At 37.6% G+C, this 57,671-nt stretch carries 60 protein-coding genes and 1 pseudogene (1 of these 61 running past the window's edge); 4 read left to right on the forward strand and 57 right to left on the reverse strand.

Features of this window, described 5'->3' with window-relative positions; translation table 11 throughout:
- Window positions 1–114: 114 nt before the first annotated feature.
- From PG840_RS11300 to PG840_RS11535, 48 genes are all read right to left on the reverse strand, one after another.
- A complete protein-coding gene (locus PG840_RS11300) occupies window positions 115–567 on the reverse strand; it encodes a hypothetical protein (RefSeq protein ID WP_044963416.1) in 453 nt (150 codons plus the stop codon).
- 13 nt (window positions 568–580) lie between these two features.
- Window positions 581–2,413, reverse strand: coding sequence for a DNA/RNA non-specific endonuclease (locus tag PG840_RS11305; protein WP_021739117.1), 1,833 nt, complete (start codon window positions 2,411–2,413; stop codon window positions 581–583).
- Window positions 2,414–2,472: 59 nt separating this feature from the next.
- The gene (locus tag PG840_RS11310) at window positions 2,473–2,727 is read right to left on the reverse strand and encodes a hypothetical protein (protein WP_004612655.1); all 255 of its coding nucleotides are present in this window, start codon (window positions 2,725–2,727) and stop codon (window positions 2,473–2,475) included.
- A gap of 16 nt (window positions 2,728–2,743) precedes the next feature.
- A complete protein-coding gene (locus PG840_RS11315; protein ID WP_021739116.1) occupies window positions 2,744–3,169 on the reverse strand; it encodes a DUF5082 domain-containing protein in 426 nt (141 codons plus the stop codon).
- Between the two features lie 33 nt (window positions 3,170–3,202).
- Window positions 3,203–3,499: a DUF4176 domain-containing protein gene (locus PG840_RS11320; RefSeq protein ID WP_022250347.1), complete on the reverse strand. Its 297-nt coding sequence runs from the start codon at window positions 3,497–3,499 to the stop codon at window positions 3,203–3,205.
- Between the two features lie 46 nt (window positions 3,500–3,545).
- Window positions 3,546–4,106 (reverse strand): T7SS effector LXG polymorphic toxin, encoded by a 561-nt coding sequence (locus PG840_RS11325; protein WP_022250348.1) that lies wholly within the window; start codon window positions 4,104–4,106, stop codon window positions 3,546–3,548.
- Window positions 4,107–4,121: 15 nt separating this feature from the next.
- Complete coding sequence (locus PG840_RS11330) at window positions 4,122–5,531, reverse strand: Mbeg1-like protein (protein ID WP_118263109.1); 1,410 nt, start codon at window positions 5,529–5,531, stop codon at window positions 4,122–4,124.
- Window positions 5,532–5,547: 16 nt separating this feature from the next.
- Window positions 5,548–6,384, reverse strand: a complete 837-nt coding sequence (locus PG840_RS11335; RefSeq protein ID WP_226972154.1) for a DUF5037 domain-containing protein — start codon at window positions 6,382–6,384, stop codon at window positions 5,548–5,550.
- Between the two features lie 54 nt (window positions 6,385–6,438).
- Window positions 6,439–6,873 carry a DUF5082 domain-containing protein gene (locus PG840_RS11340; protein WP_044963414.1) on the reverse strand — a complete coding sequence of 145 codons (435 nt, stop codon included), beginning with the start codon at window positions 6,871–6,873 and terminating at the stop codon, window positions 6,439–6,441.
- Between the two features lie 10 nt (window positions 6,874–6,883).
- Entirely contained in the window at window positions 6,884–10,414 is a 3,531-nt protein-coding gene (gene essC, locus PG840_RS11345; protein WP_270613656.1) for a type VII secretion protein EssC, read from the reverse strand.
- On the reverse strand, window positions 10,321–11,049 hold the full coding sequence (locus PG840_RS11350; RefSeq protein ID WP_270613657.1) for a hypothetical protein: 729 nt from the start codon (window positions 11,047–11,049) through the stop codon (window positions 10,321–10,323). The genes essC and PG840_RS11350 overlap by 94 nt, the downstream gene beginning before the upstream one ends.
- Complete coding sequence (locus tag PG840_RS11355; protein WP_021739110.1) at window positions 11,046–12,197, reverse strand: type VII secretion protein EssB/YukC; 1,152 nt, start codon at window positions 12,195–12,197, stop codon at window positions 11,046–11,048. The genes PG840_RS11350 and PG840_RS11355 overlap by 4 nt, the downstream gene beginning before the upstream one ends.
- A gap of 29 nt (window positions 12,198–12,226) precedes the next feature.
- A complete protein-coding gene (locus tag PG840_RS11360; RefSeq protein ID WP_021739109.1) occupies window positions 12,227–12,523 on the reverse strand; it encodes a DUF4176 domain-containing protein in 297 nt (98 codons plus the stop codon).
- A 26-nt stretch (window positions 12,524–12,549) separates the two neighbouring features.
- Complete coding sequence (locus tag PG840_RS11365) at window positions 12,550–13,092, reverse strand: hypothetical protein (RefSeq protein ID WP_022250354.1); 543 nt, start codon at window positions 13,090–13,092, stop codon at window positions 12,550–12,552.
- Window positions 13,093–13,106: 14 nt separating this feature from the next.
- On the reverse strand, window positions 13,107–14,528 hold the full coding sequence (locus PG840_RS11370; RefSeq protein ID WP_021739107.1) for a hypothetical protein: 1,422 nt from the start codon (window positions 14,526–14,528) through the stop codon (window positions 13,107–13,109).
- A 4-nt stretch (window positions 14,529–14,532) separates the two neighbouring features.
- Window positions 14,533–14,832, reverse strand: a complete 300-nt coding sequence (locus PG840_RS11375) for a hypothetical protein (RefSeq protein WP_044963412.1) — start codon at window positions 14,830–14,832, stop codon at window positions 14,533–14,535.
- A 1-nt stretch (window position 14,833) separates the two neighbouring features.
- Window positions 14,834–15,118 carry a TIGR04197 family type VII secretion effector gene (locus PG840_RS11380; RefSeq protein WP_021739106.1) on the reverse strand — a complete coding sequence of 95 codons (285 nt, stop codon included), beginning with the start codon at window positions 15,116–15,118 and terminating at the stop codon, window positions 14,834–14,836.
- Between the two features lie 28 nt (window positions 15,119–15,146).
- Window positions 15,147–15,383, reverse strand: coding sequence for a hypothetical protein (locus PG840_RS11385; RefSeq protein ID WP_021739105.1), 237 nt, complete (start codon window positions 15,381–15,383; stop codon window positions 15,147–15,149).
- The gene (locus tag PG840_RS11390; RefSeq protein ID WP_021739104.1) at window positions 15,352–15,807 is read right to left on the reverse strand and encodes a type VII secretion EssA family protein; all 456 of its coding nucleotides are present in this window, start codon (window positions 15,805–15,807) and stop codon (window positions 15,352–15,354) included. Before PG840_RS11390 ends, PG840_RS11385 begins: the two co-directional genes overlap by 32 nt.
- 58 nt (window positions 15,808–15,865) lie before the next feature.
- Window positions 15,866–16,168, reverse strand: a complete 303-nt coding sequence (locus PG840_RS11395; RefSeq protein ID WP_004612715.1) for a WXG100 family type VII secretion target — start codon at window positions 16,166–16,168, stop codon at window positions 15,866–15,868.
- A gap of 55 nt (window positions 16,169–16,223) precedes the next feature.
- A complete protein-coding gene (locus tag PG840_RS11400) occupies window positions 16,224–18,620 on the reverse strand; it encodes a hypothetical protein (protein ID WP_021739103.1) in 2,397 nt (798 codons plus the stop codon).
- A gap of 236 nt (window positions 18,621–18,856) precedes the next feature.
- Window positions 18,857–19,036 (reverse strand): hypothetical protein, encoded by a 180-nt coding sequence (locus PG840_RS11405; RefSeq protein WP_021739102.1) that lies wholly within the window; start codon window positions 19,034–19,036, stop codon window positions 18,857–18,859.
- A gap of 52 nt (window positions 19,037–19,088) precedes the next feature.
- Window positions 19,089–19,802, reverse strand: coding sequence for a class B sortase (gene srtB / locus PG840_RS11410; protein WP_173867548.1), 714 nt, complete (start codon window positions 19,800–19,802; stop codon window positions 19,089–19,091).
- A 70-nt stretch (window positions 19,803–19,872) separates the two neighbouring features.
- Window positions 19,873–20,631, reverse strand: coding sequence for an SPL family radical SAM protein (locus PG840_RS11415; protein WP_226972155.1), 759 nt, complete (start codon window positions 20,629–20,631; stop codon window positions 19,873–19,875).
- Window positions 20,632–20,832: 201 nt separating this feature from the next.
- Window positions 20,833–26,142, reverse strand: a complete 5,310-nt coding sequence (locus PG840_RS11420) for a SpaA isopeptide-forming pilin-related protein (RefSeq protein WP_173867547.1) — start codon at window positions 26,140–26,142, stop codon at window positions 20,833–20,835.
- A gap of 206 nt (window positions 26,143–26,348) precedes the next feature.
- On the reverse strand, window positions 26,349–27,671 hold the full coding sequence (locus PG840_RS11425; RefSeq protein WP_081695242.1) for a hypothetical protein: 1,323 nt from the start codon (window positions 27,669–27,671) through the stop codon (window positions 26,349–26,351).
- Window positions 27,672–27,754: 83 nt separating this feature from the next.
- Window positions 27,755–29,158: an ERF family protein gene (locus tag PG840_RS11430; protein ID WP_021739097.1), complete on the reverse strand. Its 1,404-nt coding sequence runs from the start codon at window positions 29,156–29,158 to the stop codon at window positions 27,755–27,757.
- A gap of 23 nt (window positions 29,159–29,181) precedes the next feature.
- Window positions 29,182–30,162 (reverse strand): hypothetical protein, encoded by a 981-nt coding sequence (locus PG840_RS11435; RefSeq protein WP_151165419.1) that lies wholly within the window; start codon window positions 30,160–30,162, stop codon window positions 29,182–29,184.
- A 27-nt stretch (window positions 30,163–30,189) separates the two neighbouring features.
- On the reverse strand, window positions 30,190–30,735 hold the full coding sequence (locus PG840_RS11440) for a hypothetical protein (RefSeq protein ID WP_044963409.1): 546 nt from the start codon (window positions 30,733–30,735) through the stop codon (window positions 30,190–30,192).
- Between the two features lie 55 nt (window positions 30,736–30,790).
- Window positions 30,791–32,053 carry a hypothetical protein gene (locus PG840_RS11445; RefSeq protein WP_118263116.1) on the reverse strand — a complete coding sequence of 421 codons (1,263 nt, stop codon included), beginning with the start codon at window positions 32,051–32,053 and terminating at the stop codon, window positions 30,791–30,793.
- Complete coding sequence (locus PG840_RS11450; RefSeq protein WP_270613658.1) at window positions 32,013–32,531, reverse strand: hypothetical protein; 519 nt, start codon at window positions 32,529–32,531, stop codon at window positions 32,013–32,015. Before PG840_RS11450 ends, PG840_RS11445 begins: the two co-directional genes overlap by 41 nt.
- A 436-nt stretch (window positions 32,532–32,967) precedes the next feature.
- Entirely contained in the window at window positions 32,968–33,207 is a 240-nt protein-coding gene (locus tag PG840_RS11455) for a cold shock domain-containing protein (RefSeq protein WP_202030933.1), read from the reverse strand.
- 76 nt (window positions 33,208–33,283) lie between these two features.
- Window positions 33,284–33,799 carry a hypothetical protein gene (locus tag PG840_RS11460; RefSeq protein ID WP_147417775.1) on the reverse strand — a complete coding sequence of 172 codons (516 nt, stop codon included), beginning with the start codon at window positions 33,797–33,799 and terminating at the stop codon, window positions 33,284–33,286.
- Between the two features lie 33 nt (window positions 33,800–33,832).
- Entirely contained in the window at window positions 33,833–34,489 is a 657-nt protein-coding gene (locus tag PG840_RS11465; protein WP_044963403.1) for a hypothetical protein, read from the reverse strand.
- Window positions 34,440–34,958 carry a zinc-finger-containing protein gene (locus PG840_RS11470; RefSeq protein WP_118044210.1) on the reverse strand — a complete coding sequence of 173 codons (519 nt, stop codon included), beginning with the start codon at window positions 34,956–34,958 and terminating at the stop codon, window positions 34,440–34,442. Before PG840_RS11470 ends, PG840_RS11465 begins: the two co-directional genes overlap by 50 nt.
- A gap of 90 nt (window positions 34,959–35,048) precedes the next feature.
- Window positions 35,049–36,014 (reverse strand): S1 RNA-binding domain-containing protein, encoded by a 966-nt coding sequence (locus tag PG840_RS11475; RefSeq protein WP_081695237.1) that lies wholly within the window; start codon window positions 36,012–36,014, stop codon window positions 35,049–35,051.
- Between the two features lie 162 nt (window positions 36,015–36,176).
- Window positions 36,177–36,473, reverse strand: a complete 297-nt coding sequence (locus tag PG840_RS11480) for a hypothetical protein (RefSeq protein WP_118233411.1) — start codon at window positions 36,471–36,473, stop codon at window positions 36,177–36,179.
- Window positions 36,474–36,479: 6 nt separating this feature from the next.
- Entirely contained in the window at window positions 36,480–38,312 is a 1,833-nt protein-coding gene (locus PG840_RS11485) for a VirD4-like conjugal transfer protein, CD1115 family (protein ID WP_322090582.1), read from the reverse strand.
- 100 nt (window positions 38,313–38,412) lie between these two features.
- Window positions 38,413–39,390: a DUF6017 domain-containing protein gene (locus tag PG840_RS11490; RefSeq protein WP_021739085.1), complete on the reverse strand. Its 978-nt coding sequence runs from the start codon at window positions 39,388–39,390 to the stop codon at window positions 38,413–38,415.
- Window positions 39,391–39,435: 45 nt separating this feature from the next.
- Entirely contained in the window at window positions 39,436–40,533 is a 1,098-nt protein-coding gene (locus PG840_RS11495) for a hypothetical protein (protein ID WP_118263120.1), read from the reverse strand.
- Between the two features lie 121 nt (window positions 40,534–40,654).
- Window positions 40,655–41,323: a DUF6100 family protein gene (locus PG840_RS11500; protein WP_021739083.1), complete on the reverse strand. Its 669-nt coding sequence runs from the start codon at window positions 41,321–41,323 to the stop codon at window positions 40,655–40,657.
- 34 nt (window positions 41,324–41,357) lie between these two features.
- Window positions 41,358–41,906, reverse strand: a complete 549-nt coding sequence (locus PG840_RS11505; RefSeq protein WP_118263121.1) for a DUF5697 family protein — start codon at window positions 41,904–41,906, stop codon at window positions 41,358–41,360.
- Window positions 41,907–42,014: 108 nt separating this feature from the next.
- Window positions 42,015–44,681: a TraG/VirB4 family ATPase gene (locus PG840_RS11510; RefSeq protein WP_243272288.1), complete on the reverse strand. Its 2,667-nt coding sequence runs from the start codon at window positions 44,679–44,681 to the stop codon at window positions 42,015–42,017.
- Window positions 44,656–45,144 carry a hypothetical protein gene (locus PG840_RS11515; protein WP_021739080.1) on the reverse strand — a complete coding sequence of 163 codons (489 nt, stop codon included), beginning with the start codon at window positions 45,142–45,144 and terminating at the stop codon, window positions 44,656–44,658. The genes PG840_RS11510 and PG840_RS11515 overlap by 26 nt, the downstream gene beginning before the upstream one ends.
- Before the next feature lie 10 nt (window positions 45,145–45,154).
- Window positions 45,155–45,901 carry a hypothetical protein gene (locus tag PG840_RS11520; RefSeq protein ID WP_044963395.1) on the reverse strand — a complete coding sequence of 249 codons (747 nt, stop codon included), beginning with the start codon at window positions 45,899–45,901 and terminating at the stop codon, window positions 45,155–45,157.
- A gap of 7 nt (window positions 45,902–45,908) precedes the next feature.
- Window positions 45,909–48,041: a transglycosylase SLT domain-containing protein gene (locus PG840_RS11525; protein ID WP_118146410.1), complete on the reverse strand. Its 2,133-nt coding sequence runs from the start codon at window positions 48,039–48,041 to the stop codon at window positions 45,909–45,911.
- An 11-nt stretch (window positions 48,042–48,052) separates the two neighbouring features.
- A complete protein-coding gene (locus tag PG840_RS11530) occupies window positions 48,053–49,990 on the reverse strand; it encodes a hypothetical protein (RefSeq protein WP_118146408.1) in 1,938 nt (645 codons plus the stop codon).
- A 51-nt stretch (window positions 49,991–50,041) separates the two neighbouring features.
- Entirely contained in the window at window positions 50,042–50,443 is a 402-nt protein-coding gene (locus PG840_RS11535) for a hypothetical protein (protein WP_021739076.1), read from the reverse strand.
- A gap of 371 nt (window positions 50,444–50,814) precedes the next feature.
- Here PG840_RS11535 and PG840_RS11540 point away from each other — a divergent pair, with 371 nt between their 5' ends.
- Entirely contained in the window at window positions 50,815–51,261 is a 447-nt protein-coding gene (locus PG840_RS11540; protein WP_118263122.1) for a hypothetical protein, read from the forward strand.
- A gap of 268 nt (window positions 51,262–51,529) precedes the next feature.
- Here PG840_RS11540 and PG840_RS11545 read toward each other — a convergent pair whose 3' ends face one another.
- From PG840_RS11545 to PG840_RS11585, 9 genes are all read right to left on the reverse strand, one after another.
- Complete coding sequence (locus PG840_RS11545) at window positions 51,530–52,060, reverse strand: hypothetical protein (RefSeq protein WP_118263123.1); 531 nt, start codon at window positions 52,058–52,060, stop codon at window positions 51,530–51,532.
- A gap of 75 nt (window positions 52,061–52,135) precedes the next feature.
- Window positions 52,136–52,369, reverse strand: a complete 234-nt coding sequence (locus PG840_RS11550; protein WP_111919485.1) for a hypothetical protein — start codon at window positions 52,367–52,369, stop codon at window positions 52,136–52,138.
- A 192-nt stretch (window positions 52,370–52,561) separates the two neighbouring features.
- Complete coding sequence (locus PG840_RS11555) at window positions 52,562–52,789, reverse strand: helix-turn-helix domain-containing protein (protein ID WP_021739072.1); 228 nt, start codon at window positions 52,787–52,789, stop codon at window positions 52,562–52,564.
- Window positions 52,770–53,213: a sigma-70 family RNA polymerase sigma factor gene (locus PG840_RS11560; protein ID WP_118146540.1), complete on the reverse strand. Its 444-nt coding sequence runs from the start codon at window positions 53,211–53,213 to the stop codon at window positions 52,770–52,772. The genes PG840_RS11555 and PG840_RS11560 overlap by 20 nt, the downstream gene beginning before the upstream one ends.
- A gap of 184 nt (window positions 53,214–53,397) precedes the next feature.
- Complete coding sequence (locus PG840_RS11565; RefSeq protein ID WP_118263124.1) at window positions 53,398–53,799, reverse strand: hypothetical protein; 402 nt, start codon at window positions 53,797–53,799, stop codon at window positions 53,398–53,400.
- 13 nt (window positions 53,800–53,812) lie between these two features.
- Window positions 53,813–54,166: a hypothetical protein gene (locus PG840_RS11570; protein ID WP_118263125.1), complete on the reverse strand. Its 354-nt coding sequence runs from the start codon at window positions 54,164–54,166 to the stop codon at window positions 53,813–53,815.
- 11 nt (window positions 54,167–54,177) lie between these two features.
- Window positions 54,178–55,113 (reverse strand): ParM/StbA family protein, encoded by a 936-nt coding sequence (locus PG840_RS11575; RefSeq protein ID WP_225084275.1) that lies wholly within the window; start codon window positions 55,111–55,113, stop codon window positions 54,178–54,180.
- A gap of 48 nt (window positions 55,114–55,161) precedes the next feature.
- Window positions 55,162–55,716, reverse strand: coding sequence for a hypothetical protein (locus tag PG840_RS11580; RefSeq protein ID WP_021739013.1), 555 nt, complete (start codon window positions 55,714–55,716; stop codon window positions 55,162–55,164).
- A gap of 6 nt (window positions 55,717–55,722) precedes the next feature.
- Window positions 55,723–55,860 carry a hypothetical protein gene (locus tag PG840_RS11585; RefSeq protein WP_154104359.1) on the reverse strand — a complete coding sequence of 46 codons (138 nt, stop codon included), beginning with the start codon at window positions 55,858–55,860 and terminating at the stop codon, window positions 55,723–55,725.
- A gap of 476 nt (window positions 55,861–56,336) precedes the next feature.
- Here PG840_RS11585 and PG840_RS11590 point away from each other — a divergent pair, with 476 nt between their 5' ends.
- The 3 genes and pseudogenes from PG840_RS11590 to PG840_RS11600 form a co-directional block, all read left to right on the forward strand.
- Window positions 56,337–56,495, forward strand: a complete 159-nt coding sequence (locus PG840_RS11590; protein WP_182464922.1) for a hypothetical protein — start codon at window positions 56,337–56,339, stop codon at window positions 56,493–56,495.
- Between the two features lie 242 nt (window positions 56,496–56,737).
- Window positions 56,738–57,294, forward strand: a pseudogene (locus PG840_RS16865) (reverse transcriptase domain-containing protein); the annotation flags it as partial.
- A protein-coding gene (locus tag PG840_RS11600; RefSeq protein WP_243036083.1) for a group II intron maturase-specific domain-containing protein crosses the window boundary here: on the forward strand, window positions 57,280–57,671 show its 5' portion. The gene runs 136 nt beyond the window's last position; the window shows 392 of its 528 coding nt (coding positions 1–392); it begins with the start codon at window positions 57,280–57,282; its stop codon lies off the right edge, out of view. The pseudogene PG840_RS16865 and the gene PG840_RS11600, both read left to right, overlap by 15 nt.

Genomic DNA, 57,671 nt, shown 5'->3' on the forward strand with positions numbered 1-57,671 from the left:
AAAAGAAAATACCGATAAAGCCCCTAAAATAGGGAATATATCGGTATTTACCAACTTATGAAAAAATACGCAGAAAATTAGTGGGATTTTTTAAGGAATAAAAGTCTATATTGTTTATATGTTTTTTTCAGAATTATACCATTCTTCTAAAATATCATATGCTGTCTTATCTTTATCATTGCTAAACACTGTTTCATAACAATAATCTGCATTTAATCTATTCTTTAACACATCATAAGTAAGTTTAATTTGTGTTGGCATCTTTTTTTTATATTTCTGACATAATGTTATTAATGATTTAATATCGTCATTAATAATAGCTATTGTAGCTCTCTGTCTATCTACTGACACATCATACTCTTCTTCGTTGCCATTTATCACATCATTTAGTCTATTCTTTTTCACTACTTGCCCATTTACCTTATAAAAAAAGCCACTTGACAGTATATTATTTTCAAAAGAACAATATATATATACTTTTTCGGCTCTATCTTCTACGTATTCTAAGCAAATAGAAACCATATCTGCTTGAAGTTCTGAAAAATAATCCTCAAATATTTTTTCCATGATATCCTCCAATCTAATTAAAAATATTCTGAATAGTAGCATCTCCATCAATTATATATTCTACAATAAATTCCGTTGGGCGTAAACCATTTTTATCATATCTAACTTCAACGTTAACAGCAACTTCCTTTCCCTGTTTTATTGCCTGTGCCCATATATTTTCAATTTTTCGATAATCGCTTAAATTGACATGTTGAGACTGAGAAACCATATTATCTAACTTGGGAGAACCGCCAAAGCGATCTCCAGCCAAGTGTCCCGCATGATCTCCTTTTAATTTCCCAGGAGTTTTTGCTACATGGTTTAATCTCTTTTCACGTTGTGTTAATTGTAAGTTTTCAGTATTCCAATTAGATATCCTACCCAATTCATCTGTTTCATAGTTATAGTTGAATTCACCTGTCTGATATTTAATACTAGACTTTAATTTTCCAGTTTTATCAAATGGTATCTCTGTAAAAATTTTCTGACTAGTTTGAACATTACTCTTCAATACATCTAATCTACCTTGATTAGAATTTATTGTGATACTATCTCCCAGTTCTTCAATATCCACCTTTCTCGCCACATCTCCAATTTCCGATACTGAACTATTTGCTAGGTTTCCTGACAGGACTCCTTCTACCACATTACTTCCCAGCATTGCCAATATACGGCTGTCTGTACTTTGATAGATTGCATCATAAGCTTTATCTTCTGCCACATTGCCAATCAATATCCTTCCACCATCTACGGCGATAGTTTTAAATTTTGCAGCACCTGTTGCCCCTTTTAAAATACCACTCATCGGTAATGCCATTGCCGAAATCATAGTACTGGCATTTCCTATAGTATAATATAAATCCGGATTTCCTGCAAACAGTGTATCACGGATAGGGTTTTCTGCCATTGTAAATCCGTCCCCGGAAAAGCCAAGGGATATATTATTCATTCCTTCTGTTGCGTTCGATAATCCATATAAGGTAGATGTTCCTCCTACAATAGCCCCTCCAAGCACAATAGGGGCAGCCGCACCCGCTGTTGCGAAAATCAATGCTGTTCCCACTGTTGCGGATACGATGCCTGCAAGAAGCTGTTTCAATCCTTCTGCTTTCCTATCATCAGCAAGTTTATCGTTCATTTTATCTTCAAACTTTTTCATTGCCTCTTCGTACTGAGCCATGTTCTGAGCTACAAAATTTCCACTTTCTTCATAGCCCATCTGCAGCCTTTGATATGCCGGCAGCATTGCAATAGAACCAGCCTGATAATTAGTTACTGATACAGCAGAGCTTCCTGTTCTTGCTATCAGAATAGACCTTATAGACTCCATCATGGAGTCCATATTCTGTGTGTCATTTTGATGCGTTTCCTCATAATCACCAATATCACTGTTTAAAGTTTTAACACGACTTTCCATCAACTGATAAGAAAGTACTAAAGATAAACCTGAAGGTTGGACAACTGAAACAATGTCACTAACATTGGAAATGACGCTATTGATTTCTTCCCTTAAATTTTCAAAGTCTTCCCGTCCATTCTCCAATGCTTTCTGTTGTTCCTCCAATATTTCTTGTGGAATCTCAGCCTCATAAGAAGAATCAATTCCATAATATCCCTCTGCATATACCGAAAGACGTACCTGAAACTCAGTTAAGAGTTGCTGTAGTGATCCAATCACAGGAATATGTACTTCTTGTATATAATTCTGTATGCTTTTCCCGGTTTCCCCTTGGATGCATGGTGTTACTACAATCGTTTCTAATGCCTGATAAACCGTCTCTAATTGTGTTCCCCATTCACTCAACTGGCTAATCATCTGATTTTGTACTTCCAACAACTCTTCAATTTTCACATGGTATCCCATAACACACCTCCTCCTTGGGTGCTTCTTTTCAAATTCTATATGTTCCAACCGCTAAATGTCTATCGTTTTATTAAGGATTGTTCTGCATAAGTCATACAGGTACTGACATCTTGTAGTTTTCCCACATCTTCCTGCAATAAAGTTTTATAACTTCCAAACAGTTCTGATAAAGTCTGATAGGTTTCTAAAAATGCTGCTAAAGATTTCATATTTCCTGTAATTTCCGGTTGTTCTTTACTTTTTTTAATACCTTGGCTGGCTACAGATAACGCTGACACATTCGAATTATAAGTTAATTTATTTAATTCAATCATTGACAGTCCCCCTTACCTAATTAAGCAATGTTTCAATATAATTTCCCAAAGAGTTAATCTGACTTTTTAGCCAGCCAATCACTCCTTCTTGATCATAAATCTGATTTTCCAATCTTGTGATTTCATCCATAATCGCATCTACGGCTTGATCAGTTTCATCATAATATGTTTGATAACAAGGTTTAAGCTGTTCCTCAGCAATTCCTTCATACTCTTCTTTATTAGATCCTTTCCAACTGCTACATGAAAGTTTTTGCGTAATGTCAAATTTCTCCGACTCTATATTGAGTTTATAAGTCTGCAGTTTCTGTTTTGCACCTTCCAAACGCTCAATTTTCTTTTCTAATCCCTGAATTTCATTTTGACACTCTGAAATCCTATAGTTTGCTTGATTAATTTCATATTTTGCAGATGAAATAGCAGCTTGATTTTTATTTGCCATGAATCACACCTCCCTGTCCAGAAAGCAAAAGTTTTATGACTCATTTTCTATTTTTAATAATCCATCCAAATGTTCTTTTAAACTTTTTTGCATTCTGAAATCATCTTCATCTTGAAACCCTTTTTGAATTACTTCTTCAATATCCTCGTGGTTTAGATATAACACGTTTTCTCCAATCAAGCCTTCTGGATAAGTACAAGCAACATAATCAAAATATTTTTGCTCTCCCTTGAAAATTGCTACAACACCTCTTCCAATCAAAACAAGCTTTTTTACACTTCCTTTTACAATAATTACAGAACCTAATGGTAAAAACTTTTCTTCTTTCATTGCATTCATACCTCTCATATTTAAAATAAAACAGAACGTTTCTTAATTATTTAGAAAATTTCATTCGCATTAAAGTTATTCCTTCATCAAGTAAACTCATATCATTCGCATGTGACACATCATATTCTCCAATTTTTTCGTTAATGTCTGTCAATGTAACCATAAGTGTATCAATTTTCTCTGGAACTTGAAACTCGATGGAATAACTGAATAAATCATCTACTTTACTAAGTTCATCTACGATATTCTCATAAATGTCAGTATAACTTTCTTTATATAAGTTTAATTGTTTCTGCTGTCTTTCTAACACATCTTGTTTAATAATTGCTGTATTTGACTCCTCAAGTTCCATAAATCCTAGTACGTATTTAGAATAATTTTCTTGGAATAGATCTAGAAGAGCTTCTATCTCTGTTTTTATTGGCATATGAATATTTTTTATGTTATCTTTTAATTTTGTACCAGCTTCACCTTGCAATTCGTTTGTATCTCCTAAAACTTCCAGAGTTTTTCCAACCTCTTGTAGCTCTTCTTTCCAACGCTCAATTTGTTCCTGCGATTTAAGCTGTAAGCTTAAAATTTCTTCCATTCTAAGATAATATCCCACATTCTTCCCCCTCTCTTATAATATATCTTTTTCTTTAAGAAGCATAAGTTTTCCCGCTTCTCTATAAGAGTCTGCACTTGCTATAAGAAATGTTTTATACATTTTCATCAAATGATCCAGGTTCTGATATGTTTCTGTCATATTGTTAAGAGATATAAGTTTACTTTCCATATCCAAATGCCCATAAGTACTTGTAATCCTCCCCGCTTTCTTTTTGAAATCATTTACTTGTCTAAAATATGGATTTTTAAATAGTGCAATAAAATCCACACCTGCTGCCGCCCATTTAGAAATTCCTCTTTCAATGGAATCCCAAATTTCCATTCCTATATGGACGCCATTTTGAAATGTATCTATAAAGTACTTGCATACTTTCTTTCCAAATTCCTTTGTATTTTCGGATTCTTTTGCCAAAAGAAAAAGATTTATTAAGAAGATTCCATCTACAGCCAAATTCCGTACTACTCCAGGGGCTTCATTTTCTATTTTTCTTATGACTACACCAACCGTTTTTGCAAAGTCATCCATCTTACCATTTTGGAAAAATTCTGTATCGTGTTCCATCATCCAGCGCCAGACAAAACCGGTATCATGTTTTTGAAACAGAGCGCCATCTGTCAATTTTTCCAAATCATATATTTCATAAACCCTATCGTCTGTTCGTATAGATTGGAACATTTCATCTGGCATTTGATTAAGTAAATTTCCGATAAAAGACCATTGATAGTGTTTCACATGGGAAGCCATATTATCAATTTCTAAAGCATGTGACAAAAGATATTCATCGGAGTATCCTGGTCCGTCCAAATTGTAAATCGTTCCCACTTTGTTCTGCATGTTTGCAGGCACTGTAATTCCAGCATGCTGTGACAGATTTCCACCTAGAGAATGCCCCGAAAAATCAAATGTTGTATAATTATCCCCATATTTTTTATTCATATCTTTCACAAAGTTCTGTGCTGCTTTCTGCTGTTCCGTTAAAATATTATTGAATAAAGCGATATCTGCATTGATCCAGTCTTGACGTAGCTGATGCGTAGTGTCACTTTCACTTCCTCGGAAACCGAATATCGACTGACCTTCTCCACAATCAATCATACATCCATAAAATCCCGAATTTGCATTATCATCTTTTACTTCCACGATCTCCCACTGTGCATATTCTGAATTTTTTATCTCCTCTATAAATGCCTTTGCTTCCTCGAAACGCATCTGCTCGTATTCACTCAATTTTGTCGTTTTGGGATCTTTATTTCCATATACTCGATTAATATATTGTTTTTTTATACTAGGTGACACTCTAAAAATATTTTCCAACGTTGCTGAACCGTATCTATCTACCGCGTCCTTTATATCATCATTTTCAATATTCATATATGCTATCTGTGAAGCCACAAGTGCATCTTTATCTGTTGTCAAACCCATATACAACGCCTTCCTTTTATTTATATTTTTCCTGCTCTTTTCCCTGTTTTGCTGCTTTGAACACCTCTAAAGAATCATCAAATACCTTTGAACCACTCCGCATAATCGTTCCAAAATAAGGCTGCTCTTCAATAGCTTTGTCTAAACGACTTCCTCCATTTCTAGGTGCACTTGTCTCCAATACTTTTTCTGCCTGCCGAAAGTTCTTTTTGTCTAGGTAATAAATATAAAGTAGTGCTTCCCCACCCAGCTTCTCTCGAAACAATTCCTCGTACATTTTATACTCCTCTTCATCGGTCTTATCCATCATTGTCGTAGCATCTATATAAATACGTATAGCCCCCAAGGTTCTTTCATCCGGATTACCTGCATAATTACGTAGATTAACGTAGTTTTCCCAATTGGAGACTTCTTCTACAGGCATATTTTGCCATTTTTCCCACTCATCTTCTTGTGACCAGATACGTCCTTGGATATAGTATCTTTTCGCCACTTGTGAAATCACTTTTTCTGTTTTTTTCTCCATCTGCTTTGCTAACAGACGTTCCACATACCCATCTCCAAGAGGGCCTACTTCTAGTCCAAAATCTTCTGTATAAAAATAGCTTCCTTCAAATGGATGTTTTGGATCACTTTTTGCAATACATGTTGCATAAATTGCTCCATTATCTGATGGTAACAGTTTAGGTTGATTCCAAGACAGTACTTCAAATTCTTCTCCGTATTTTTCCTGTAAATGACTCTCTATCGCTTTTGTTATAACTTCTTTTTTCGTATCCATTCCACATCCTCCCAACATCATGATTAAGAAAAGACTCACTAATAGTGCTGATTTATATCCTCCTCTTTTCAAACCGATTCCCTCCTATCTGTGGCACTTTTCTAATGAATAGTTACACGGCTTTTGCTAATTTAGTAGTTTTGTAAGCCAATTATCCAAATCATTAAGTACCATCTTCAATTGTCCAATGATGCCTTCATGCTCATATCGTTTGTTCTCCAATTGTGTAATTTCATCATTCAATGCATCTTGTAAGCTATCTACATCCTGTTTGAAAGCATCACAATCTTCCAATACTTTTATTACTTCCCCATCAAAAGACTCTCTATTGCTTCCACACCATGTAAAATAATTCATAGATTCAATAGTTCCCGCCATGTTACTGATTGTCGTACCTATTTCTTCCTTTTTTGCACTTACTGCATCCCTTACACTTTTAAGTCTTTCAATTTTTTCTTCTAAACTTTCGATAGTTATTCTGTTATCTGCTATTTGCGCATTACATTTTGATATTCTTTGCTTACATTCAGCAATTTCTACCCCATTTTTATCCTTATCCATAAAATTCTCCCTAATATTTTGGAACCCGCACTTTAACATAAGCTCCATTATGGAACAATAAACCATCTTTAAACTGTGGAAGTTCCTTGGCTGAATTAATCGGGAACATTGTTGTTGTTCCCTGATTTCCAAGAAGTAAACCTTCTGTTGTGTTTTTCGCAAATTTCGTCACTTCGTCAAATCCTTTCATCTTTCCGGAATGTGCAGTCAAAATGATACTGATACCAACACCTGCTGCCTCATTCAGAATAGGAGCCAAAGTTATCGCCTGTGTTTTGGTCAATTCCACAAAATTATCCCAATCGTCTACAATCAAGCTAAACGGCTGCAATTCCCGGCAGATTTCCTTTGGATTTAACGTCGGATCCATTTCTAATGATTCCTTGACTTTTTGATTTCTTTCTGTGATCTCTGCCTTGAGTGCATCTATGAGCAGTGGCACCATTGCCTGATTTTCTATATAAACAACTTTTTCTGATGTTTTATAGGAATAAAGTTCCATAGCTTTGGAATCTACCAGATAGATTTTTCCTTTTCCTAGCATCTGATCGAGAATGACCTTCAATACGTTTGTCTTACCTCTTGCTGCTTCACCAAGAATCGTAAATGGTGTATTTCCAAGCTGGAATCCGCAGGCACACACAGCTTCTTTTTCGAGTCCAACATAAATATCCTGCTCTGTATGAGGATATTCTTTCATATCTGCAAAGAACAAGTTTTCTGGAAGAACCGGAATTCTTGGAGCTTGTTCACCTGGATACAGAGCATCAATATTCTGTATCAATTCTTTAATTTTATCCTTATATTCCAATTCTGTTTCAAACTTGACCATGCTGTAAAGCTGCATTACACTTATCATATTGTCATATTTCAAAAGAGCTCGTCCTTTTGTTTCTGATTGTTTATAAGTGCTTCTTCCAACAATTAAATTTACATCTGACTCATCAAACAGATATCCCGCCACTTTGTTTTTAAAATTGTTGTAGGTAGAATATTTCATGCCATTGCTTCTGGTAGCAGTTGCAATCACAAAAATCCCAAGTCCATAACCATCACGGGAAATCTTTTGGAAAAATTCTTCAGCCTCATATCCAAGTTCTTTTACTACATCAAAATTGTCAATCACAAGAACAATTGCTTTCATTTTCTCTGCAGAAACCTGATTGTAAACTTCAAAATTCTGTACTACTTCATCTGCCAGTTTTTTCTTTCTCTCTCTGATTTCTTTCTGCAAAATCCCCATTAACTTCTGGAATCTTTCCGAGTCATCAAATACAATATAATCTGCCACATGAGAAAGTTTGTTTAATGGCATCAGACCACTGTTTCCGAAATCCAAAATATAAAAATTCAAATCCTGCACGCTATTCTGCATAGCCAAGGACAAAACCGCAGTTGTCAAAAAGACGGTTTTCCCATATCCTGCTGAAGCAATATACAGCAAATTCCCATCTTTGATAAAATCAACATCATATGGAATCTGTTCCTGTTTTTCCGGAATATCAATGAGTCCCATAGCAATTTTCATGTTCAATTCTTTTGGGGTTGCACGAATCAGTTCCTGTGGGCTTACAAGTTGTTCCGGTAGTGGTGGAAGCCAAGGTTTTTTCACCTCTTTTACATCTTGTGTTTCATAATACTCGTGAATATAGCGTACTACTGCGTCCAACTGCGTTTTTACTACTTTGTTGTTTTCTTTCGTATCACTTAAATCTTGATTTACCAATTCCCCTTGTCCGATTTCATTGAGTACATAAACCCGGTCATCGACTTTTTCTTTCTGTTCTTCTTCATTATAAGCAGCTCCACTCCACGCAGATTGGAACAATTCATAGATTTCATTATTACCCACTTGCAGATAGGCACGTCCAGGCAGCGTAATGTTTGCTGCATCTGCCGTTTTTAAAATTTCTTTACTGTCTGCTTCGTTCTGTACTTTAAGTGCCAACTTAAATTTTGAGTTTGACCAAATCTGATCATCTACTACACCTGTAGGTTTCTGAGTTGCCAAAATCAAGTGTACACCAAGGCTTCGTCCAATACGGGCAGCAGATACCAGCTCTGACATGAATTCCGGCTGTTCCTTTTTTAATTCAGCGAATTCATCACTGATCAGGAATAAATGTGGAAGAGGTTCTTCTGCCTCTCCATTTTTAAATAACTTATTATAGTTATTGATATGGTTCACATCATATTGATTAAAGATACTTTGTCTTCTTGCTAGTTCACTTTTGATAGATGCCAACGCACGCATACTCTGGGAACCATCCAAGTTCGTAATCGTCCCCAATAAATGTGGAAGGGCTGTAAACATCTTAGACATACCGCCTCCCTTATAGTCAATCAAAAGGAAGGCAACCTCATAAGGATTGAAATTTACAGCAAGTGAAAGAATATACGATTGTAAGATTTCTGATTTTCCGGAACCTGTTGTACCTGCAACCAGACCATGCGGTCCATGAGCTTTCTCATGAAGATTCAAATACACATAATCTCCGGCTGCTCTTGCACCAAGCGGTACTGCCAATGATTTTGAAGAATTATTTTTTCTCCATCTTTCTTCAATCCGAAGTTGTGATGGTCGTTCCACCTGATACATTTGGAAGAAAGTAATACTGTTCGGTATCTGTGCACTAATCCCCTGCATGTGTTCTAGCACACCCAGATTTCTTCCAAGCCACTCTAAAGGAATTTCCTGCATATTATGAAGCCTGAACTTTTCCTGCTTTTCTTCCCGTTCATCAATCAGCAGAAGTCCATCTTCTGAGTTTTTCAGCATTGCAATAGTTCCTATATTTTCTGGCAGATTTGCCCTTAAATGAGAGGTATAAATGATAGAAAATCCTAAATTATACCCTTCCTTTTCCAAATACTCCATGATGGAATGATCCATAATCCATTTTGGCTCATCAATCAGAAAGAGAAAGTGTGGTAGAAAAGTACTCTCTTTTTTGCTTTCCTCTTCTTTTTGCTTCCTGTCTTTTAAAATCTGATATAGACTTCCTAAAATCTGATCTCTTTTGTTTTCTGAATTGATCATTGCAACGCTGTTTACCGTATGGATTTTAAAATGCGGATACCAGCGCATCCACTGGAAATCTTCCTGATAAGCTTCATCATAGATTGCAATAATTTCCAAATCATGATAACTGTGAAAGAACGTGAGCTGGCAAATGAGTGCCTTTATTTGCTCATGTATTACACTTTTTTCTCCTACCAGGCCAAGATGAGCCTTTTTCAAATCGATAACTACCGGTTTTTCAATGACAGAAAATTCTTTTTGAATCGCTTTTGCCTCATCTTCCAATATATCTGGTTTCGTTTTTAATTCATCAAGTTTCAGCTGAATTTGAAGCTGTGGATGTGTTTTTTCTACTCCCAATGATACTTTTAGAAAATCTTCGTCATTATAATTTCGCTCATAAATTCTAGGGCTGTATTCTTCAATCATATTCCGGATTTCAGATACAGACGGATAATTATATTCATAGGCTTCTTTTTCTTTACAATAGGCATGATAGATTTCTTTTCGTTTCCGCAATAGATACTGCTTATAGGTTTTTCTCTCAGAATTTTGTTTTCTTTTAATTCTTTCTTATCACTGAAAAAACGCATAATGGAAACAACTAAAGACATCCCCGTACCGGCAACCGCCATCACTACAAATAATCCACGCTTCATAATCACACTAATTGCAATGGTAATGCAAATCATAATCACAGGTGGCAATATTAGCTGAACAAGTCCGCCTTTTTTACGATCCATCAATTCTTTTGGCTTCTCTAATTGAATTTTTTCTTCCTGTACTCTTTTGATAATTCTTGGAGAACGTTTATACTTCGGAAAGCCTTCAAACGGGACTCTGGAATCTTTCATAACAGGAAGTTGCGTATGTATTTCAGAAATATTCCCTTCTATAAGAATTACATTTTCCAACAAAATAACAGAAATATCTCCAATTGTTAAAACATCTCCATTTTCCAGTAACACCTTGTCTTGCTGTATCACCTTATCATTTATAAGCAAAACATCTTCCGTTTTTTTATGAATAGAAATTTCTTTTCCTTTTACAATAATATCGACCTTACACTGTGGAAAAACGATATCTGTTTTCCTTGAACCTATAGTAAAGTAATCGGGACGAAATAATCTTATTCTTCCTGTTTCCATTTTCATTCTCCATCCCCCTCAGTATCCCCTGTAGTTATATCTTCATAGTTATTTTGATCTTCCGTTTCATATTTTTCCATCAGGGGTTCCATTTTCTTTGTAATTTCATTCAGCTTATCGGATTTTTCTGCACCTGTTAATTCTGTATTTTCTTCTGTTATTGCTTTTTCTTTCATATATGCATATAAAAGTAATTGATCATCTGAAAGTCGTAGTGCAATATCAGCAGCCTGTTCTGTATCGCTTCTTCCCAGATAAATCCAGTAATCTAATTTCGACTCTGTATCATTCAATGTCATTTTAGCTAAAATATTATCTTTTTGCTCTTGTGTAAGATTTTCGCTACGGACATATGCATTCGCAAGCATAAATTTCTGTGGGGCTGTCATGTTCTGCACCTTGACATTTCTCATACAGTCTATACATGTAACATAATCAGACTGAACATATGCATCACTAAGCTCTATAACGGCTCTTTGATAAGGTTCTTTTGCTATGCGGTCATATCCTATGTATCCAACTGTCCCAAACAATACGAACCCGAGAACTGCTGCTGTTACTTTTAATGTTGTCACCTTGTTTTTTGGTATCAGAACTTTCTTCTCTCTACGGTCTTTCTTAATTCGTTCATACTCTTCACAAAGTATCTTTTGTATGTCTTCTACCGTGGTTCCTGACTGTACTTGTCCTAACACCCCTTCTTTCCCTAAAAGCTGCATACCTCCCTGCAGATAATCCTCAAATGTATATTTATTCTGTAAAGCATATCCAATAATTGCTTTATAGGCATTTAAGAACTGTTTCTCTCGGTCTGTACTTGCAGACAAAACATCTCTGCTTTTCGCTTTCACACTTCCATGAAGATCATAAAACAGATTTTGGGGCTGCAAAGAAAAAGAATATTTTTCTATGTATTTTTTAAGATTTCCAATATCATCTAAAACTAAAAGGATATCAGGAAGGTCTTCTTTTCGAATCTCCATGAACGGTCTTCGGTTTTCTAAATCATATGTAATTTCTAATTCTTCGCTCTTTTCCTCTATATGCGACTGTAAAAATCCATGTTCCGGATAGGTGATCCATTGATATTCAAATGCATCTTTTGCTATAACTTCTGATTTTTTAATAACTTCTTTTATTACTGTATCTTCCATAACCTTCCTCACCTTCAAGTAAAATAATTCTAATCTGCTTTAATTTTTAATTTTGGATACTTTATTTTATCTTTTTGTAACTCATATTGTTTCAAAAATTCTTTTTCCATTTCATCTACATACCCTGTAAAATAGATTTCTTCTATATCTTCATGGTTAAAAAAATATGTCATCTGACTATTTTGTCCTTGCGGATACAAGCACCCTGCATAGTCAAAATAACCTATGGTTCCTTCATTATTATATAAAGGAACTCTTGATATAATCATAATTTTCTGTTCTCCATCTTTTAATCTTATAACACTTCCAAGTGGCAATACATTCATAATTCTTCTCCTTTTCAATAAGTATATTATATATTTTTATAATATTTATATCGAGCAATAGGCTTCGTATATAGATAACTTTCTAACAACAAGATTGTTAGAGTCCATATAATAAAATGACAAACTGTTACGACTGCACTATACGGACTAATAATCATCATTAAAGGTCTATATGCAAAACAAATTATTAACAATATTATAACTAAACATGTATTACTTCCAAGCTGTTTTTTCCCTTCTTTGACGAATTGTTCAATTTCAAGTTTCGAGCAAGTATATTCAACTGCCGTTTCTTTTATTAATCTGTCCAATCTTTTTTTACCTAGATAAAACAAAATCTGTCCAGCAATAATTCCCAGTATCAATGTTGTCCAATATAAAATATTAACATTCGTTTTTATTTGGACATCAATTTTATTTAAAACAAAATAAATAATCATAGATGCACCCGCAACTAATCCCACTTGCAGCCCACCACTTCCTTTATTTTTCATAGCATAAATCTGTTGTGTTTCATTTGAATAATAATAATTCATCCCTTTTTCTGAATTAAAATATAAAAGCATCATTCTTAAATCCTCCATCACGCAAAAGCATTACCTAATCCATCAAAAAATCCAGATACTGCTTTTCCTACATTTGATAATCCTTTCTTTACATCATCAACCGCTTCATTTATTTCTTTCCCTATATCTTTTATCCCAAGCCAATTATTCTCATACGCATGGTCAAAAACTCTACTACCAAATACTGCGATTGCTGCACCTGCTGCAATTCCAATAGCAGCAACACCGATAGGTCCTACTGCCAATGTTGCTGCTGCAGCTGTTCCTGCCATAGTGCCCAATTCCCCGGCAATCAAACCAACGCCCAAGTGTCCAGCAGCTTTTACCGTTGCATCACCAACTTCTTCTCCTGAAATAAGTTGACCGCTAAAATCTATAGCTGCGCCTATAATAGGCATTCCGACTTTTCCAAAAGAGTGTAATTTTGTACCTGTATTAATTAACTTTCCACTTTGTTGAGCAAATGAATTACTTAATATAACAAAACTATTTTCTGTTGCAGGTCCCTGAATTCCTGTAGACAAAAATATTTCCCCCAATTTTACTACAGATTTACCACCTGATTCAAAAACTTTTGATATTATATCCATTTGCATATTATCCTTAATTTCATTTGGTATTTGTCCAATATTTTTCAGCATTTCTTTTAATAAATCAGCTGGTATTTCAGCATTTGGATTTTTTTGATACAATTCATATAGTTCTGACCACTCTTTTAAAGTTATATTCGGAACTTTCTTTTTTAATTTTTTAACATATTCTTCCATTTCCTTTTCTAGTTTTTTTGTTCTATCATTCCATCGTAATTGAACAGTTTTTTTCCATTCTGGAGTGTCTAATGAAACAGAAAAACCAGTTCCATTCCAACCTTTTTGTATAGCCACAATTCCTTCATTCACAGTATCATATAAAGTAATGCTTTCTGAAAACAACGAGGCCGTAGTATTTTCTATATCATATAATTTCTGTATTTTTTCATTCAACTCTTCAATAAGCGTTTGATTTTGATTAATAGAAATTTGATATTGAAAAATCATTTCTTGATACCAAAAACCATACTTTATCTTCATTACATCGTTTTGCATATTGCTTTGCATTAAACTAATATTTTTTTCTAAAAATGTATTCGTGGATATAAGAGCGTCTCTTTTTGCTATTAATTCTTCCTCATCAAGATTTTCATCTCCAACTGTACTTTTCAGATTTTCATGTTCTTGAATTACAGACTCATTCGCACAAATAAGGCCTTGAATAACAGCTTCGTGATTTCCTAACTGGTATTTCATGCTATCCCAGGCTGCTCCTTTAAGTTCTGTATTCTGTACAAATTGTGAAATTGTTTGCAATGCAGATAATAAATCTTTGTTATCAAATTCCAGATTTTGAATAATACTATCTGCCTGTCCTTTTATAGAACCTGGATAAAGTTTTAATCCCATACTTTTACCACTCCTCGTTTTCCTGCTCTTTCTCTAGTTTTTTCAGATTACTTTTCAAATCACTTTCTATTTCTGAAAATTTTGAATCTTTAAATGTCTTTGCCTCCCATACCGATTGTTGAAGCTTAGAGATACTCTTGCAAAATTCTGTATCATGCTTAAATTGAAGAAACATATCTGAAAAAATATTTTCTATTATTTTATCCTGATAATTGATTTCATCTTTACTTTCTTCTAATGTTCTTATCGCTTTTTTATAGTCGTCAATTTTATCCTGTAACTGTCTTTTTTCATTATCTTCCATATTAATCACCTAATAAACCAGCAGTTAATATATTAGCAATACTCTGATCCACTTGCTCAAATGTCTTACCTAAAGTTTTTATATGTTGTGCATCTTGCTCTAACGCATATCTATAAGCTGATTTTTGAGTCTGGCTTGTTTCATATGCCGTAATAGAATTTCCTTTGGCAGTAATATTTGACTCTGTATCTTTTGATATTTCTTTCTCCTGTAAACTATTTGCATTTGCTGAAATTGTATCTGAACTGCTTGAAGCAACCTGCGTATTGCTTTGTATATTACTCATATTCTATTTCCCCTTTCCATTTCTTATTTTATAATATTTGCAATATATCACCATAGAATATCCCAGCTTCTTCATAAGTAAATTCTTTCGACACAAACATTCCTGTACGCATAGATCTTAATTTGTCTTCATCACCAACAGCTATATTTATTTGACCTGCTTCCTTTAAAATCTGTAAGGTTTCACAAATCTTTTGTTCAGAATTGACCATAATATCTTTGTTGATTTGATATTTAGTACTCGTAAGTGTAATTGTTAATTGCATCTTCACGTCTCCTTTTCCTTCTTTTGTCAAAAACCAGGAAGAAAATAAAAAAGAAAAGTATGAGCATAATACCTGTTATGGCAATATTTACGCCCAACGCATTATCCTCTTTCTCAATTTCTTCTTTCTTTACTTCTGAACCTGTATATAAAAACAGTTGATCCTGTATTCTTTCGTATTCATCTTTTCCACTTTCTAAATCTGTTTCAAACAACTTTTTTTCTATTTTCTGATAGGCATCATATTCTTTTAAATGCACCTTTTCAATTTTCTCTTCATATTGATCTGTAAACAAATCTATTCCATAAGTATCCGTTAAGGAAGAATAGGTTTCATTCTTTTCCTGTAATACAGAGGTATCGAACTCAATGTTGCTATTAATATTTTTTTCAAGTGCTTTTCCTGTGTCATCCATTTTTCCCATACATACGTTCCTCATATTTTCAAAAAGCCGTCGGGAAAATCCCGACGGCTCTCTGCTACTACATCGCTCCAATTTTCCCTGCGATTTCCTGGTCGATGCTCTGCATTGCTGCGGATACATCACGTAACTGCTGTGCAATTGATGTGATAAGATCTGATGTAGCTGTAAAACTTGGTTCTAAAGATTGGAACTGGTCATAAAATGCCTGGCTGCTGTGACCGGCCCATTCATCACATAAGGATGTTACCATGTTTCTCATCGTAGAAACCACTTGGTTGAACTCCTCACATCTGGTATTAAATTCTGCTGCCTTTGCCTCCATCTGTTCCGGGCTTAATTTAATGTTGTTTACATCTGCCATAATGTACCTCCTTTGAATGCTTCTCCTTTTTTTATATGCAATGCTGCCAAACAGCTTATTGCTCTGGTTTTTTATTTCTAAAGTATCTCAAAATCAAGAATATAATAAGTGCTGTTAAAAGTACTGCAAAAACAATATAAATGAAATACGATGTTATATTACTTTCCTTTTCTGTATTCGCAGAAACTGCTTTTGCCGAAGATTCTTTTACTTCTTCTCCGCCCACTATCTTTTCCTTTTCTTTTGAAACATCATTTAAAGCTACTGGCTTAGCGATAAATTGATAAGCCTGTGTATATTCCATACTTCCCAATCTTGTATATGGAAGCTTTGCTGAAAAGTCAGCTAATATATTTTGATTTTCTTTACTGGTGGTTGTCTTGGTATTTTTTGCTGCACTCAAGCCGTCTTCCACCGCTTGATTTGAGGCGTCTTTTGCATCCTGAATACCTTTCTGAAGAGTATTGATATTTTCTTCTGTTGTAGTATAGACTTTATTTGCATAATCCACATAAGACATATTATTTTCTATCAAACTCTTCTGAAGCAGTCCGTTATTCTGTTTTATTCCATTTACATTTTCTGCAATATATTCATCTTGTACAGATGGTGCAAATGACTTCAGCTTTTCATTAAACTCGTGGATATAGACTGATTCAGCCTCATATTTTTGTTGCAGGATACCATTGAAGTTTTCTTGGTTCTTCTGCATTGGATCTACATAAAAATCCTGGAATACATTTTTTATTTCCTGCCCATTTGTTGTCTGCTCATTCCCAAGTTCTGTTTCAAAGGCTTTCACCTGCTTTCCATAATGCTCCAGTCTCTCTTGAATTGTAGTAGGTTGATTTGTCCCTGGATCAATAATCATATTCCCTGCTTCATCATATCGATAATCTTTATATTCCTGCAATGCAGTCACCTCTCGCGGTACATTTTCAATCACGGAATTAATGTACTGCTGAAAAGCATTCAAATCACCATCAAACACAATTTCATGAGTTTTGTCAAGCGCCAAACTTCCATTTCCTGCGTCACTCACAAAAGCACTTATAGAAGAATACCCAAGACTATTACACATAGCTATCATATTCGGATCTTGCTCACATTCCGCAAGTGCTGTCTGCACCGATTTTGCAGTTGTATATACTTTCGGAATTTCTATACCCAAATCAGGATCTTTCTCTATAATTTCAATAGTTTCCTGCTCATTTGCTGCCGCTGCAAGTTTACTGGTAATAGCACTCCATAACTGTTTTGTCGTATCTGCCTTTTGATTTTCTTCGGAGTCGGGAACATCTGCAAGGGTTATAGATAATTTTGGTGAATCCGAAGTAGCGTAATGTAATTCAAAAACCCCTTCACTTTTTTCCTCTAAAATCAATCCCGGATTTGCTGCTTCAATTTTCTTTGCAAACTCAGCTAAGCGGTCAGTCAGCTGATTTGGTAATCCCTGATTATAAGTCTCTATCGATTTTCCTAATTCACCTGCTATAATATCCGGCTGCCGTTTCAAATCTTCAAGCATGTTTCCAACTGTATTTCCTGGTTTTTTATTCAAAACTTCGTCCAGTTTATTATTTGCAGTATCGACTACAGAATTTCCCTCTTCATCTTTAAATACATCTAGCTGTTTTGTATATTCAGCCAAGGATGTAAGCTGTTCTGAAAGACTTCCTCCTTCCGTCTGCATATTCTGCAGTTGTGATTGTGCCTCTTCTACACACTTTTTGTACTGTGAATCAAGATCAGTTGCTAAAGCCGTATTTTTCTCTACATATTCTTCTACATTTAATGGTTCTGTTGTATTTTCTTCTCTTTTTAATTCCGGAATCTCAACTAATTGTACCAAATCATGCGACTGTATACTCTCAATGGCATCTTTATCTTTTAAATCATTATTCATAACTGTAGCAGCACCATCTTGAGCCTTATGGAACTCAGAAAGAATATTGTTCAAATACATATAGCTCAAACTGTCATTCAAAGAATTTCCAAAACTCATCACATCATATAACAAATGATACTGAGACTCTCCTGAAAGATTTTTATTTAAAGCATATTCAAGTTGAGCTGCTTGTGGTGTTGTATTAAGACTAACAACATTTTGTGAAAATCCGGCTGGTATGATTATGTAAGCACCATATTTTCCGTTTGTTAATCCTGTTCTTGCTTCCTCTAATGATGAATATTCAAACGAAGAGCTGGGAAATTGAACAATCTTATCTGCATAATTTATTTTTTCCTCTGCTGATGTTGTCCCCTCATCCAGATTGACTACCGCAATTTTTCTTGACTCCTGTTTCGTGTTTTCTCTTTCAGCAACTGGGGCAACTACTTGTTTTACATCAGGTCCTTTTTGATTTGTTTGTCCAAGGAAATATCCCAAAGTTCCTACAAGCCCGATACATCCAACAGCAAGCAGAACTGCAACGACTTTTTTATATTTCATTACAAATCATTCCCCTCCTTATCTTTGGAATTACATTTCAAATGCTTTTAATGCATTTTTTATTTAGCCCATTTTACCATAATCTTCCATTTCTCACAATATTTTTTTGACAGAATGGATATTTTTTTCACAATAAAGGAAGGAATTCATTTACTTTTCTAGAAAACTGCACATCATCAAAAAAACTTAGTGATAAAATGGTTCTGCTCACATCCTGTCTATTTTGATTCATCGTTTTAATCTTTATAATTATCCGAAATAATTCTAATTGTTGGTAAAGTCAGTCCTGTTTTTGTTACTGCGTAAATACAACTACTTATTTTTTTAATGCCTCGATATCCAAAAAACTCCAGATATTCTTCATGTGATATTCCTTGAAAATCAAATTTTCTTGTATCAATTTCAATTAAATACACCTAGTATCCTCCTTTTCCAATCTGCTTTTTTAATATCTTGTTTCTGGTATCTTCATGATGTTTTTTCTTTCAAATATGCTTTTATAATAATTCTGACATTTGCTTTTGCACTACAGGTAGACAATATGATTTCATTTCCCTTATTATCCTCAACATATCCTCTTTCTATCTGATAAATCTCACTATCTGCCGACACCTGTTCACAAGTTGTAATCTGATAGTTCAAAGTTCTTCCATCCGGTAAATAAACCTCCATATCCGTGTGCTTCTGGAAAAAATCAATATCCTGATAATTTCTCAACACATGAAACATACTCCCGTCTTTCATGTTATGCCCATAAATAATATTCTTACTATCCGAGAAATCCCGTTCGTTCCGATAATCAAGAAAAATACTTCCTGCAATGTTATAAGTTTTTTGTACGGTATGGTTTAAATAATAGGAATTATCTTTCCCTCTCACTACTGGATATTCCAACACCCCCGGAATCCGAAGCCACGCTACAATATCTGGGTTAATTGCCTGCAGAGAAGCAAAATCCACCGTTACAGTTTCTTCCTGCTTTTCTCCTTCCTTATCATCTTCTGCAACATTTGGTTTCGTATTTTCCGGATCCCTTGTATTCTTCTCTACTTTTACATATTCTTGTAACTGTTCATATTCCCGTTCTGCTTTTTGATATTCACTAATAATCTGATAAATCCAGACTCCTGCTGCCAGCAAGATCACGCTTAATATCCCAAGTAAAAAGTATTCTTTTTTCATCTGCTTACCTCCAACGTAAAAAAGCGGCAGCATACCAAAACTGATATGCTACCGCCTGCACTTATGCCCCTTATTTTCTTAAATTACAGCAATCCAGTGGGTTTGGATTGATATGCTGTTTCCAATATTCATAATGTTCTGTGACATCTTCACAGACCGTCAACGGAAGATGAATTTTTTCCAATATCCTGATTTTTTCTTCCAATGGTAAATGCCAGTACCCACTCTGACGCAGAACATATTTCTGGTAATCCAAGTCCGGAAACCACTTTTTAATCCATCCATTCACCCGAAGAAATTCTACCAAAACTTTGTCTACCGGCAGCCTATTTAAGTAATCAAAATCCAAATACTCCTCAATCAGAGGGCTTAATCGTAATGTGACATCAAAGCCCTCTTCCTGTAATTTTAACAATGCCCTTAACCGCTTTGACGGACTACTTGCCTTTTCATAGGCAAGAGCCTTTTTATCATCAAAACAGGTAATGGTGATCTGGATATGTGCCAGCTTCGGATCATAAAGTTTCCGGTATCGTTCCTCTCCTGCCAGATGGGATTTTGTCACAATCAGATACCCAATACCATATTCATTTAACTGTTCTATGGTTTGATAGGTAATCTGTTCCTGACTTTCCATCGGCTGAAAGCAATCTGTCATGCCTCCAAGTCTTAAAATGGTTCCCGGTGGCACCTTTTCCAATTTTCTCCGGATTTTCTGGATATCTGCCACTCTTGGATTTTCTGCGTTCCAAAGTCCGCGGAAATCCAAAAGGCTGCGTGCATAGCAGTAGGAACAATTATGCATACAGCCACAGCCATAAGTATCCAATCTGGTCGGATACCTGCATTTTTCTGCTTCGTTGCCGCTTACACTTTTATAAAAACTTTTAAATTCTTTTCTTTCGCTTCAGCATCACCTTTCCTTTCACTTGCGGGGTCCGGTACCGCCCCGAAATCTTCTGGTAAAGCATCCAGAAATGTTCTTTACACTACCCCGCGGGTCTAGTGTTCCATCATCTCCAAATGCTTTTTATCTCTTTGTGCGTCTGATCCGCCAAAGGACAATACCAATACCAAAGGCCGCTACTACTGCAATACCGATTGGCAGCAGGAGCAAGGTATTATCCCCGGTTTTTACGTCCTCTGGTTTTTCCGGTGTCTGCGGAAGTTTCTTATTCTGGATTTCTTTTACCACTTCAATAACCTTTGTTTTTGCGTCCACATAACTAAATGTGATTTCATAGGTTTCCGTATGCTCTTCATATCCTTCCAACGGTTTCGTTTCCGATAATACATAAGTAATCGGTCCTACTGCTTTTCCGTCTTCGTATGTGGCAATCGGCAGCAGTTCACTGGTTGCAACTCCATCTTTATCTGTAGTAAGTTTTCCAACCACTTCCTCAGTCTCTTTGTTTTTCAATTCAAATTCCACATTGGCAAGTGGTGTCTGATCTTCTGCATCTGTTTTCTTAATAATTAACTGCCCCATTGGTACTTCATCTTTCATGGAAACTTTCTGTACTTCTCCGGTTTCCTCTACAGTAAATTCTACATCTTCTGCAATCAAAAATCCTTCCGGTGCAGCTTCTTCATGAAGGATATATGTTTTTCCCGGCTGTAGATACTCGATCCGGTAAGGTTCTTTGGTAGAGGTCCATTCTTCTATGATATTTCCCTCTTCGTCCAGTACCTGTAACTTGGCTCCTTCAATTTCCTGTTCTCCGGTGATATCCGTTTTTGTGATTTCAATCTTTGTATGATCGTCTTTCATGGAAACTTTCTGGATTTCTCCGGTTTCCTCTACGGTAAATTCCACATCTTCTGCTTTCACATATCCGTTTTCTGTTGGAGCCTGTTCTTCGTGAAGTATGTACTTACCCGGTTTTAATGCATAAATGATATGCGATTCGTTTGTAGAAGTCCACTCTTCCACTACAGTTCCTTCTTCATCTTGAATCTGTAGTCTGGCACCTTCCACTTCCTTTTCTCCAGTAATGTCTGTTTTTGTAACTTCAACTTTCGTCGGCTGGTTCTCCACTTCTTTTTGTATAGAAATCACTTCCAATTCTGGATCCGTATAAGAAGCATCAATTTCAATCTTCTCTTCATATGGTAGATATCCTGGCAGACCTTCCAGTTCCTTCAGATAATATTTCCCGTGTGGAATGGTATTCGAGTACTTCAATTTTCCTTTTTGATCTGTTTTTTCAACTGCTACCAGTTCATCTTTTTTCACCACAACTTTTCCTGCTGCATTTACAATATCTTCTCCTGCATACAATCCAAATGAAACCCCTTCCAGTGGCTCTTTTGTGGCTTCCGATTTTTTCAGCACTTCAATTTCCACTTTCTGCCGTTGATTCTTGATTTCCTTTGTTACATAGTCAACTGCCACTTCTTGTCCTTTATAGGTGATTTCAAAATCCTGTTCGGCTGGATCTAGCACAAAGGAATCTCCCGTTTTTGTTTCTTTAATATAAAATTTTCCAATCGGAAGATTATTTAAAGTCCCTTTTCCTTTTCCATCTGTTACAATCGTTCCAACCAATGCGCCTTTTTCAAAACGTATGATCCGATTACCCTCACTGTCTACCTGTCCATCTGGTGAGTAAATGGTTTCCCTTGCATAAATAGAGAATTCTGCTCCTGCAAGTCCCTGTTCTTCATACGCAAACTCATATCCTTTTTCTGTTTCCATAACATCTTCTCCGGTAAACAGATTAGACACTTGGTTTACTGCCTTTGCCAGACCATTCTTTAATTTTGTCAGTATCTGCTCTGTTACTTTTTCAGCACCAACAAGCACTTCTCCTGTTTTCTGGATCGTCAGGCTTCCTACCGCTTCATCGTTCTTTACTTCTACCACTACAATATATTTTCCGGTTTCCTCTTCCACCTCATGTGCAGTATTGCTGTCCACTTTGATCGTAATGGATTCCCTTGGTGCTTTCTCATAAGTTCCTTCCTTTGTCACCTCATTTAACGGAAGGATTTCTTCTCCATTTTTTAATGCCTGTTCAAATCCGGTCTGTACAAACAGTTCCGGGCTTTTTACTTCTTCAATCCGGTAAGTTCCCATTTTAAGCGGCTCCGGCGTCAACAGATAACCTTCCTCATTTGTTTCAAAAACGTCAATTGTTTCTGGCTTCGGATACCGTACTTTCATAGTGACGTATTTCTTCTTCTCCACATCATAAATTTTATAGTGGGCACTGTTCTTTAAAATTGGAAGTTCCGTCTGTGCATCCTTTTTGATGATCTTAAAATAAAACTGCATCGGACGGTCATTAAAGACACGCCATGTCTGCGGTTCCCTGCTGTCTTCATCGATAGTCACCAAAAACGGCTGAATTCCTTCTACATTTTCCGGAATGGTACTTTCAATACACACATATTTTCCATATGGAAGTTCCGGTGAACACAGATACCCTTTTTTGTCGGTAAACATTTCTTCTGTCTGTATCTTTTCTCCATTTTCATAATAAGATGCAGTTTCCTCTTTACTGAAATCATATCCGATAAAATCCTGCGGTGCATATTCGGTTCCATTCGATGGTTTTAAGGTACCATCCTTTACTTTAGAAAGTTCACTGATCAAGTACACTTTAAATCCGGCACCCTCCAGCAATTCTGTTTCCGTCTGGCTGCCATCATCACTGATTTTAATTAACTGGAATGCCTGTTTTTTTATGGTTTCCAAAACAGTCACATTTTTCTGCACAATTTCCACATCTTGCCCTTCATATGCAAGATCTACCGGGTATTTGGTTTGATCCAGCAAATATGCATTGGAAGGAGGTGCAGAAATTTCCTGTACATAGTATTTTCCAAGATACAAATCTTTGAAATTCAGAACACCTTTTTCGATCGTTCCCTGCACGACCAACTGATCCTTTTTATAAAGCAGTCCTGTCTTTCCATTTGGGTGTTGGATATCTTCTGCCGCATACAATCCATAGACAGCCCCGTTTAAATCTCCATCTCCCTGGCTTACAGAGTCCTGTGTATCTTTGTCTATTTTCTTGATATGGACTGCTCCCCGTACCTCTTTATTTTTAAAGGTATGTGCAAAGGTATACGTGTAGGTCGTATCATTTTTATATTCATAAAAGAACTCATAACTATCCCTGCTCTGAACATAAAGAGGTGGTGCCTGAATTTCCTTTACTACATAATGGAAGCCAATTGGGATATCCGCAGTAAATGCAGCCTTCCCGTTTTCATTGGACTCCGCTTTCTGTATCAAAGTTCCCTTTGTAACCAGCACGGAACCGTCTGCACCGGTAACATCTTCATCTGCATACAGTCCAAAAATTGCCCCCTTCAATGCTGCATCATCATTACTTGATTTCTTCAGCACTTCCACAGATACCTTTGGTCTGGCATTTTCATATTGTGTTTCTTCCTCAACCACTTCTACTGTCTGCCCTGCATAAGAAAGGGTTACCATATGGGTACGCTCTTCCTCTGTCTTCCCTATTGTCAGGGAATCCGGAGCCTGCTGCTCTACCACCTTATAGGTTCCGAGATGAAGCATATCCGAAGAACAACTTCCGTCTTCTTTTGTCTCCAGTTCTGCTGCCAAATCTCCTGCCTGATAGATTTTTGTCTGCTTATCCTGGCTGTAGATGTCTTCTGCTGCATAAATTTTATACTTTGCCCCTGCAAATGCAGCATTGGTATAGGTAAATTGCAGATTTCCAGTCTCTCCGGATACTCCTGTCAGCTTTTCCCCCTGCTTTCGGATGATAATCTTCCCTTTTTGTTCCTCATTTTTTACAGTCAGTGTTTGTGTTTTTGCTACTTCCAGATTGACATTGTAAGCAGTTGTATTCAGTTTATACCCTTTCGGTGCAGTGATTTCCTTGATGTACACTGTATCCTGCGTCTTTGTCAGCTCCGCTTTAGTTGCCCCTTTTTCATCTGTTGGCGGCATCTCCAGAATCAAATCTGTACATGCCTGATCCCGATAAATCCCAAAAACAGCCCCTGCAAGTTTTACACTGCTTTTTGCATCTTCTTTGATGACCTCAATCCAGGAAATATCCATCCATTGAATCGAAAATGAAACCTTAGCACTTGGTTCCTCATAAAAATCCCCATAACCAACATCCTGATTGCCGGAACCGGTAGAAACCACCAGAGTTTTCCACTGAGCTCCTACCTGTCCGCCTAAATCTCCGCTATTCCAGGTACCATGTACGGTTTTTTCTGCAGTAAAGTAAAAAGTCGTACCACCATAAATCTTAATGGAACCTCCTTTCTGCTCCTTTCCGGCAGTATCATGGTAAGTCACACCTTCCGGTAAAGAAAGGGTAATATAATTTCTATGGTCTCCATTTAATGTGATATTTTTTGTTTTCTGCACATCTCCTTCCAAAAAAGCGGTTTCGTTTGTGGAAGAAAGGCTGATGGCAGCACTTGGCGGTGCTTCCTGCCCGCAAAGATAATTGATGTATTCCATGACACCATAGCGTTTCAGTCCGTCCTGCGTGCAGCCCACAAATGCCACTTCCTCTCCGCCATAACAGTAACTTGCTGCTAAATGTGTCAGGACATATTTGATATCATTGCTATAATTCTTTAGATATTCTCCGGTTAAATCACCCGGCCCTCCATATCCATAATACAAAACTTTCTGTAAGTTTAAGTTGCTCTCATAAATTTCTGCCACGTAATCAGACGAAGGCGGTGACTGCAGATTTGATTCCAGACAGTATGCAATCCGGTCATTGACATAGAAATAGCAGGTACTGTAAGAACCTAAATCACTTGGGTATACAATCCTCTCCCCTTGCACCAAAGAAGCTTTTTCCCTTGCCTGTTCCATAGAAGAGGGGACAACGGAAAACAAGACACCCTCTTCTTCCTTTAATGCACTGGTATCAATGTTGGCACCATCAGGCTCTGCGTCTTCCTCCCCACTTTTTATCTCTTTCTTCTGTTTCTTCTCTTTTTGCGGACTCTCTCCTTCCTTTCCCGCTTCTTTCACAATGATTTTCCGTGTAATCTCATAAGTATCTCCGGAAGGTTTTTGGACCTGGTAAATACAGTCATACCTTCCAGGTCTGTCTGCATCAAACAGCTTTCCTTCTTTATCTGCTGACAAAACAAGAGAAACCTTTTCTCCGTCTTTTACAGTAATACCGATGAAATCGAATGCCGGATCAAAAGTTTCTCCCTGCTCAATCGTAATGTCTTCTGCCTGTGTTTCTTCTTTTACATCTGTCTGTTCTAATGGTGCTGCAAAAGCACTGCTCCCACCTGCAAGCAGAGAGGAACACCCTAATAAAACAGCTAAAAATCCTGCTGTACATCGTTTTTTCCATGTTGTTTTCAATAAACGCTCTCTCCTTTCACTTTATTGTTTTTTAGACGGGCAGTTCCATTTTCGGGAATATGCTGCACACCGGAAACTGCCCTGTTTCCCATTTCTTCTTAAGGTCTGTCCCGAATCATACATTGTTCTCCTTTCCCATGGCACTTTAAACCATGCAAAAAAGGAACTGCTTTCGCAATTCCTCTTTTGCACATTTTAAAAATGAATTATCTTGTGTTTTTCCTGATTTCCTTTGTCAGCCAGTCATCAATCCCTTTTTCATGTTCTGCCCACAGTCCGTCCTGATCTAAATCCCACTGGTTCCGATTACAGGATAAGGAAAGCTCCTCACAGATACGGTATGTATGATTACAGCCTTTTCGTATGGTATCCCGTTTTACTCTTTTTTTCGGGCATTCAAAGTAAGGATCGCCCTCTTTCTTTCTCTCTTCACATTCCTCACAGATTTCACTATACTTTTTGTCACATATAAGCCGTAACTGCTTATCCATGTCATAGACTTCTTCCACATGGGAGAGACCACGCTTTTTTAATGCTTGTAAAACCTCATACAAATCTCTCCAATTTCCAATTCCCGGATTCCCAAGGAACGTTTTTCCTGATACCTGATGGGCAATCTCTGCTTTTAAAATTCCTTCGGTCACATAAATCTCATTTCCTTCTGCTTTTCCCGATATCCCTACAATACTGCTGATCCCACACCCTTTCTTTTGATTTGCACTGGAAAGCCATACATATTTATTTTTTCCCTTTGGGTTGTCCAATCGTATCTGGAATCCTGCCAGATATCCGTCTACTGTATAAACAGGACAAAGATACCCGCTGTTTCCTTCATAGAAATTCAGATCCCAGTCTCCTTCCCGATTGATATAAAATCCGGGAACGCCTTCCAAGCGTAATCCCTGCTTTATCAGTCTCCTGGCAATCTGTTGAGATTCCTCCTTACTGGTACTTTTATATCCTTTTTCTTCCATACGCCGGATAATCTCTGCATTCACACCTCTTCTTTCCAAATCTTTGCGGTGATATTCCTTCAGTTTCAGATAAGAGAGCATTTTTTTATAAACATGATGCCGTTGTTCTGCATCCACAGGTTCTGCCATGCGTTCCTTCTGTTTCCTTGCCTGTTTTTTTATCCCCTGGCTTTCTTCCTGCATTGCTTCCCTTGTCTTTTTCTTTCTGCCGGGTTCCTCCTGCTTTCTTCTATAAATTTCCCGATATGCCTTTTTATACCGGTCCTTTCCCGTCAGATGACAAAGTTCTGCATAAAGTGTCAGCATATTATGACCAGTTCCACAATCAAAGCAATGGAAAACATTAATGATTTTCCCTTCTGCACAGACACAGATGCTTGCCTTCCCTCTTGCATCTCCACAAAATGGACAGACAACATTGGCTGCATTCTGGACATCCTTTACCTGATATCCATTTTTGCAGTTTTCCAAAAATTCCATATCCAGCATGTTTGCGACATCAAAAATAGTGAATGGGGCAACTGGATAAGAATCTGTACGCTTTCTTTTTTTCATATCCTTTTTACCTTTCTGGAAATATCCCCTTACAAAAGTCGGAAAAGGCATGGCCAGCACACCTCTTCCTAATAGTTAATCTTTTAAGCAGCTTTCTGTTCACAATCTTCCAGTAAAAGCTGAGCTGCTTCTTTCATTTTAAAATCAGAACCTCTGTATTCGTTTGCAAACCATTGTAACTGCCGATATCCCGCTTCTGTCCCAAGCATTTCACCAAATGACTTTCCTTCAAACAACGCATACGGACAGATTACCTTTTTTGCCGCTTCTACTGTCAGAGGTTTCTTCTCCGCTTCACTTTCCATATCTCTTTGTAACTGCAAGAAAAAGTCTTCTTCATCTATTTCTTCAAAGGGAACTTCTTCTTTCGCCTCTTCAAAATCTTCTGATGGAGCAGAAACGGAAGATTTCTCTTTCATTTCCTTTTCTTCCGCAATCTCCTGAGCTGTATCTGCTGCTTTTGTTTCACTGCTTTCTGTCTCTTGAACTTCTGCTTCCTTTGTCTGTTGTGCTGAAAAATCCAAAAGGTTCATCTGTCCAAAACCGTCCTCTTCCTTTTTCTTATGAGATTGCAAGCCCGACTCCTTCGGCCCTTTCTTCCCCTCTTTTGATTTTTCTTCCAGATTGTTTTCGTTTGGTTCCCTCTCCGGTTTTTCGTCTTTTAAATCTTCTATGGAAGAAGAATCTAAAATGTCTTTTCCCTCGTTTGTCAATGAATCTGGCTGAGTTTCCTCTAACAGTACTTCCTGTTCTGCTGTTTCCTGATGATGCACTACTTCTGCTGCTTCTGAAGATTGTTTTTCCAACCTCTTTGTTTCTTGCACTTTCATATCTTCCGCTGTTTCTGCCTCTTCACTTTCTTCTAAAAAAGCTGCAGGATCTGGGAAAAAATCTGCCTGTATTATAGTATCTTTGTTTCTTTTCTTATCTTCCTGCGGCGGTTGCGCTAAAGGACTGTCTGCAATTACATCAGAAGCCTTTTTTTCCGGTTTCTGTGGCTTTACCGGCACTTCGGATTTTTTATATTCCACCCTTTCCTTTGATTTATCAGGTCCATTTGGTGTCCCCTTCATATCCGGATCTTCCGTTTCCTGTTTCATACGGAATTTATACAGGAAGAAGTATTTAAACCCATACGTCCATGCTGCTCCTTTCGCCTTTGCAGGAGAGTCCAGATGGTCTCCCACCAGCTGAATACTTACTCGCTCTTTTTCCTCCAAACAGTCCGCATTGACAATAAAAAATGTAAGTTTTGCTGTATAAATCCAGCTGCCATCTACTTTACTGTAAGCGGCATCTGTCTCTTCTAATTCCTGCAAACAGATATGGTGCTTCGTAAACGCCGGATTTAGAAGTTCAAAGATATCATCAATCTTTACAAAATCATAATCCACTTCGTCTGAATAATGCTTCTTTAACAACTTTGGCATTTCGTTTGAAATTGCAATTAGTTTTTGCTGTAAATTCATTGTTTCTTTGTTTTCCATCCTATGTCCTCCTGTTCTTTCAATTAAGCAGCCTGTTTCTGTTCTGCCATGACATTGTAATACCAGATATCCCTTGCTCCTACCTGATAGATTTCCTCTACGTCCCATACCTTATTTGCCCCGTACTTTTCTTTCAGACGTTTCTTTTCTTGTCCAGATACCTGACTGAGTGGGTACTTTCCGGTTGTGTTTTTTAATACCTCTGCATCGATGTGGAAATATTCAAAAACACCTTGTCTCCCTCTTACAACTACAATTACGGTATGATGCACCTGCTCCAACGATTTTCTAAGGGCTCTGATTTTTTCAATCCTCTCCGGTTGTTTCTTCATCAAAAACTTTGCTTTGTTGTTTACTTCTGTTTCAAAAATCTGACGCATGACTTCCCTGTTCTGCAGTTCTTTTGCCCAGTATCTTCCAAACCTGCGGATGACAGCCTTTCGGTTTCTTAAATAGCAAAAGTACAGCCAATTGTCAAATACATACGTTTCTCCATCGAAAGCAAAGTCCTGTTGTGGGAGTAATCGGTCTGTTACAGAAATTTTTTCAAAAATCACATCTCCTGCTGTCTTTTCAATCAATTCCCGATATTTCCATGCGACTGCTGCTCTTTCAACTGCGGTGATCACAATATCCTTTTTTCCTTTCTCCAGTTTCTTTTGGGCATATTCCTGAACCTTCTGTTCCAGGCAGCGCATACATCCACGCTGGAACCGGAAATTTTTTCCTTCCGGAATATTTAACAAAGCACGCAAGGCGTAGGATACATCTGTAAATTCAAACGTCTTTTGGTTGAAAATCCCAACAAATTCCATCCCCTGATATAAATGACTGGCTCTGTTTTCAAGGTTTGTTCCCATATACACAAAGGTAAATTCTCTGTTGAAAGTCTTGGTAAACACATTCTCCCATGTCAAAAGGGCTGGCTTGTTCTTTCTCCTAAGCCACTTAAAAAAACGTTTTGCAAATGCATTTCCTTTCGTCCATTCTGGTACATTTCTCATATTCTTTTTCTCCTTTTCTTTTCATTTTTATGCAAATGGAAGACAGTATGAAGATGCCCAATACCGTATTCTTTCCATTGCCTGTTCTTTCCCACATGCTACCCACAGCCATTCCAATAAAAATTCTGTAAGTACCTGCTGTTTCTCTTTCTTCATAGTTACAAGTTCCAGCCAAAATGCTTTCATAAACTGATCTTTATCGGAATCTGTTAGCTGTCTTAAAATTGCTTCCAGCCGTTTTTCTGGTTCTCCTTCTATCTTCCGGATTCTGAAAATATTCTTTCTGCTGCATGTTGGAAGTATCACAGGACAGGAGAATGCTTCTCTTGCCATATCTACTGCCCAAAGTTCTTCCTCTTCCCATGGTGTAAACAGGGACAATCTGTAAACCCAGTGTGTGACCAGATATGTCATATTTCTGCGGACTGTCCCACGCTTTTGTAAAGCGGAAAAGATTCCTTGTATTCCCGTCTTTCCTTTTCCTGTGTTCTTTGCAGAGATCTCTTCTGCAATGGAAACCAGCATATTTGCGTAATAAATTCCCAGTTCTTTCTTTCCTTTTTTATAATCCATATTCTTTTCTCTCCTATATATACGGTAACCCAAATTTAATTTTTCTGATCTTCCCCTAATAAACAAGATCTCCGGGAATGTCATATTCTCTCCACTTCATACTCGTGCATTTGGCAACTTTTTCTTCCAGCTCCACCATAGTTCTGCCGGATATTCCCTTGCTCTGTGCCAAGAAAAGAATTTCCCCAATCCCACAATACACTTCGTATGCGGTGCAGGGTGCATCACCAAAGGTTGCTTTAAAGCGGTCTACGATCTCTGCAACATTCTTTTTCCCAAACCCTTGTTTTGTCATAATTCCAATCATGGTATTGACTGGATACTCAATGGAAATAGCACACAGTTTTTCCACCGTCCCTTTCAATGCATTTTTATAGCATTCAAAAGTTGAAAGCAGATTTTCCGTAAACTGTTGAAATTCCACAGAATTATTGTGCCGCATCCGCATATCCGTTCCTAATGCAATCTTTCGTTGTCCCTCCATCAGGCTGTAAAAAATATTGGCACCTGATGCTGCCACATCGGAAGATGTGATGCGTATGGTAGCTGTAAGTTTCTCTTTTACCTGCTTTCCATACTTTTCCATGATTTCCCCATACACTTCTTCCAGCCGATGATCTTCAATCTGCCAGATTGCCGATACCATAGTCTGGTCCGCATACCCTTCTAAAAAGGTACTCTTTTTATACTCTCCACGTATGTAAACACTGGCAAGCATAAAAACCTCCGGTAAGGGATATACCTGATACCCGTTTTTTTCTGCTGAATGCACTGCCCGAACCTTTCCTTCTGAAACACGGAGCAATGCTTTCCCTTTTGCGACTTTCAAACACTGATTCAGGATTTCCGCAAGTACCGCAGGCTCTACACTGGACAATGCCGCACCGCTGATTCTGGCTCTGCTTTCTAAAGTCGGGATTGCAGAACTCCCCAGTTGGTATGCTTCTGTCTGATTGGTTTTCAATAAAAGACGGGAATGGTTCTTTGTATCTCGTAATACTTCCATACAGATACGCTCTTCTTTACTCTCAGGCTTTTCCAGTATCTGTCCTGCTTCGTATACTCGTAATTCTTTACTTGGAACCTCAAACCATGTTGCCCGTTTTTCAACCTCTTCCAGATATTGATGCAATTCCACTTCTTTTAAAAATGATTTTGAGAAGTTATCTGCATACCATGTTCCCGTAGGTGTATTATGCAGCTTTAAACAAATCTTCCATCCACCTTCTACAGCACGAAACAGATAACCTTCCTGTTTCATTTTCTCCATCTCTTCCTTACTTGGCAGACCCCCTTCCCATAGAATACTTGTCTGCATAGGTTCGCCTCCTTCCATTTGGCAGATATACAAAAACTTTCCTTTCCTGTAGGAAGTACAGCCGGTAATCTTCCAGACAAAGAAATATATCAAGGCCTGTTTGTTCCTTGACTTCTTGCAATTGGTCTATTTCTTTCTCATGGTTCGAAATCTTCCTAGGGAAAAGATAAATTTCTCCTTTTTGCTCCACCCTTTTCCCCACAGGTAAAAAATGCAATCCCTGATAGAGCATGCACTTTTTTCGATTTGAAACCTCTCCTTTTTTCTGACTGAGAATCGTGATGATACACTTTTTTAGATACTCTTGTATCGTTACCCCTGTTAATACTTCGAAACAGGTTTCCACTGACTCACGGTCTTTACTGCCCTGATAAGTTTTTAAAAGGTCAGTTACAATTCCGGTAATTTCAAAATCGGCGCCCTCTAAAATATCTGCAAGTACCGTGTCAGCATCCCGAACGGCAGACTCATCTTCCATCTGCTTTTCTAAAAAAGTGAGCGTTTCAAACAGTTTTCTGGTTTTTCGCTGTTCGCTTAGCTTCTGTACATATTTCCTTTGGCACATTCTTTTCTCCTTCCTTTCCGTTTTTTTGCATGTTTTCCTCCTTTCACGCACAAAAAAAGACACAAAAAAGAGCCATTGTCTTTTTGTGTCTGTCTATCTATGCGTTTAAAACGGTTGTTAAAAGTTCTCTTCCGGAAACATAGCCGGAACTAAATTTGACTTATGGAAAGCAATATGCTGTTTCCATATAAAATAAAGTCACTTAAAGATTAACACAATATATAGTATATGTCAATCTTTCTATCCATGTATTTAGTAGTAAATACGTTTTTTTCACAATTCCACACATATTTACCAGAATTTTTTTAACCGGGGACAGAAGCATTTTTATCTGCCCCCTTCCAGTCGTTTATTCTTCTTCCGATGTTTCTTCTAAGATTGGAACAACACACTTTGCAATGCTTCGTCCCTTTTCATCTTCTTCAACCATAAAGGATACTTCCATATTGTTCCTCAAGGTTTTAAATCCTTCCAACTGGATTTCACTGTAATGTACAAAGTAATCAATGCCATCTGCATCCACAAGAAAGCCATATCCTCTCTTTGCACTAAACCATTTTACAGTTCCTTTCATTTCTTTTCCTGCCATAGTCATCTCTCCTTTTTATTATTATTTCGTGCATGTCGGCACGAAAGGAAGAGTGTGGGTTCGAACCACACTTTTTTCACCGTTCTTCCTGTGGGATTTCTTCTGCCCCGTAAAAAACCTCATACATAAGTTCCCCTATTTTTGCAGCTTTTCCCTCCACCCGTTCCACTTTTCCAAAATAGAACCGGTATGTTTTTCCAACCATGAGGTTTTTTTCTTTTTGCATCCGAATGCGGATCCGGCTTCCGTCTTTATCCTGTACAACTATCTGATACATTCTGCCCGGATAATGCTTTCCCTTGACTGCAAGAACCTGTGCTTCCATAATCTCATATTCTCCTGTTTTCCCAATTTTCAGAAACTTGAAAATCTGATAAAACGAAAACACTGCCAATATCCAGGTAAGTATCAAAAAACTCGCTTCCTCAAATTGCACCCCCATATATGTACCGATTACAGCAATAAAAAAAGACAAAAGCCCTGCTTTCAGCATTTTATCTTTAAATAAAAATGGGATTTCTTCTGTTCCATCTAAATTTTTGATCATATATTGTGTCATGCTTTCCCACTGCTTCCTCCACCTTTTTTTCATGTCCATCTCCATTTCTCTTTCTTACCTTTGGAACTACAAAAGCAGACACAGAACTGCTTTTGGTATAAGATAAAAAAGAAAGCCGGCAAATGCCGGCCCGACCCAATGTTTCTTTGCTTTCTGTTTCCATACAGTCTGTTTTTTTGTTCCAATAATCCGTACTTTTCCAGGAACCAGCCACCGCAGCTTTAGATAGAATTTCCGGAACGCTTCTTTGTCATACCCAAAAGAGCGCACCTGAAAAACAAGTGTTTCCCTTTCCTTCTTATCAAGCAGGATAAAACTCGTCTGTTCTGTCTCTTTCATTTTACGGATTACAATATAAAATTCCGGGATCCCCCTGCGGCTTCCCTCTACGATTTTTTCCATTTCTCTGTAAAAAATCCGGCAGACTTCATAATGCTCATTTTTGTATGGCTGACGAATTACCAGACAATCCTCTTCTAATTTCATATAACAGCCTTTCGTCTGCATAATCCTTCCATTTGCTTTCAATGCTTCTTTTACCAAATAGAATCCCCAACTTGCTAAAATCAGGAATACACAGATACTCTCCCAAAAGCAATGGTTAAAAAGCAGGAAAAATCCCAGAAGTCCGGAAATTCCAAAACAGCTTCCCGCCCTTATCAGACATTTCTCTTTATAATCCAGAAGCCGATACATATCGTGTTCCGTGGCTTTCATTATCATGCGCTTTTGTTTCTCCTTTCGGCTTTCCTTTTTGTTTCTTTTTTTCCATCTCTTTTCTCTCTTCTAACAATTCATTGGCTAAGCGTATGGTTTCCCTACAACGATAAGTACTAAACATGGCAACATGTGTCTCCTTTTCCGGAAGTGCCAGTTTTCCACTCAGCCAATGATATGTACTGTTTTTTGTCATATATCCCTGTGTCCAAATTTCTCTTAATGCACGATGTGTCTGTATCCGAAGGTTTCGAAGTTCCCCATCCGCCATAATTCCAAGCGGTCTGTGGTTTTTCTGGTTCGCTGAAACATAAGCATTGCAGTCCGGATAACCACTACACACATAAAACATTGTTTCCGGGGTGAAAATTCTCTTTTCTCCATATAGATAGGAAGCTGGTCTTAAAACTGCCTTTTTCCCACAATATGGGCAGATTACCTCTGGAAGTTGCTTTCTATTTTTCTTTTTCTTCATCGAATTTCCCCTTTCTGCTTTAGTCTATATCATGCATTATAAAAAATTTGGCTTTCACGGTTCAATAGGTTTTCCAAATTTTTTTTATTTTTAAGAATATTTTTTAATCAGCCTTGTAATGATTCCCTCTGCCACCTCAGAAGTTTCATTGATTCGTGTTACAACAAAGCCAATTTTATCTCGTTTTCCTGGAAGGGAAGCCATGTTGCACTCATGGGCAATAGCATTTACTCCAAGATCTAAACGGATAAAGTACGTTCCCTTATAAACATCAACCACGATACCGGAATATTTTCCCTGGCGGTGGCATTTCTTTAAGTTGTCCTTATTGGTATTTTCCGTTGCTCCCTTCGCATCTACGGCTACTGTCATACTCTCCGCATCCGGCATTTCTATTTTGTTAACGCAGACCAGCACTAAATCTCCCACCTGAAATTTTTCTGTTGCATCTGGCATCCATTCCCATGCCATGTCTCTTGCACGCACAGAGCACTCTACACCAAACACTTCCAGACGGACTGCCTTTGGTGCTACAGCAATGACTCTGGCCTCCACAATCCTTCCAGGATAAACCATTGGCTGCTCCTCTTCATTTTCTGTAAAATAGAAAATCTGTCGTTTCCGCAGCATCGCATCTTTTCGGGATGCCACTACGCTTCTGGAAGCCTCATCTAAATCTTTGATAATAAAATCAATATCTGCCCCAAGCATATTATTAGCAATCCTTACCTGGCGGTTCAATGTATCCGCATTTTCCCTTCCGTCTCCTTTTAAGTTAATCATCATTTCAGACATAGGGATTAAAATCCGGTAACCATTAAAATAAGTGACTGCTACTGTCCAGCCGCTTTCCAGTTTCTCAATACCACTTAACGGACCAGTCAGGATTTTCCGGGTTCGCTGGGCATTTAACAACTGATGCCATTTTGCCTCTTCTTTTTCCTGTGTACTTTCAATCGAAGCATCGACTTCAATCGTCAGGATTGAATTTTGTGTTACTGCTCTTGGAATTTCATTTTTTACTTCTTCTGTGATTGTTGTTTTCGTTTCTGCCATATACAGCCTCCTTTTCTTCATCAAAAAAGGCACAAAAAAACAGCCCTTTGGCTGCTTTCTGTGCCTGATTATTTACACTATCATCATAAAACATTCCGTTTTGCCTGTCAATTCCGATTGTGTTGCAATGTTATCGCAATTTCTTATTTTTGCAATCGCTTTTCAATTTTTCAACTTTTTTAAACCTTCTTCCCACCGGATACGGGAAAAATACCAGATTTTCCCCTGGATTCTCCGGCAGATTTGATTCTCCTCCAAATACTGGAAACTGCTCTGCTCTGGATTGTCTTTATCCCAGTTTGTCTTTTCATAGAATTCTTCCGGTGTATCATAAATCTCCACACACTGTTTTGCCAAGTCAGCCTTTTCTACTTCTGTTTCCCTGACGTAGATCCCAAATTCTCTTAAGAGCAATTTTAAAAAAGTATATTTTACCAATGCATTTTTCTCCATATTCATACAGCCTTAATCTCCACCTCCATCTCCATCTGTACTTTTTTGAAACAAATCTTCTACTTTGTATACAGTTGTCTGCTTTTCATTTTTCCTTACAGACTTTTTCGGCGGTTCCCCTTGTAATGTCAGAGGTTCCGTTTCCTGTTCTTCCCTGCTTTCTTCTGCCTGTTTTCTCTCAAAACGCTCAACCGCTTCCCTCTCCTGCTCCAATATCTGAAACTGATTTTTTTCTGCTTCCATTTCCCGATACCATTTCGGAATATGTTCATTTGTTTTTTCCAACTTCAGATGTTTTGCATCTGGATGTTCCGTATAATCCATTTTCCGAAGTTTTAGCACTTTCTGTCCACGGATAATCAAAAGCATCTGATCAATGGGAAAACGTAATACTTCATCAGGAAGCAGCAGCATTCTTTTTCCTACGGAAGAAGTCTCTGCGTATTCCGGCACATAATCTGTCATGCGTATAGTATAATAGCTTTTCCGCATAGATGCAACGGAAACCGTAATCTCTCCAGAACGGGAACTGTAATAAGTAGCAGTTGTCATATCATTGCACCCTAAAAATAAAGACATATCACAACCGCCAAGTATTTCTTCCCATTGTCCTTCCGGATATCGGTTCATCATCTGGGGGATATTCTGAAAGATAATACTCATGCCGATTCCCCTGCTTCGTGCGGTTGCCAATTTCTTTTTAAAATCCGGAATCACTCCGATGTTCGGAAATTCATCTAAGATAAAGCACATGGGAACCGGAAGTTTTCGATCTTCCATTCGATCTGCCAGTCTCACCAATTTAATGCTAAGAAATGAGGTAAACAGTGTTGCCAAAACATCATATGTAGAATCCTGATCTGATGTAATGCAAAAATAAGCACACTTTTGTTTTCCCGGAAGTGTCAGGTCAAAATCCGCATGACTGGTTATCTGCTGTACCAGTTTATTCTGCATAATCTGCAAACGGGTTCCAAGTCCCAATACCGCATTTCCTTTTACTTTTTCTGCCTTTGAAAAAAGCTGATATGGTCCTCTTGCCGGGTGTGTTGTCGGCAGACGTTCAAAGATAGCATCTAGCATTTCTACCGATTTATTCAGCAGCAGTTTATATGCTTCTGGAAATGTTTTTTTCCCCACTGGATATTCTTCATATACATACAGGCACAGCGCTTTCAGCAAATCCATTTCTACGTTATCATAAAAATGGTCAAATTTATCAGTTGTGTTCCGGATCACGACATCAACAAACACATCTATCAGGCTTCCATCATCAATTTCCGCAAGACAGTCCCAGGCATCACTGTTTACAAGGTCTATCAGATTTAACTGTTTTACAATATAGCCCTCTTCCCGCAAATATCCTGCTAAATCTTCATACAACTCTGATTTTGGATCGGTAAGATACATGGACTCTCCACGACGCACACACTGCAATGCCATATTTCTTGCAAATGCTCTTGATTTCATACTTCCCTGGCTGCCACAGACTGCTAGATTCCTATTCAGTCTGGAATCTATCGGAAGGCTTACGTATTCTCCATTTTCTAAATCCTTTCCAAAAATAATCCCCAGAACGTCTTGTAAGTTCTGGTCTGCGTTTAAAATTACTTTTTGTTCCTCCGGCTTCATATATCCGGCTGTACCATAGGTTCCCTTTACCGAATAATCAAAGTTCCGTTCATCTGTTTCTGAAATATCCTTTTCCTTTCCTCTCCAGATAATGAGCATACCCAAAAGCAGCATACATAAAAATGCTACTACGGAACTTTGAAGTCCTGTTGCTGTTGTAAAGCCTCTCCAAATGCATACAAACGGGTTTAGTACTACAACTGAATGAGACAACCTTTCTAAAAAACCTCCAAAATAGACAGTTAATGTGGCAAGCAGAACACCAAAACCGATTTTCTTGCATCTGTCTCCCTGTTCTTTTTTCTCTTTCGTTCTATTCCTCCTCTCCTTTTTCTAATACACCGTATGATCTGTGGTAGTTATAGAGACTGCTATAGTAACTGGAAATCGTATTTACAGAATTATAGAGAGCAGTGATCAACATAGCCCGCATATTCGTAACTTTTGTTGTGTTTTTCTCCATACAATTTAAAACAAACTGTATATGCTCCATTCCGATTTTTTGAAATTGTGCTTTTACAATCTCAGCTGGCTTGTCTTCCCGATTTACCCGAATCGTTTTTGCAGAACAGGTTTTCACATCTACCAGGATACCTACCAATTCATCAATCTGCATATTATAGGGATTATCATGTTTTAAAGCCCCATAAGAAATCTGTTCCCTGACTTCCTTTTCGATTTGAAACAAAGAGGAACTCTCTGTACTGAATTTTCTGTTTGTATTCTCTGTATTTGTCTCACCGATATAGGATACCTCTCTCTCCCAAAATGGAGACTCCATTCCCCCGGTATCCGTGATACCTGTCTCCTTTTTCAGGGAGGGGTATCCCCCATTTAAGTGACACCCCTGCTCGTGATCAGGATAGGTAAGGGCTTCCAATATGTCCACGTTCAAATCTAAAAACAATACATTTGGCACTTGCTGCCCATTTACATGAAGTGTCCGAAAAACACGTCTGATCACTTTCATTTTTTCCAGTTCTACTACCGCATTTGTTGCATCTCTTTTCGTAATCCCAAACTGGTCTGCAATCTGCTGATAACTTCGCTGCAAAAGATCTGCATGGAATTTCTTTTTCAATCCTACAAGTTCTCCTGTCATTTCATCACGCACTTCTGTCGGACGGTACCAATATACAATATCCGCCAAAATGATGATTGCATTTAAGTTGGGCTTTCCTGTTGATTTTCGAATGGTTTTATACCAAGTAACCGGTATGATATTTCCTGAAATATGTAGGCGGCTCATTCTATCCACAGTCACACTTCCAGTCCGAAATTGATCCTGCATGGTCTCCGTCACCTCCTATAGTGCTTCCATAGAAACCATACCTGCCTACGCCTCCATAGCCAACAGATACTGCTTTACCTTTTCACAATCCAGTACCATTATCTCCACCCCCTCTCCATAATAATCTTTTAGCAGTTCCTGTTGATAATCAAAGCATACTGCCATACCCCTTCCGCGTCTTTCCATATCCTGTTTGACCATTTGAAGTTTTCTCAGTTCCAGTTCATATACAAAATAAACAGGAATTCCCTTTTTCAGCCCCGCATAAATCGGGAACTCGTTTCTTTCCACTTCGTCTAGTATGGTCTCTAAAAAAGTGGAAAAGGCATGACTTCTCTCCTTATCTGTAAGCAGCTCTATTTGAAGATAAGCCCCCTCCTTGTCTTGCGGGACAAAATAATATTGTTCATACACATCATCCGTCTGGAACAGCTCCTGTTTCACACCACCACTGCTAAGGAGTATCTTTCTCAATAATTTCATGGAGTCTCCGAACAAAATGGCTTTTCCTTGCCATGTAATTCCTGTCTTGAGCAAATTGCGTTCTACCCAACACCGCATAGCTGTTTCCATTTTCTTTGACCATTTCATCAGATTCCCCATACTGTTGTAAACCACAAAAACTTCCTCATTTTTCATGTAGAGGCCACAGGCTCTGGAACCCTTAACCTGATCCGTCCCCTGCTTTAATTCCTGACTCCCATAATAGGTCCCCAAAGATGTTTTCCCGTAACAATCCTGTGTAAAAATCTTAGGCTTCTCTGTTGCAAAAATCAGGTTCCCATGCATAAAAAAGTACCCCCATATCTGACTCATGCGGTGCAGGCGTAACCGCTTTTCCAGTTCTGATTTCACATGGTTTGTCTCGCTTGCCCCTATAAGATAACTTCCAACCTCTTGACGATAATCCTGCAAAAGATAATTTTTCCCTTTCTTTCCCAGAACATATCCACGCAGTCCTTCTCTATACCGTAAAAGAAGATATCCTTTTTTCTTTAAGTCGGTAATCAGACTGGCTGTATAGGATTTAGAACCCACAATTTTCTCCGGCAAATTCGCCGGCATCTCTCCTGAAATTGCAATCATTTTCAGGAGTATATCGCCCTTTTTTTCCTTTCTTTCCAATGTCTCCCATTTATCCATCTCTGTACCCTATCCTTCTCATACCTGGGTATTTCCCACCTGCCTTTTCCACTTCCTTTTGCTTTAATTTACGGAAAAACCCGTCATATTATCTTATCGAAATTTCAGTATGTGTTCTCTGTCAATTTTTCGATACCAAATTTTGCTGTTTTTCGTAAAGCCACAACGGAAATTTTTCCGGTGTCAACAGATAAATCATTGTGCGTTCCACATCTTCCAACCGTGTTTCGTGATACACATTTGTATAACATCCACTATCCGATGTCAGGAAGAAATTAGATATCACATCTAACACATGCTTCTCTTCAATATTGTCATGATCTCGTACCCTATATATCGGGCGTTTACAATCATAAATATGAGAAAAGCAGACGGTACATGCTCTGTATTCCGGTATCTCTTTATTCTGTTCCGCCCGTTCGATACACCAGTGTTGAAAAGCTGTATACAACGGTTTATAAATGTAATTTGTATACTCTGTTTTCCGGTGCGGTATCAGTGCTGGAAGGGAAATACTTAGAATATTCTCTTCATACGCAATCTCAATCCCATGTATCAATACCAGATCCGATTGGTATTGCTCATATTTTCTCTTATCAAGTGTCATCTGGAGAACAAGATTCCGCATCTTTTCTGTCAGGATTTCAGAGCTCTTTGCGGCTTCCAGCACCATATCATTCAAGTTCTCAAAATGAATATTGACGCACTTCCTGGCATACGCCTGTAATAGATTGCGTGCTTCTGCAAGCATGGATTCCACATATCCTGCCGTTTTCTGTCCCTCGTCCAATTGTTCTTTTAGTCTTTGTATTCCTTCTTTTTCGCTATTCCCTCCTATAATATTCCACCCCTCCTTCTTCTTCCTGCACCGTACAAAAACCTATCACATTTGGGATTTCTATCTGTGGGATTTCCTCCGGATTTTCCACAATAACAACATGTCCACACCCGTCCAGTTTCTGTCTGGAAAACAACTGATTTACCAGTTGGATCTCAGGTTCCGATATATAAAGAATATCGTAAATTTCCGCATTCCCCACAAATATAATACGAATTGGATACTCTTCCTTTTCTGCCAAGAAATGTCGTTCGATTTTTTTCTGTTCCATCAAAGAAAGAAGAACCCAGAATGCTTTTAATGTGCCTTTTTCCCGCAACTGATAGGCATCTTCATGTTGGGATACCGTTTTTGTGACTTCGTTTATATAAATCAAATGTTCTTTCAATAACGTGTGCAGTGCTTTTCCTACAAATTTCTCTTTTCCATCTACTGCAAAAAAAGCATAAATCTGCCTTTTATATAAGACATTATAAGTTTTAACAAGTTCCAGTATCTGACGTTCTACCTGTTTTTGATTTGTTACATGTTCCAAAATTTTTCTCCTTTCCATTTTAGGATTGCGTATAAATTACGTATTCTATCAACCTGAATTTCTGATTGCGTAATCTATACGCATTTTATGGTTACGATACCTCTACAATCATTTGGACATTCCCCCTTTCTCATAGGCTGTTTCCCCGTACTTCTCCAACCGTTCCTTAAGTTCCTTTAAGTCTTTCCGGTCTGTTGTAATCAAATCTTTTTCTAACCGGCTTGCCTTAAATTCTACTAACAAGTTGTTATTATTAGTGGAAATCAGTGCATTTCCTCTCTCAAATCGGGTAATAGCAAGCATCTCTGCTTCAGACAAATCCAATTCCTTTTTTACGACTTCTGCCTCCTTATGCTCCAGATTCAGAATAATCTTTGTCTTTGTGTTGTTTAAGACACCTTTTCCATACTTTCCGCCTTTTAAAGAGAAAAAGTCTTCCAAATCCTGACTGGCACATACCGCAGCGCCTCCATACCCACGTATCGTCTTAAAAATTTCAAGAATATAATTTGCCGTCAATTCGTTTGTTGATAAAAGTGCCCAACATTCATCAATAAAAATAGCCTTTTCTTTTGTACGGTCTTCTTTTGCTTTTGACCATACAAAATCCAAGGCCGTAAAGGTAGCAAGTCCCAAGTCGCTCTGCATTTCTGAAATATCCAGTATCATATATTTGTTATCAGAATCTATATTTGTCTGATGATTAAAGTTCGAAGAAGAACCATTTACCAGCCGGTTTAAAATATTTGCCATACGTCTGGTTTCTTCTTTTTCCAAAAGCACCTGATAAAGATCTCCCAAAATTGGCATTTCTTTATACTTTCCTGGTTGTTCCTGATTCCACAAGCTTGCATTATCATGAGTAATCCCTTTCTTCTGATATGTAATGATAAACGCCTCATCCAAGAGCTGACGCTCTTCATGGGTAATATCCGGAATTAAAATAGTAAAGAAAATATGCAGGCTCTGAATCTTCATAGCAAGTTCTGAACGCTCTGAAGCCTGTCCGTCTAAAATTACCCTTGCACTTTGATCACTTGGCCGTATCTCCATGATATTGATTCCATATTGGGAACCTGGGGCAATCTTCAAATATGCCCCACCTATATTTTTACATGCCCTTGCTAGTTCATGTCCTTTTTCCGGTGCAATAATAAATACCTGAATATTTTTCCTACGCATTCTCAAAGCCATAAGCTGCAGGCAAAATGTTTTTCCGGCACCACTGGTTCCCAGAATCGCAATATTCGCATTTTTGTAAATTTCACTGTTAAAAATATCAACGATTACAAGGGAATTGTTGGCTTTATTCACTCCCATTAATATCCCGTCCCGATCTGACATTTCATAACTTACAAAAGGATAACACGCTGCAACACCGGAAGTCAGAACATTTCGTTTTGATTTCTGGTATAAGTTTTTGTCCAGATTCAAAAGTGGAAGGGACGATAAAAATGCCTTTTCTTCAGAGAATGTACATTTTGCAGTTCCGATATCCTGTGAATTTAACAGTTTTGCCATTTCCCTCGCACGCCACTCCACTTCCTTTTCTGTATAACCGGTAATGGTAATCAGCATAGACATGTAATATAGTTCTTCATTTCCACTTAGCCCTTTTTTTAGGTAAAAACCGGCACGTATAGACTCTGACAGATCATCAAAATCGCTATTGGTGTCATAAGTTTCTTTTAATCTTGAGCGATTCAGACGTATCCTTCGTCCAATACGCTCCACACTTTTTCCTTTATCCTGCTTAAAGAAAAACACATCAACATCAATTCCTTCGCCCGCATTGATAATCAGAGAAATCCAGCCTGCCGGAACTCGCATCCGGTATTTTCCAGAAGGAATATACAAATAGGTATGATATACCCCATCAAATACCACACAGTTCCTGTGCTTAAAATTCAATGTCTTTGGGGCAAATAATTCGGTTACCGGAATATGGGGAAGACTCTCTTTTCCATTCTCCTCCTGATACCACTGGGTAACCAATTTTATCCGTTCTGAAAAAGGAACGGTTACACTTGTCCTTCTATTCAGCAACTGATAAAACAATTCTACACAAAAGCGGGACTCGTTTTCGTGTTCTAATACTACATTGCCACATATCGCCAGATATTTTTTTGCAGTCTGCACTGTTGTCCGCATATAATGGTACACTTCTTTTTCTTTTGGTTTACGGTTCCCATCATAAGACTGAAACTCAAAAATCAGAAAGAATCGTCTTGTAATCGCTTCTTTGGTACCTATAGAACGGATGAGACGTGCATAATCTTCTTGAAGGACCCTGCACTGTTCGTCTTCTTCTGCCTCAATCTCCTGCTGTATTTTTTCCAAATATTCCGAAATATCGGCCTTTTTGGAAATAACTTTAAACTGCAGCTTGACTGGTGCAATCTTTAAATAACTCAAAAAAGAAAATACAACGTTTCTCTGTTCGCTTGGAGAACGGAGCAGAAAGTTAATCGGCAGGACTTCTACAATTTTCACATACCGGTGATCTGCTGTATAAATAATCCCATCTTTTATTTTCTCAATCGGAAGATAAGAGGATGCCCATGTAACTGGAAGAAAATCCTGTTTTTCTTCTAACTCTTCTGATTTTTTCTTTCTCCGTATCTCTGACTGCGTATTTTCTCTTACTGGTTTTCTCGGATACTCTGCTTGATTAAGCTGCTTTTGCAGTTGATGTTCTTCTTTCTTCTGCTGTTTTCGTATCCTTTCCTCTTCCAATAACTGCCGCCTTTCAGCTTTCTTTTGTTCCGACTCCAAAATTTTCTTTTCTTTTTGCTGACGTTTTTCTTCCTTTTTTGCCTCTTTTAACCGTTCTTCCAGTTCCTTTATTTCCTGACTGATGATTATCTCCTCCTTTCTTACGGCGTTTATGCTCTCTTCTTTCTATCCGCCGTTTTCTCTCCAACTGATACCTCCCGCTTGGTGTTGTAAGAACTCTTCTATTTTTTAAAAAACATAAAATATGAAACAAATAGGCTGTCAATCGTTCTCCCTGCACACCTATCACAGCAAAAATGACAACTGGAAGAATAAATATAATTCCCAGATAAATTTTGGTTCTGCCATCCACCGGTACTTGCAGCAAAATTTTTAATAAAATAAGCGACATCACTGCCGCTTCAACTACATTCCCCGCACTTACTCTTCCGGAAAACCATTTTCCTGATTCCGCAAAATTAGGCGGTATGGTATATGTATCTACTTTTTCTCGTTCTGACATTTTCTGCCTCCTATGTATATGGTTGCTTTTTCTTCCGCACAAACAGATATCCCCCAAGGGAAATAATCACTACAGGAATAATAAGTTTTCCTATAGTCTTTAACAGCTCTTCTGAAACTCCATCGGTTTCCATTTTTTCTGTCTGTGGCGCATTTGCAGATGATCGCATATCTTCTGTGTCTGTTGCCATTCCAATACATTCCCCTGTTACCTGAAGGTTTTCAATTTTTACTTCTGCTTCTTGCATACTAAATTTCGCTTCGTCATATAGTACTCTATACAGACGCTCCTTCTCCACTGCATCTACAGATAAGTGATAATCTCCAGGTGCCAGTTCTAAGTTTGTACTATACTGATTGGCTTCACACAGTTCAAACAAATATTCTATTCCGCTTTTCTCCTTTACACTCCCCTTCACGGTTCCTGAAAATTCCTCATATACTTCCGCACGTATTGCCAAGATTCCCGTATTTTGGTTTGTCACTGTAAAGTTTTCACTTATTTGCTCTTTCTTTTTCCAATCCTCTGATTTTTTTAACACTTCTCCATTCTTCCCAAACAGGACATATCTTCCGGCTTCATGGACAGAATCATACGCCCATGTATCTTCCAGACGATTTCCTTTTTCATCATAACCGTTTCCATTTTCCCATTTGGTGATAACGGGAAGTTCCACTATAGATACCGCCATGACCGGAACAGAAAACATCATCCAAAAAATTGTACATATAAGCACAAAAACAATTCTTTTACTCATTTTGTTCCTACTTTCCAATAATCCAAAAAGCTCCTTCCGACAAATCCCTTCCATAACTTTTTATGGTTTCTACGCTATAAAGTTTTCCAGTTCTTTCTCTGCTTGCACAATCAGCAATCGTGATATGTCCATCTGTGGTCACTCCGGTAAGTACAATAAAGTGTCCACTACTTCCTCCGGTAATCGTATAAGCTTCACAGATTTCAACAACCAGTTTTCCTTCTTTTAAGGATTCCACCACATAATCCATACGGTCTTTTCCTACCCGTTCACAAGTCAACCCCCAGTGAGTTGCCGCATTTTTCACAAAAGAATGACTGGTGCCTACATTGGGTACATATTCTCCATTTTGCTCTGCAAAAGTTTTCGTGATTTCCGGTGTTACATTCTGGCCGGTAAAAGTGGAAATTACAATCGCCAGAGAAGTTGGTCCGCACCCGGCAGCACCAACATTGCTTGTTCCATAAGGAAGGCTTGCCCACGGTTCTTCTGTCTGATTAAAATAAGTGACTTCTTTCACACAGTTTTCAACCGTATCATATCGGATTTTATCTCCGGTAACATCAATATTTCCAATCAATGAATCATCAACCCCACCTCCTGTCACAAAATCCGTCCATGAAAATAGGGAAAATATTGCTTCCTTTAGCGCATCAACTCCATCCTGCATAATCTGAAGAACCCGTAAAACCAACTCAAATGTCCCCTGATCCAGTACATACTTATACTCATACTTGTTTCCGTTTTGAGATAACTGTGAACTCAATAGTAAAGCCAATGTATATTCCACCGTTTTTTCACCTACTTCTTGCTCTTCCATCTGCACATTCTGTCCACTTTCCTTTAAAGTCAGATAAGTTTCTTTTGTAATCTCTGTCTTTCCAGCTTCTGTTATCACATAATAGACTGTTTTTACAGATGACTGCTCTCCCGTATTGCTTACAGACCATGAAAAGAATTGCGGCACATATTCTGTCACCGCATTTTTTAACAGTTGGTATGACTTTTCCAATTCCTCTGGACTCCCTTCGGTATCAGAGGAACTTCCCGTTCCACTGGGCTGTTCCAGTATTTGAATATATCCCATTACCTTTTTTACATGGTTCTGGGTTTCTGTATACGGTGGAATCTGATATCCGGCATTGATGACTGCCTGCGGACCTGCATTATATCCAGCAATAACCAATTCCAAAGCATTTTCATATCCCTGAAACATTTCCATAAGCTCTGCAACGTATTTGGCTCCCCCCATGATATTCTGTCTAGGATCATACGGATCTGTTACTCCCAGTGAAGCAGCAGTTCCAGGCATTAACTGCATAATGCCAATTGCACCTGCACCAGATACTACATTAGGATCAAAGTTTGACTCTACTTTCCCCATTGCAATCAAAAGTGCTACCGGTACATTATAGGTATTTGCCGCTTCCTCAAAAAAGGCATCATATGGACTGCTCAAATCTGTATCCAAGTTCATGTCCAGACCACCAGAATATCCGAGAAAAGATTTTCGCGTGGTGCTGTCCCACTTTTGCATCAGTAAAATCCCCACATAATAAGATAGGTTATCTTTTAATCTTGTCTCATATTCATCTACGATTGTCAATTTATGTTCTCTATAATTTGCCTGATAATCTGCCTGTATTTCCTGCAGCTTCATATCATGTTCCTGAGAAATAATAGATAGCAGCTCTGTTTGGTATGCTTCTACTTCCAGCACCTGTTCAATCCTGCTTCTTATTGCTGCAAGTTCTTTTGACTGCGCTTCATTTGCAAAAGAATTAGCATCCATAAATCCAAGATAGGAAAACAGAATACCAATGAAATTCACAATGATGAATAGGAACAGTAAAATTGCCGCCATAATTGCTGCAACTACTTTTTGGAACGTCTTATTTGTCACTAAAAATCCAACAACCGTTCCAAGAGGTCCTGCAATTGCTGTTCCAATGGTACTTCCAGCCACACTGCCTCCTGCCGCTGTTGCCGTAGAGTAAGCTGCCTGAGCACCTTTTGCTGCATTTTTTGCATTTTTTATGCCATCTGCAACCTGTTTTGCCTGCTTTGCTGTTTTTGCTGTCTGGATAGCAGCATTGGCTGTATTGTCAAGAGGTGATGTATCATGCCTTTCTTCTGCCATTTTACACCTCCCTACCAGTCTTTACGCTCATCATATCCCTGTCGCAATTCACGTCTGGATTTTGGAATTTCTGGAATCCCATCTTCTAGTTTCAAACTTCTTTCTGCCTCGTTTGGGAGAACACTTTCTCTTAAATTCTGTCCTTGTATCAGCATCTCTCGTCCTAAAACATCGCTAGTTTCCATTTCCCCTGTTGTCGGAACATCTGAAATTCTTCTTTCTGCCCCTTGTCCAAACTCATTTTGACTGGAGAGATAATCACCTGTTGGATGTTCCCTTGTTTCCTCTGAAAACTTTGGAATTACGGACTCTCCTTTAGAAGTCGAAACACCACTTTCTCCAATTTCGTTTAAAATGCCAGATCCAGAAGTCTCCATTCCGCCTGAAACTTCCTGTGCAGAATATTCCCTTCCAGCACTGCCGCTTGTGACCCCTTCCAAATCCATTTCACTTTCACCAATGGTTCCACCATCCAGATCCATACCAACGGATGTAGCTGTTTCCTCTTCCCTTGGATAATCTAAAGCTCCATCTGCTTCTGTCAGTACCTCTTGTCCATTTTCAGATTCTACTGGAATACTATCTGTATCCAACATACCTTCTGCATAACTGCTTCCAGTATTTTCTGCTTCCATAGCAGGAACTTCTGATACCGAATTTTCCTTCAGGTCAGAAAGATTTCCTTGTTCCTGTGTAGGTTCAATTTCTTCTCCTTTTACCAATTCACCGCCTTCTCCAAGTCCATAATTTTCTGTACTAGCTTCTGGATTTTTCATATCTTCTTGCTGTGAAGTAATTCCCATTTCGTCCAGAATATTTTCCTGATCTGAAACTGTGTCTGCTGTTTTACCATCATCTGCATTGTCCGCATACCCCTCTTCCAACGGATTTCCTGATACGTAATCTTCTCCCATTTCTTCCATATCCATAGGATTTCCAGTACTCATTGGTATTGGCCCTGCACCATCTCCCATTCCGGAAGAAGTTCCCATTGCTTCACTATTTCCTGTATGTTCTCCATTTTCCATACTCTCAGTTGTACTATGACTGCTATGTCCGAATGAGAATAATCTGCTGGCTGCCATCATTAACCCAAAAGCGCCCATTCCATTCGACATTCTTCCAAGATTAATTCCAAGTGAAGCCATATAAGAATCCATTTTAAAGCACACTTTTGAAAATCCAATCAAACATAAGGTTGCAATAAAAAACTTTGTAAAACCATAGTGGCTTGCGGTCAAATTTCCATACCCGCTTAAAAACATTTTCATACACCACGCATTCATAATGATTAAAACAACTTGTCCACCAAACATCTTGCTCCAGGATGCTAATACATTATTCGTTGCCTTAGAGCCACCTGTCGAAAATGCCAAAGGTGCAGTATAGGAAAAAACGCCCAACAGAACATACCGTTCTGCAATGATAAACAGCATTTTAAAGTAATTCCATGCAACGACAAACTGCATAATCAGTAATAGTATGGAAATGCTCAATCCATCAATTCCAAGACTTGCCGATGCCTGATCCAGAGAAGATACAAAATCAGAAAAACTTTTTACTTCAATTTCTGTTCCTGCTACCCACTGATAAGGAGTACCAGCCACTTCCAAAATATAATTTGCTACTGGTCTGGCAAAGAGCAACATAAATAAACATAAAAAGCTCCTGCAGACCAACTCCACCGGATCTTCCGCTGCAACACCGCCTCTTCCAAACATGGTTTTGAATAACTGCCAGATTAAAATCAGCAATAGGATTGCAATCCCCATAGGAAGAATAGCATTTTTATACAAATCTTTTACTACTGTAAATAAGTCTTCAAATAAACTCAAATTGCAGGATAGTAAATCTGTGAACATTCCGGTAATGAGGTCCATCATGTCTACTAAAAACTGTGAACAAATTTCCCGGATTCCTTCAATCAATAATTCTAATAACCAGCCCAACTAACTTCATCAACCTCCTTTTCCCGGGAGGGCTCCGGTATATTATGTTTTTTAACCAGTAAAGTTCTGCTGTGGAACGAGAACTTCCATGTAGTTTACAATCGCTCCAAGTACCATTAACACTGCCCAACAAATGACAATGCGTTTCAGCCACGTTCTTGACTCATCCACTGTTTTTCCGCTTTTTGAAAAATTCATCAAAAACAAACACACTGCTGAACACACAACTGCTGCAACAGTAGCAATTCCTACTACATCGTTATACACTTTCTGCATAGCGTCTTTTGCCATAGAAAAGATGTCCGCAGCATATACTGGCTGTGTAAACCACGCCAGCATGGTAATCATGAAAAATCCCATAAACATAAATTGAGGAATCCAGGCAGTCTTCATTTTAAACTGTGGTTTCCTCAATTTCTCTACGATATGCACTTGTAATTTTTTATGAAACAAACATCATCCTCCCTTCCTCTTTATTTCAGGGCAACAAAAAAAGCAACCATTTCTGATTGCTTTTTTCCCTGATTATTCAGTTTTGCGGCCCTCCATGTAGATACTCACATGCACAAAACTTTACGTTATCATTGTAAAACTTTAAGAATCCGATGTCAATTTCAGAGAGGTCGCAATGTTATAGGAAACCAGTCTTATTTTTGTATCACTTATAAAAACATATACATAGTAAGTATCGTAATGACATTTTTGAAAAATCTATTCCAAAAAATCCATTTAACAATATTTTAATAGAATAAAGAATCTAGTTTTTACAAACCTATGATATTTTAATACTGAAATCTAAAATAAACTATTTAGGAGGTATCATAATGAAGAAAAAAATACTCACATTATTATTAACAGTCACAGCTTTAGGTGTAATTCCTTTTTCAGTTTATGCTAGTGACACCGACACTGCCAAAGAGAATGAATGCAACGAAGTGATTACAAATCAAAAAATTATTAATGAGAAAAATCCAGACGGCACAATTACACAGGCTGGATTAGTAACATTTGAATATCAGCCAAGCTCATCTGACTTAAAAGCAGGAGGATGTTCATCTGGCCATCACACCAATATCGTCAACAATGGATCACCAGACACTACACGCATCCACGGAAAAACACACCCTGGATATTGCCAAGTAAAAACAACAACCTATTGGAGATGCACAAATTGCAACACAACCGGTCATGATGATAAATATACACTTGTCTGGTGTCCAAGTGCAGATATAAGTGGTGATGAACCTGGCAATGAACCTGGCTTACAATAAACAAATTTTATAGGATCTCAATAATTTTACATAGAAAAAGAGTGGTTCATTTAGATTGTATCAACTATTTAATAAATATAAAATCCAGTGTATTTGTGAACTCTAATTTTGAACTATGAAATAGTATAATTATGGTAATTACATTTCCAGTTCAAAATGTAACACACAAAAAAAGGAGTACCAGAAATTCGAGAGCATTTCCTCATTGCTCCGACTCTGTGTACCCCTTTTTTAATAAATTGATTAGTCTTCTATTTCTATTAGGTACTTATACATTTGCCGCTTTATACCATAACTGCGTTGTTATCTTTCTCCTAAAATCCCTTTTATAATTTTCTTTTTTTCTATATCCTGATGATTGTTTTCTTACATTCGTTTTATATTCCTGATAATGTTCTTTCTTATGATAATTCCAACAGTTATTTCTCCATTTTTGAGCGAGAACAGAATCCGTAGAACTTAGCAGTAATAAAATTTCCATTGGGCACTGACATTCCTGCGGTAGTTCCCCTTCATATTGCTCATTGCATAACAGATTGTAATACATTCCTTTCTGGATGCAAAGTGGCAAAACTGCTGCGTATACAAAACTTTTACCAAATCGGTCCGTTGTCCTGACTGCAGCATAATATACCCCTTCTACAATATAAGACAAAATTACTTCTTTCTCCGGTATCCATCTTCCTCTTTCTTCGTATCCCCTTTGCCTGAAAAGTTTATCACACTCTACTCTTATTTCTTCTGAAACTGCAGCTTTTAATAATCTTTCATTTTCTATATGAAAACATATCCAACTCATTCTATTCACCTCTTCTTATTCTTTTGAAAAAGCAGGAACAAGAATTTTAATCCCCTTCTTGATCCTGCCCTTTTTCTACGCTGCTGCTTTTAAACTTTCTGCTTCATCTGCAAAAAACTGTATATAATAGGTCTTTTCTTCTCCTTCTACTACAATATGATTTGCATCCAAAGCAATAATTTTTTTAACTACTTCTGTTTGGAATTTGTTACCTTTCCAGTAATAGTGTAGTGGTCTACCCGTAATAACTGGAAATACCACCCAGCCATGCGTCCATATCATTTTTTTGATTTTCTTGCTTTTTACCATCCTTGTTCCTCCTTTTCAACATAAAAAAGGCACTGACTGTCCAATAACAATCAATGCCATTCTTTTTCTTGTGGATATATCCCTATCCTAAATTTTTCTCCTATTTAAAATAGGACTATACCTTTGTGATGTCAGTCTATACTGATATCATAAATAATTACACAATCATCATATCACAATATCTTGTGTATATCAATACTTAATGTACAAATTATTGTGTTCTTCTGTTTTCATAGGAAATTTTATAATACTTTTTAAAACTGCACATACCAATTCCTGGTATAAGTCCTCATCAAATTTCCCATTACTTTTTGCGTATTTTAACAACAAAGGACGGTACATTTCTATAATTTCAAATACTGCTTTTTTATCCTTATTTCGTGCTTTCCATAATAATTCTTCAAATTCTCTTTCCTGCATCTTTTCCTTCTCCTAATTCCCTGCGAATTTTTTTAATTACGTTGTAATAGGTATTTTCAGCCTTTTTTCCAGATATTCCTATAGCCATTCCTATTTCATCAAATGTCTTTTCGTACAATATTCGCAGACAGAGAACCTTTATATGCAATGCCGAAAAACTTTTCAGTATATGTAAAAGTTTATTGTCTGTCACCTGAGCAAACAATTTTTCCGGATCAATCTTTCCCAAAAAAATATCGTGTGCTTCCATCATTTCATTCCATTCTATTCCCCTTCCTTCTACATTTTCCAAATCCTCTTCTAAAGTAATCTCATGCTCTTTAATCTTACTTTTATCGTTCATATAGTTAATAGTGGTATTTCTTACTGCACTCTGTAGGTATGCACTAAATTCATCTATAGTAGTTCGTTTTTGTTTATCCATAAATCTCCTCCTGAAATCTGTTTTTAATCTATAATCCGTTTCCAGGCGGAGAGTTTTACTTCTATGTTACTATTACTTGCTTTTAAGTAATAATTACAAAAAAGCTGCTAGAATTCTTCTAACAGCATAATGTTCCTTTACTACTCTAATTATGTTTTTGCATCAAAAGACAGCATAAATAAACTTATATATTTTTTTCATTATGTATATATCTTTCAATCATGCACTCTTCTATTTCCTCCATTCTGTCTGCCGAATTTTCCAACTGATCAAACTCTCCAATTTCCTCTTGGTCCAAAGCATCTTCAATCATTTCTGTTAAATCTTCTTTTTTACATCCAGGTTTGAATATGTGTCCACAATTAGGACAAATCCGATACCAAATAATAATCTCAATTCCACATTTCGGGCAAAACTTTTTTTGATATCTCTTTCTCACTAAAAGAAGAATAAGAACCATTTCCTGCAAAAGTAAAAATAATGTCAACAGCAGAAATGCCCATTTCTTTCCATTCCATGCCATCCCCACAAGCAGTCCTTGTAAAATTGTCATTCCTCCTAAAATATACTCTACTCTATTCCGCATTTTTCCTCTCTTTCTAAAGTTCTTCTTTATAGGAACTTTTATTTTCCTCTAATTCCTCTTTCTCCATTTCCTGAAGTAATTCTTTATTTTTCTGTATCATGAGAATATCCTCCTCTTGCAGTGTTGGAAGAAATTCATCTTGTAATTGTACGACTCTGTTTTTCTTTGATATATCCAGCTTCTTGTCTATCACCGCCTGCTCTTTTGAAAATTTTCCTTCTATGTTTTGATGATATGCAAGAACCGCCTTTACAACAAACTTTGCTTTTCTATGCCCTAACTGGTTTAGTATTCTTGCAACTTCCTGATGATCCGGGTCCTCTTCATCAAATCCCAAGGAAAATCTGTACGGATTTTGTTTTGCCATACGTCCTCCCCTTAATATCCCGCTTTTTCTGCCATATATTGTTTGATAAAGCCTTTTACATTTGCTCTCGGATCATCAACAACATAATATGTTGAATGATATCTTTTCCAAACTTCATCAATAATATCCTTTAAAAGAACCGTTCCACCTCCCACAAAAACAGTCACTGTTGTTCGAAAATCAATACCAAATTCTAAAAAAGAACCTAATAAATCACTCATATATTCTGCAGCAATTTCAAACGTTCTTCGAACAACTAGTTCTGAATACGGTGTTTTCCTTTTAAAAAGAATATTATCGATATCTGCTTCTTCCAGATAAAGATTAAAGCGCTGCCTTATTCCTACCATAATTCTTTTATAAAGCATAATAATCCCTTCCGGAAGGGAATCAATTCTTGTTCTGTCTACTACTCCATACCGGACTAACAGATAATCTACTGTAAATCCCCCAATATCTATCAGCAGAACCTTTGGCTGTTCTTGTAAATAGAGCTGATTTGCTACCAAAATGTACGCAGAATATCCCTGCATATATACATTTACGCTCTCATAGCGTATTCTGTATGGTTTTCCTTTATAGGAAAAATAAACGGCTTTTCCTTGCCGCCAAAAATATTCCCGGAATTTTCGGATCTGTTTTCCGTAATCCCCCGGCGGAAGTCCAACTAATAACTGGATCGGAATGGTTCCCCCTTCATAAATACCAGTTTCTATTCCTTCTTTTTCCAGTTCCTTGGCTACTCCGAGTAATGTCAAAATATAATACCTGTCATCAATGGTTTTATCTTCCAAATAGGAAATCCTCTGATTACTTTCCAAGTAGTTAATCCCTTTAAAAAAAATCCCTTCTTCTCCAGGAAGAATTTTTTGTTCTTTTCTTTTAATTCCCGAATGAAAAATAAAATGGTTGGTTTTCATCATTTTATTTCCCGTATCTATGCTCATAACAACTCCCATGTTTCTCCTTTCCAGCCCTTTGACTATTTTATTTACCTATTCCTGATAATTCTGGTTTACCTGTTTCAATATTTGCTGATTTTTTGTTTCGTATCCCCATAATATATTGCTGACTGCCTCAAAAGCCTTATCTCGCCATCTAAAATAAGTGGCTCTGTGCATTCTTGGTATCCGTGGAAAATGCGGCTCCAGTTTATCCAGAATTTCATCTGTATTCTCTGCTCTATAAGCTGACATATAGGTATAATAAAGTACCCAATAATACTTTTCGCCCTGTGGGTGATATTTCCTCATTAACTCTACCGCCTCATCAATCAGCTTCAGATACTTATTGGCCTGATTGATAGATTCGATCCTCTCCCTCATATCTTCCATATCCAGATTGATATCCATTCCTGCCTGGTAAACACTATCTAAAAATTCATCTACATCGGTGCCATACTCTGTATGAAAGCATTGCTTTACTTGATTGATTTTTATCTGCATTTTCCAATTCACAGATCTGTATATTTTAAATAGAGATATAATATCATGGTAAACTTCATTATCTTTTCCTTTTACATCTTTTGATACCACACCCGATTTTCTCATATAATTCTACCCTCTCTTCTGTTCCTTAAAATATCTTTCTATACTCTCATCTGCTCTCTTGCCTGCTATAACAGACGTACATAAGATGCAAGCAATCATACTGATTGTTATAATACATAAAATGATAACTGCTATTTTAATCATTTTCATTCTCCTTATGTCCCTCATCTTTTAAATCTTCCACCTGGAAATTGATGGATCACTGCTATTATTCTTGACAGAATTAAATTTACTCTATGAAATTATCAAGGTGATCCTACTATATACCAACTAAAAATTGATGGATTTTCTGTAAAAAAATCAAAAAAAGTGGATTAGAATTTTTTCTAATCCACTTATCAGTGTGTGCCGAGCATGGCACTAATCTCTTGCTGGTGCAAGTCCAGTCACGGGTATTTACCGCCAAGTGTAGTGAACCACAAGTTGGTATCAGTAATGGTATGGATGAAGGAAGTGGTGTAGCAAAGTTCTTGAGCCTACGAACAGAAACTTGATCAGGCGATTAGGTGGGTAAGGTTGCACTACAAACCAAAGCCCGAATGGTAAACGTAAACCGAAGTTGTAAATCAAGAGGTTGTGGAACGAAAGATTAGTGTCTTACCTTAGGAGACCCTACTCACATGCCGAAAGGTGTGGTCGAAAAAGGTTTGGAGAGGGAGTCAGATGATGTCATAGTAGGTGTAAAAGCTGAAGCACGGAAACGATTTATAGTACGAATCGTTATGTTTAAAATAATACATGAGCCAGAAATCGGATGGACAGGAAAAGTAGGAACGTAACCGAGGAATACTGTTTATATCCAGAGGGGTGTTATGTATGAATCTTAGGATAAATCAGAGGAGTAACAACAATGGAATTAATTGAAGTGATTTTATCAAAAGAAAATCTGAACAGAGCCCATAAAAAGGTGGTAGCCAATAAAGGTGCAAGTGGTGTTGACGGAGTTACCGTTGAGGAATTGGGAGATTATATAAGGAAAAATAAAGATGCAATCGTTACATCTATTAGAAATAGGACTTATATGCCAAAACCTGTACGAAGAGTATATATCCCGAAAGAAAATGGGAAACAACGTCCGTTAGGAATTCCAACAGCATTAGACAGAACCATACAGCAGGCGATTGCACAGCCAATATCTGCTATATACGAAGAAATATTCAGTGATTACAGTTATGGATTCAGACCGGGCAGAAGCTGTCATGATGCAATCAGACAAGCGCTCTGCTATCTGAATGAGGGATATGAATGGGTGGTAGATATTGATATTGAACAGTTTTTCGATAAATAAATCACGACAAATTAATTCAGATACTAAGAGAACAAGTAAATGATAGTACTACGCTAAATCTGATTCGGAAATATCTGAAAGCAGGGGTAATGGAGAAAGGACTGGAAAAGGCAACTGCCATAGGCGTGCCACAAGGCGGACCCCTTTCGGTTGTGTGTTCCAATATTTATTTAGATAAATTGGATAAGGAGTTGGAGCAAAGAGGATTACGCTTTACGAGGTATGCCGATGATGTGCGGATATTCACAAAAAGTGAAATGGCAGCCAATCGGGTAATGAAATCTATAAGTAGCTGGATAGAAAGAAAACTGTTTCTGAAAGCAAATGCTACGAAAACGAAAGTAGTCAGACCGACAAAAGGAAAGAAAAAGAAATTGAAAAAGAAGCTGAGCGAATATCTGCAAAAAGGAAAAGCGATAGCGAGACCGCTTGCAGTCACAATCAAAAGAGTGAACGATATAGTAAGAGGATGGATCAATTATTTCAGAATCGGAATGATGAAACAGTTCATGGAAGAATTCGGAGAGTGGCTTAGACATAAAATCAGGGTTATAGTCATGAAACAATGGAAAAACCAGAAAACCATCTACAGGAATTTGTGTTATCTGAACAGGAAAAATAAGAATGGCTTTCAACACGAAGAAATATACAAGGTTGCTAATTCAAG

Origin of the sequence: Coprococcus sp. AM97-35 (assembly GCF_027697525.1) — a bacterium.
GTDB lineage: Bacteria > Bacillota > Clostridia > Lachnospirales > Lachnospiraceae > Allocoprococcus > Allocoprococcus comes.

Coding starts and splice junctions, on each gene's coding strand:
- PG840_RS11300 (WP_044963416.1), bottom strand. CDS start 567: ATGGAAAAAATATTTGAGGATTATTTTTCAGAACTTCAAGCAGATATG.
- PG840_RS11305 (WP_021739117.1), bottom strand. CDS start 2,413: ATGGGATACCATGTGAAAATTGAAGAGTTGTTGGAAGTACAAAATCAG.
- PG840_RS11310 (WP_004612655.1), bottom strand. CDS start 2,727: ATGATTGAATTAAATAAATTAACTTATAATTCGAATGTGTCAGCGTTA.
- PG840_RS11315 (WP_021739116.1), bottom strand. CDS start 3,169: ATGGCAAATAAAAATCAAGCTGCTATTTCATCTGCAAAATATGAAATT.
- PG840_RS11320 (WP_022250347.1), bottom strand. CDS start 3,499: ATGAAAGAAGAAAAGTTTTTACCATTAGGTTCTGTAATTATTGTAAAA.
- PG840_RS11330 (WP_118263109.1), bottom strand. CDS start 5,531: ATGGGTTTGACAACAGATAAAGATGCACTTGTGGCTTCACAGATAGCA.
- PG840_RS11340 (WP_044963414.1), bottom strand. CDS start 6,873: ATGGATAAGGATAAAAATGGGGTAGAAATTGCTGAATGTAAGCAAAGA.
- PG840_RS11350 (WP_270613657.1), bottom strand. CDS start 11,049: ATGAAAATGGAAACAGGAAGAATAAGATTATTTCGTCCCGATTACTTT.
- PG840_RS11355 (WP_021739110.1), bottom strand. CDS start 12,197: ATGGAAGATACAGTAATAAAAGAAGTTATTAAAAAATCAGAAGTTATA.
- PG840_RS11360 (WP_021739109.1), bottom strand. CDS start 12,523: ATGAATGTATTGCCACTTGGAAGTGTTATAAGATTAAAAGATGGAGAA.
- PG840_RS11365 (WP_022250354.1), bottom strand. CDS start 13,092: ATGATGCTTTTATATTTTAATTCAGAAAAAGGGATGAATTATTATTAT.
- PG840_RS11370 (WP_021739107.1), bottom strand. CDS start 14,528: ATGGGATTAAAACTTTATCCAGGTTCTATAAAAGGACAGGCAGATAGT.
- PG840_RS11375 (WP_044963412.1), bottom strand. CDS start 14,832: ATGGAAGATAATGAAAAAAGACAGTTACAGGATAAAATTGACGACTAT.
- PG840_RS11380 (WP_021739106.1), bottom strand. CDS start 15,118: ATGAGTAATATACAAAGCAATACGCAGGTTGCTTCAAGCAGTTCAGAT.
- PG840_RS11385 (WP_021739105.1), bottom strand. CDS start 15,383: ATGCAATTAACAATTACACTTACGAGTACTAAATATCAAATCAACAAA.
- PG840_RS11390 (WP_021739104.1), bottom strand. CDS start 15,807: ATGGGAAAAATGGATGACACAGGAAAAGCACTTGAAAAAAATATTAAT.
- PG840_RS11395 (WP_004612715.1), bottom strand. CDS start 16,168: ATGGCAGATGTAAACAACATTAAATTAAGCCCGGAACAGATGGAGGCA.
- PG840_RS11400 (WP_021739103.1), bottom strand. CDS start 18,620: ATGAAATATAAAAAAGTCGTTGCAGTTCTGCTTGCTGTTGGATGTATC.
- srtB (WP_173867548.1), bottom strand. CDS start 19,802: ATGAAAAAAGAATACTTTTTACTTGGGATATTAAGCGTGATCTTGCTG.
- PG840_RS11425 (WP_081695242.1), bottom strand. CDS start 27,671: ATGAAAAAAAGAAAGCGTACAGATTCTTATCCAGTTGCCCCATTCACT.
- PG840_RS11430 (WP_021739097.1), bottom strand. CDS start 29,158: ATGGAAAACAAAGAAACAATGAATTTACAGCAAAAACTAATTGCAATT.
- PG840_RS11435 (WP_151165419.1), bottom strand. CDS start 30,162: ATGAGAAATGTACCAGAATGGACGAAAGGAAATGCATTTGCAAAACGT.
- PG840_RS11440 (WP_044963409.1), bottom strand. CDS start 30,735: ATGGATTATAAAAAAGGAAAGAAAGAACTGGGAATTTATTACGCAAAT.
- PG840_RS11445 (WP_118263116.1), bottom strand. CDS start 32,053: ATGCAGACAAGTATTCTATGGGAAGGGGGTCTGCCAAGTAAGGAAGAG.
- PG840_RS11450 (WP_270613658.1), bottom strand. CDS start 32,531: ATGGAAGATGAGTCTGCCGTTCGGGATGCTGACACGGTACTTGCAGAT.
- PG840_RS11455 (WP_202030933.1), bottom strand. CDS start 33,207: ATGGCAGGAAAAGAAATGAAAGGAACTGTAAAATGGTTTAGTGCAAAG.
- PG840_RS11460 (WP_147417775.1), bottom strand. CDS start 33,799: ATGAAAAAAAGGTGGAGGAAGCAGTGGGAAAGCATGACACAATATATG.
- PG840_RS11465 (WP_044963403.1), bottom strand. CDS start 34,489: ATGATAATGAAAGCCACGGAACACGATATGTATCGGCTTCTGGATTAT.
- PG840_RS11470 (WP_118044210.1), bottom strand. CDS start 34,958: ATGAAGAAAAAGAAAAATAGAAAGCAACTTCCAGAGGTAATCTGCCCA.
- PG840_RS11475 (WP_081695237.1), bottom strand. CDS start 36,014: ATGGCAGAAACGAAAACAACAATCACAGAAGAAGTAAAAAATGAAATT.
- PG840_RS11480 (WP_118233411.1), bottom strand. CDS start 36,473: ATGAATATGGAGAAAAATGCATTGGTAAAATATACTTTTTTAAAATTG.
- PG840_RS11490 (WP_021739085.1), bottom strand. CDS start 39,390: ATGCAGGATCAATTTCGGACTGGAAGTGTGACTGTGGATAGAATGAGC.
- PG840_RS11495 (WP_118263120.1), bottom strand. CDS start 40,533: ATGGATAAATGGGAGACATTGGAAAGAAAGGAAAAAAAGGGCGATATA.
- PG840_RS11515 (WP_021739080.1), bottom strand. CDS start 45,144: ATGTCAGAACGAGAAAAAGTAGATACATATACCATACCGCCTAATTTT.
- PG840_RS11520 (WP_044963395.1), bottom strand. CDS start 45,901: ATGAGTAAAAGAATTGTTTTTGTGCTTATATGTACAATTTTTTGGATG.
- PG840_RS11525 (WP_118146410.1), bottom strand. CDS start 48,041: ATGGCAGAAGAAAGGCATGATACATCACCTCTTGACAATACAGCCAAT.
- PG840_RS11540 (WP_118263122.1), top strand. CDS start 50,815: ATGAAGAAAAAAATACTCACATTATTATTAACAGTCACAGCTTTAGGT.
- PG840_RS11545 (WP_118263123.1), bottom strand. CDS start 52,060: ATGAGTTGGATATGTTTTCATATAGAAAATGAAAGATTATTAAAAGCT.
- PG840_RS11550 (WP_111919485.1), bottom strand. CDS start 52,369: ATGGTAAAAAGCAAGAAAATCAAAAAAATGATATGGACGCATGGCTGG.
- PG840_RS11555 (WP_021739072.1), bottom strand. CDS start 52,789: ATGCAGGAAAGAGAATTTGAAGAATTATTATGGAAAGCACGAAATAAG.
- PG840_RS11560 (WP_118146540.1), bottom strand. CDS start 53,213: ATGGATAAACAAAAACGAACTACTATAGATGAATTTAGTGCATACCTA.
- PG840_RS11565 (WP_118263124.1), bottom strand. CDS start 53,799: ATGCGGAATAGAGTAGAGTATATTTTAGGAGGAATGACAATTTTACAA.
- PG840_RS11570 (WP_118263125.1), bottom strand. CDS start 54,166: ATGGCAAAACAAAATCCGTACAGATTTTCCTTGGGATTTGATGAAGAG.
- PG840_RS11575 (WP_225084275.1), bottom strand. CDS start 55,113: ATGAGCATAGATACGGGAAATAAAATGATGAAAACCAACCATTTTATT.
- PG840_RS11580 (WP_021739013.1), bottom strand. CDS start 55,716: ATGAGAAAATCGGGTGTGGTATCAAAAGATGTAAAAGGAAAAGATAAT.
- PG840_RS11585 (WP_154104359.1), bottom strand. CDS start 55,860: ATGATTAAAATAGCAGTTATCATTTTATGTATTATAACAATCAGTATG.
- PG840_RS11590 (WP_182464922.1), top strand. CDS start 56,337: ATGCCGAAAGGTGTGGTCGAAAAAGGTTTGGAGAGGGAGTCAGATGAT.